General features: G+C 62.0%; 58 protein-coding genes and 1 tRNA gene (2 of these 59 only partly in view). 32 read left to right on the forward strand and 27 right to left on the reverse strand.

The window, feature by feature from the left end; translation table 11 throughout:
* From PNI01S_RS24015 to PNI01S_RS24030, 4 genes are all read right to left on the reverse strand, one after another.
* A protein-coding gene (locus PNI01S_RS24015; protein ID WP_024762884.1) for a valine--tRNA ligase crosses the window boundary here: on the reverse strand, window positions 1–790 show its 5' portion. The gene continues 2060 nt to the left of window position 1, outside the view; the window shows 790 of its 2850 coding nt (coding positions 1–790); its start codon is at window positions 788–790; its stop codon lies beyond the left edge, outside the window.
* Between the two features lie 219 nt (window positions 791–1009).
* Complete coding sequence (locus PNI01S_RS24020; RefSeq protein WP_024762885.1) at window positions 1010–1381, reverse strand: hypothetical protein; 372 nt, start codon at window positions 1379–1381, stop codon at window positions 1010–1012.
* 19 nt (window positions 1382–1400) lie between these two features.
* The gene (locus tag PNI01S_RS24025; protein WP_024762886.1) at window positions 1401–1829 is read right to left on the reverse strand and encodes a DNA polymerase III subunit chi; all 429 of its coding nucleotides are present in this window, start codon (window positions 1827–1829) and stop codon (window positions 1401–1403) included.
* Between the two features lie 34 nt (window positions 1830–1863).
* Window positions 1864–3354 carry a leucyl aminopeptidase gene (locus tag PNI01S_RS24030; protein WP_024762887.1) on the reverse strand — a complete coding sequence of 497 codons (1491 nt, stop codon included), beginning with the start codon at window positions 3352–3354 and terminating at the stop codon, window positions 1864–1866.
* 190 nt (window positions 3355–3544) lie between these two features.
* Between PNI01S_RS24030 and lptF the strand changes: the two genes are divergently transcribed.
* Window positions 3545–4669, forward strand: coding sequence for an LPS export ABC transporter permease LptF (gene lptF, locus PNI01S_RS24035; protein ID WP_024762888.1), 1125 nt, complete (start codon window positions 3545–3547; stop codon window positions 4667–4669).
* Window positions 4662–5729, forward strand: coding sequence for an LPS export ABC transporter permease LptG (gene lptG, locus PNI01S_RS24040; protein WP_024762889.1), 1068 nt, complete (start codon window positions 4662–4664; stop codon window positions 5727–5729). The genes lptF and lptG overlap by 8 nt, the downstream gene beginning before the upstream one ends.
* A gap of 51 nt (window positions 5730–5780) precedes the next feature.
* Here lptG and PNI01S_RS24045 read toward each other — a convergent pair whose 3' ends face one another.
* Window positions 5781–6293, reverse strand: a complete 513-nt coding sequence (locus tag PNI01S_RS24045) for an RDD family protein (RefSeq protein ID WP_024762890.1) — start codon at window positions 6291–6293, stop codon at window positions 5781–5783.
* A gap of 161 nt (window positions 6294–6454) precedes the next feature.
* Here PNI01S_RS24045 and PNI01S_RS24050 point away from each other — a divergent pair, with 161 nt between their 5' ends.
* Window positions 6455–8005 (forward strand): EAL domain-containing protein, encoded by a 1551-nt coding sequence (locus tag PNI01S_RS24050; RefSeq protein WP_024762891.1) that lies wholly within the window; start codon window positions 6455–6457, stop codon window positions 8003–8005.
* A gap of 160 nt (window positions 8006–8165) precedes the next feature.
* Here the strand turns inward: PNI01S_RS24050 and PNI01S_RS24055 are convergent, their stop codons facing one another.
* From PNI01S_RS24055 to PNI01S_RS24080, 6 genes are all read right to left on the reverse strand, one after another.
* Entirely contained in the window at window positions 8166–8462 is a 297-nt protein-coding gene (locus PNI01S_RS24055) for a DUF502 domain-containing protein (protein WP_084359476.1), read from the reverse strand.
* 43 nt (window positions 8463–8505) lie between these two features.
* Window positions 8506–9513 carry an AraC family transcriptional regulator gene (locus PNI01S_RS24060; protein ID WP_084359478.1) on the reverse strand — a complete coding sequence of 336 codons (1008 nt, stop codon included), beginning with the start codon at window positions 9511–9513 and terminating at the stop codon, window positions 8506–8508.
* Between the two features lie 111 nt (window positions 9514–9624).
* Window positions 9625–11646 (reverse strand): alkyl/aryl-sulfatase, encoded by a 2022-nt coding sequence (locus PNI01S_RS24065; protein ID WP_084359480.1) that lies wholly within the window; start codon window positions 11644–11646, stop codon window positions 9625–9627.
* 136 nt (window positions 11647–11782) lie between these two features.
* Window positions 11783–12448: a DUF3313 domain-containing protein gene (locus PNI01S_RS24070; RefSeq protein ID WP_084359482.1), complete on the reverse strand. Its 666-nt coding sequence runs from the start codon at window positions 12446–12448 to the stop codon at window positions 11783–11785.
* 55 nt (window positions 12449–12503) lie between these two features.
* On the reverse strand, window positions 12504–13805 hold the full coding sequence (locus PNI01S_RS24075; RefSeq protein WP_084359484.1) for an OmpP1/FadL family transporter: 1302 nt from the start codon (window positions 13803–13805) through the stop codon (window positions 12504–12506).
* Window positions 13806–15002: 1197 nt separating this feature from the next.
* Window positions 15003–18776 (reverse strand): hypothetical protein, encoded by a 3774-nt coding sequence (locus PNI01S_RS24080; RefSeq protein ID WP_223186779.1) that lies wholly within the window; start codon window positions 18774–18776, stop codon window positions 15003–15005.
* Window positions 18777–19174: 398 nt separating this feature from the next.
* On the opposite strand from PNI01S_RS24080, the gene PNI01S_RS24085 reads away from it, so the two are divergent.
* Window positions 19175–19564, forward strand: coding sequence for a hypothetical protein (locus PNI01S_RS24085; RefSeq protein ID WP_256576714.1), 390 nt, complete (start codon window positions 19175–19177; stop codon window positions 19562–19564).
* A gap of 41 nt (window positions 19565–19605) precedes the next feature.
* Here PNI01S_RS24085 and PNI01S_RS24090 read toward each other — a convergent pair whose 3' ends face one another.
* The 13 genes from PNI01S_RS24090 to PNI01S_RS24150 all read right to left on the reverse strand — a co-directional run bounded on the left by PNI01S_RS24090 (window position 19606) and on the right by PNI01S_RS24150 (window position 27913).
* Window positions 19606–20601: a hypothetical protein gene (locus tag PNI01S_RS24090; protein WP_143514269.1), complete on the reverse strand. Its 996-nt coding sequence runs from the start codon at window positions 20599–20601 to the stop codon at window positions 19606–19608.
* Window positions 20558–20851 (reverse strand): hypothetical protein, encoded by a 294-nt coding sequence (locus PNI01S_RS24095; RefSeq protein ID WP_017522314.1) that lies wholly within the window; start codon window positions 20849–20851, stop codon window positions 20558–20560. Before PNI01S_RS24095 ends, PNI01S_RS24090 begins: the two co-directional genes overlap by 44 nt.
* Entirely contained in the window at window positions 20851–22395 is a 1545-nt protein-coding gene (locus tag PNI01S_RS24100; RefSeq protein ID WP_084359489.1) for a DUF3631 domain-containing protein, read from the reverse strand. Before PNI01S_RS24100 ends, PNI01S_RS24095 begins: the two co-directional genes overlap by 1 nt.
* Window positions 22392–23315 carry a toprim domain-containing protein gene (locus PNI01S_RS24105; protein ID WP_084359491.1) on the reverse strand — a complete coding sequence of 308 codons (924 nt, stop codon included), beginning with the start codon at window positions 23313–23315 and terminating at the stop codon, window positions 22392–22394. Before PNI01S_RS24105 ends, PNI01S_RS24100 begins: the two co-directional genes overlap by 4 nt.
* A 4-nt stretch (window positions 23316–23319) precedes the next feature.
* On the reverse strand, window positions 23320–23631 hold the full coding sequence (locus PNI01S_RS24110; RefSeq protein ID WP_084359493.1) for a hypothetical protein: 312 nt from the start codon (window positions 23629–23631) through the stop codon (window positions 23320–23322).
* Complete coding sequence (locus PNI01S_RS24115) at window positions 23628–23942, reverse strand: hypothetical protein (protein WP_084359495.1); 315 nt, start codon at window positions 23940–23942, stop codon at window positions 23628–23630. Before PNI01S_RS24115 ends, PNI01S_RS24110 begins: the two co-directional genes overlap by 4 nt.
* Window positions 23929–24111 carry a hypothetical protein gene (locus PNI01S_RS24120; protein WP_084359539.1) on the reverse strand — a complete coding sequence of 61 codons (183 nt, stop codon included), beginning with the start codon at window positions 24109–24111 and terminating at the stop codon, window positions 23929–23931. The genes PNI01S_RS24115 and PNI01S_RS24120 overlap by 14 nt, the downstream gene beginning before the upstream one ends.
* A 275-nt stretch (window positions 24112–24386) precedes the next feature.
* Window positions 24387–24797, reverse strand: a complete 411-nt coding sequence (locus PNI01S_RS28775) for a helix-turn-helix domain-containing protein (RefSeq protein ID WP_084359497.1) — start codon at window positions 24795–24797, stop codon at window positions 24387–24389.
* Entirely contained in the window at window positions 24798–25043 is a 246-nt protein-coding gene (locus PNI01S_RS24130; RefSeq protein WP_084359499.1) for a helix-turn-helix transcriptional regulator, read from the reverse strand.
* Between the two features lie 142 nt (window positions 25044–25185).
* Entirely contained in the window at window positions 25186–26040 is an 855-nt protein-coding gene (locus tag PNI01S_RS24135) for a DUF6387 family protein (protein WP_084359501.1), read from the reverse strand.
* A 15-nt stretch (window positions 26041–26055) separates the two neighbouring features.
* Complete coding sequence (locus tag PNI01S_RS24140) at window positions 26056–27228, reverse strand: tyrosine-type recombinase/integrase (RefSeq protein WP_084359503.1); 1173 nt, start codon at window positions 27226–27228, stop codon at window positions 26056–26058.
* The gene (locus PNI01S_RS24145; RefSeq protein WP_084359505.1) at window positions 27215–27664 is read right to left on the reverse strand and encodes an Arm DNA-binding domain-containing protein; all 450 of its coding nucleotides are present in this window, start codon (window positions 27662–27664) and stop codon (window positions 27215–27217) included. Before PNI01S_RS24145 ends, PNI01S_RS24140 begins: the two co-directional genes overlap by 14 nt.
* Window positions 27665–27827: 163 nt before the next feature.
* Window positions 27828–27913: transfer RNA gene (locus PNI01S_RS24150), tRNA-Leu, on the reverse strand.
* A gap of 106 nt (window positions 27914–28019) precedes the next feature.
* Between PNI01S_RS24150 and queA the strand changes: the two genes are divergently transcribed.
* The 6 genes from queA to PNI01S_RS24180 all read left to right on the forward strand — a co-directional run bounded on the left by queA (window position 28020) and on the right by PNI01S_RS24180 (window position 34123).
* The gene (queA, locus tag PNI01S_RS24155) at window positions 28020–29063 is read left to right on the forward strand and encodes a tRNA preQ1(34) S-adenosylmethionine ribosyltransferase-isomerase QueA (protein WP_084359507.1); all 1044 of its coding nucleotides are present in this window, start codon (window positions 28020–28022) and stop codon (window positions 29061–29063) included.
* A 12-nt stretch (window positions 29064–29075) separates the two neighbouring features.
* Complete coding sequence (tgt, locus tag PNI01S_RS24160) at window positions 29076–30194, forward strand: tRNA guanosine(34) transglycosylase Tgt (RefSeq protein WP_089285745.1); 1119 nt, start codon at window positions 29076–29078, stop codon at window positions 30192–30194.
* Between the two features lie 38 nt (window positions 30195–30232).
* Window positions 30233–30574 carry a preprotein translocase subunit YajC gene (yajC, locus tag PNI01S_RS24165; RefSeq protein ID WP_024762947.1) on the forward strand — a complete coding sequence of 114 codons (342 nt, stop codon included), beginning with the start codon at window positions 30233–30235 and terminating at the stop codon, window positions 30572–30574.
* Between the two features lie 64 nt (window positions 30575–30638).
* Window positions 30639–32501 (forward strand): protein translocase subunit SecD, encoded by a 1863-nt coding sequence (secD, locus tag PNI01S_RS24170; protein ID WP_024762948.1) that lies wholly within the window; start codon window positions 30639–30641, stop codon window positions 32499–32501.
* 10 nt (window positions 32502–32511) lie between these two features.
* A complete protein-coding gene (secF, locus tag PNI01S_RS24175) occupies window positions 32512–33429 on the forward strand; it encodes a protein translocase subunit SecF (protein WP_024762949.1) in 918 nt (305 codons plus the stop codon).
* Between the two features lie 157 nt (window positions 33430–33586).
* Entirely contained in the window at window positions 33587–34123 is a 537-nt protein-coding gene (locus PNI01S_RS24180; protein ID WP_037010115.1) for a glycine zipper 2TM domain-containing protein, read from the forward strand.
* 130 nt (window positions 34124–34253) lie between these two features.
* On the opposite strand, the gene suhB is transcribed toward PNI01S_RS24180, so the two are convergent.
* Window positions 34254–35069: a type III secretion system regulator SuhB gene (gene suhB, locus PNI01S_RS24185; protein ID WP_024762950.1), complete on the reverse strand. Its 816-nt coding sequence runs from the start codon at window positions 35067–35069 to the stop codon at window positions 34254–34256.
* A 147-nt stretch (window positions 35070–35216) separates the two neighbouring features.
* Here suhB and trmJ point away from each other — a divergent pair, with 147 nt between their 5' ends.
* The 21 genes from trmJ to PNI01S_RS24290 all read left to right on the forward strand — a co-directional run bounded on the left by trmJ (window position 35217) and on the right by PNI01S_RS24290 (window position 53884).
* Window positions 35217–35996 (forward strand): tRNA (cytosine(32)/uridine(32)-2'-O)-methyltransferase TrmJ, encoded by a 780-nt coding sequence (trmJ, locus tag PNI01S_RS24190; protein WP_024762951.1) that lies wholly within the window; start codon window positions 35217–35219, stop codon window positions 35994–35996.
* Entirely contained in the window at window positions 35989–36774 is a 786-nt protein-coding gene (cysE, locus tag PNI01S_RS24195) for a serine O-acetyltransferase (RefSeq protein ID WP_024762952.1), read from the forward strand. The genes trmJ and cysE overlap by 8 nt, the downstream gene beginning before the upstream one ends.
* Window positions 36775–36914: 140 nt before the next feature.
* Entirely contained in the window at window positions 36915–37409 is a 495-nt protein-coding gene (gene iscR, locus PNI01S_RS24200) for a Fe-S cluster assembly transcriptional regulator IscR (RefSeq protein ID WP_024762953.1), read from the forward strand.
* 28 nt (window positions 37410–37437) lie between these two features.
* On the forward strand, window positions 37438–38652 hold the full coding sequence (locus PNI01S_RS24205; RefSeq protein WP_024762954.1) for an IscS subfamily cysteine desulfurase: 1215 nt from the start codon (window positions 37438–37440) through the stop codon (window positions 38650–38652).
* Window positions 38653–38679: 27 nt separating this feature from the next.
* Window positions 38680–39066 (forward strand): Fe-S cluster assembly scaffold IscU, encoded by a 387-nt coding sequence (gene iscU, locus PNI01S_RS24210; RefSeq protein ID WP_015478505.1) that lies wholly within the window; start codon window positions 38680–38682, stop codon window positions 39064–39066.
* 26 nt (window positions 39067–39092) lie between these two features.
* The gene (gene iscA / locus PNI01S_RS24215) at window positions 39093–39416 is read left to right on the forward strand and encodes an iron-sulfur cluster assembly protein IscA (RefSeq protein WP_024762955.1); all 324 of its coding nucleotides are present in this window, start codon (window positions 39093–39095) and stop codon (window positions 39414–39416) included.
* Window positions 39417–39424: 8 nt separating this feature from the next.
* On the forward strand, window positions 39425–39946 hold the full coding sequence (gene hscB, locus PNI01S_RS24220) for a co-chaperone HscB (RefSeq protein ID WP_024762956.1): 522 nt from the start codon (window positions 39425–39427) through the stop codon (window positions 39944–39946).
* Between the two features lie 44 nt (window positions 39947–39990).
* Entirely contained in the window at window positions 39991–41850 is a 1860-nt protein-coding gene (gene hscA / locus PNI01S_RS24225; protein ID WP_024762957.1) for a Fe-S protein assembly chaperone HscA, read from the forward strand.
* Between the two features lie 6 nt (window positions 41851–41856).
* On the forward strand, window positions 41857–42195 hold the full coding sequence (gene fdx, locus PNI01S_RS24230) for an ISC system 2Fe-2S type ferredoxin (protein WP_024762958.1): 339 nt from the start codon (window positions 41857–41859) through the stop codon (window positions 42193–42195).
* A gap of 14 nt (window positions 42196–42209) precedes the next feature.
* Window positions 42210–42410: a Fe-S cluster assembly protein IscX gene (iscX, locus tag PNI01S_RS24235; RefSeq protein ID WP_024762959.1), complete on the forward strand. Its 201-nt coding sequence runs from the start codon at window positions 42210–42212 to the stop codon at window positions 42408–42410.
* 250 nt (window positions 42411–42660) lie between these two features.
* Entirely contained in the window at window positions 42661–43092 is a 432-nt protein-coding gene (ndk, locus tag PNI01S_RS24240) for a nucleoside-diphosphate kinase (protein ID WP_024762960.1), read from the forward strand.
* 29 nt (window positions 43093–43121) lie between these two features.
* Complete coding sequence (gene rlmN / locus PNI01S_RS24245) at window positions 43122–44270, forward strand: dual-specificity RNA methyltransferase RlmN (RefSeq protein ID WP_024762961.1); 1149 nt, start codon at window positions 43122–43124, stop codon at window positions 44268–44270.
* A gap of 16 nt (window positions 44271–44286) precedes the next feature.
* A complete protein-coding gene (gene pilW, locus PNI01S_RS24250) occupies window positions 44287–45045 on the forward strand; it encodes a type IV pilus biogenesis/stability protein PilW (protein WP_024762962.1) in 759 nt (252 codons plus the stop codon).
* Window positions 45042–46067, forward strand: a complete 1026-nt coding sequence (locus tag PNI01S_RS24255) for a RodZ domain-containing protein (protein ID WP_024762963.1) — start codon at window positions 45042–45044, stop codon at window positions 46065–46067. Before pilW ends, PNI01S_RS24255 begins: the two co-directional genes overlap by 4 nt.
* Before the next feature lies 1 nt (window position 46068).
* The gene (gene ispG, locus PNI01S_RS24260) at window positions 46069–47181 is read left to right on the forward strand and encodes a flavodoxin-dependent (E)-4-hydroxy-3-methylbut-2-enyl-diphosphate synthase (RefSeq protein WP_084359509.1); all 1113 of its coding nucleotides are present in this window, start codon (window positions 46069–46071) and stop codon (window positions 47179–47181) included.
* Window positions 47182–47199: 18 nt separating this feature from the next.
* Complete coding sequence (gene hisS, locus PNI01S_RS24265) at window positions 47200–48489, forward strand: histidine--tRNA ligase (RefSeq protein WP_084359511.1); 1290 nt, start codon at window positions 47200–47202, stop codon at window positions 48487–48489.
* 23 nt (window positions 48490–48512) lie between these two features.
* Window positions 48513–49157, forward strand: a complete 645-nt coding sequence (locus PNI01S_RS24270) for a YfgM family protein (protein WP_084359513.1) — start codon at window positions 48513–48515, stop codon at window positions 49155–49157.
* 1 nt (window position 49158) lies between these two features.
* Complete coding sequence (bamB, locus tag PNI01S_RS24275) at window positions 49159–50301, forward strand: outer membrane protein assembly factor BamB (RefSeq protein ID WP_024762967.1); 1143 nt, start codon at window positions 49159–49161, stop codon at window positions 50299–50301.
* An 83-nt stretch (window positions 50302–50384) separates the two neighbouring features.
* Window positions 50385–51872, forward strand: a complete 1488-nt coding sequence (gene der, locus PNI01S_RS24280) for a ribosome biogenesis GTPase Der (RefSeq protein WP_024762968.1) — start codon at window positions 50385–50387, stop codon at window positions 51870–51872.
* Window positions 51873–51953: 81 nt separating this feature from the next.
* Complete coding sequence (locus PNI01S_RS24285; protein ID WP_024762969.1) at window positions 51954–53102, forward strand: pyridoxal phosphate-dependent aminotransferase; 1149 nt, start codon at window positions 51954–51956, stop codon at window positions 53100–53102.
* A complete protein-coding gene (locus PNI01S_RS24290; protein ID WP_024762970.1) occupies window positions 53090–53884 on the forward strand; it encodes an amidohydrolase in 795 nt (264 codons plus the stop codon). Before PNI01S_RS24285 ends, PNI01S_RS24290 begins: the two co-directional genes overlap by 13 nt.
* A gap of 20 nt (window positions 53885–53904) precedes the next feature.
* On the opposite strand, the gene PNI01S_RS24295 is transcribed toward PNI01S_RS24290, so the two are convergent.
* The gene (locus tag PNI01S_RS24295) at window positions 53905–54858 is read right to left on the reverse strand and encodes an aldo/keto reductase (RefSeq protein ID WP_037014555.1); all 954 of its coding nucleotides are present in this window, start codon (window positions 54856–54858) and stop codon (window positions 53905–53907) included.
* A gap of 133 nt (window positions 54859–54991) precedes the next feature.
* Between PNI01S_RS24295 and PNI01S_RS24300 the strand changes: the two genes are divergently transcribed.
* A complete protein-coding gene (locus PNI01S_RS24300) occupies window positions 54992–55324 on the forward strand; it encodes a DUF5629 family protein (protein WP_037006648.1) in 333 nt (110 codons plus the stop codon).
* A 42-nt stretch (window positions 55325–55366) separates the two neighbouring features.
* On the opposite strand, the gene PNI01S_RS24305 is transcribed toward PNI01S_RS24300, so the two are convergent.
* Window positions 55367–55492 carry the 3' portion of an OprD family porin gene (locus PNI01S_RS24305; protein ID WP_051445567.1) on the reverse strand. Its footprint extends 1113 nt past the window's final position, so only the last 126 of its 1239 coding nucleotides appear in the window; the start codon falls outside the window, past its right edge — the gene reads right to left on this strand; it ends in the stop codon at window positions 55367–55369.

Here is a 55492-nt window from a genome sequence, read left to right on the forward strand (position 1 = left end):
CGTAGTCGTCGGCGATGATCGGGATGCGCCGGCCCACCAGCGGCAGGTCGATGAAGGTGCCGATCAGGGCGGCGTAACGCTCGTCTTCCGGGTGCACGGCGACCGCGCTGTCACCCAGCATGGTTTCCGGACGGGTGGTGGCGACGATCAGGTGGTCCTTGCCGTCGGCGGTCTTGTTGCCGTCGGCCAGCGGGTAGCGCAGGTGCCAGAGGTGGCCCTTCTCGTCGTGGTTCTCCACTTCCAGGTCGGAAATGGCGGTGTGGAACTTGGTGTCCCAGTTGACCAGGCGCTTGCCGCGGTAGATCAGGCCGTCCTCGTGCAGGCGCACGAAGGCTTCCTTGACCGCTTCGGAGAGGCCGTCGTCCATGGTGAAGCGCTCGCGCGACCAGTCCACGGAGGAGCCCAGGCGGCGGATCTGGCGGGTGATGGTGCCGCCGGACTGGTCCTTCCATTCCCAGACCTTCTCCAGGAACTTCTCGCGGCCCAGGTCATGACGGGCGATGCCCTGCGCGGCCAACTGGCGCTCCACCACCATCTGGGTGGCGATGCCGGCGTGGTCGGTACCCGGCTGCCACAGGGTGTTGCGGCCCTGCATGCGGCGGTAGCGGATCAGCGCGTCCATGATGGCGTTGTTGAAGCCGTGACCCATGTGCAGGCTGCCGGTGACGTTCGGCGGCGGGATCATGATGGTGTACGGCTCGCCGGAACCTTGCGGGGCGAAGTAGTTCTCTTTCTCCCACAGGGGATACCAGTGGGATTCGATGGCGTGGGGCTGGTAGGTCTTGTCCATGAGCGCGGCGGGACCCTGATAAGGCTAGACGGAAAACCGCTGAGTATAACGGGAGGCGGGGCGCTCAGGCCACCGGCGCGGATGGCCGTGTGCCCGCAAAAGGGGCATGCAGGAGCAAGCCTGCTCGCCAACGCTCTTCTGCAAGCTCGCAGTGGCGATGGTTCGCGAGCAAGGGCTAGGCACACCCTCGCTCCTCCAAAAGCGGAATGGCGCGGGATGTCAGGGCTTGCGCTGGGCCAGCAGGCGCTGCATCCGCGCTTCCAGGCGGCGCTGCAGTTCGGCTTCGATCTGCGGGGCGAAGTCGTCGATCACATCCTGCAGGATCAGTTGAGCGGCTGCGCGCAGCTCCAGGTCCAGGCGATTCAGCTCGCTAGCCTGGGCAACGGCGTTCGGCTCGACCGGTTGGATGGCAGGCGGCGCTGGGGCCTGGGGCGCGGGCGTGACGACGTCGGAGAGCAACGGGATGTTGTCCGGCTCGAAGGATTCGGTGAGCAGGGGCGGCTCGGCCGCCGATTCGTCCAGCAGATCCTGGATCTTCTTCAGGTCTTCCAGCAGGTGGTCGGGGTCGTGCGGGGGCTTGCGGTTGTCCATGGTCTTGGCGGTGACGCTCTCAAGGGCGCGGCAGGCGATGGTCCTGCAAAGGATAGCCCTGCTCGCGGTAGCGACGGAAATTCTCCCGCGCGGCCTGACGAATCGCCGGTTCCTCGATCACCAGCTCGGCGACTCGGTTGAAGCGGTCGACGAACGCAGGAATGGCCAGGGTCAGGTTGATCAGCAGGTCCCGGTGGCTCTCCGGCGGCTCGCCCAGGGCCAGCACAATGGGCGAGTCGGCGTCTTCTTCCACCGCGTTGTGTGGGATGAAGGTTTCTCCACGGAAGTTCCACAGCCGGGCATCCAGCGCGTCGCGCTGGGCCTCGTCGCTGCACAGCACGAAGATGCGCATGCCTTGCCGCCAGGCCTTTTCGGCCAGGCGACAGGCGATGGTCAGGCGTGCGTCGGGATCGGCGCTGGGAATGACGTAGAAATCCACACGCGTCATGCGTTCGATCCCATCGGCAGATTGCACTGTGCCATTACTTGGCGCGGTCCAGCAGGTACTGGGTCAGCAGTGGAACCGGGCGGCCCGTGGCGCCCTTGTCCTTGCCGCCGCTGATCCAGGCGGTGCCGGCGATGTCCAGGTGCGCCCAGTGGAACTTCTTCGCGAAGCGCGACAGGAAGCAGCCGGCGGTGATGGTGCCAGCCTTCGGCCCGCCGATGTTGGCGATGTCGGCGAAGGGACTGTCCAGCTGCTCCTGGTACTCGTCGAACAGCGGTAGTTGCCAGGCGCGGTCGTCGGCGACTTCACCGGCCTTGAGCAGTTGCTTGATCAGCGCGTCGTTGTTGCCCATCAGGCCCGAGGTGTTGGAGCCCAGGGCGACGATGCAGGCGCCGGTGAGGGTGGCGATGTCCACCACGGACTGCGGCTTGAAGCGCTCGACGTAGGTCAGCGCGTCGCACAGCACCAAGCGGCCTTCGGCGTCGGTGTTGAGGATCTCGACGGTCTGGCCGCTCATGGTGGTGACGATGTCGCCCGGACGGGTGGCGCCGCCGCTGGGCATGTTCTCGGCACAGGCCATCACGCCGACCAGGTTGATCGGCAGCTGCAACTCCAGCACGGCGCGGAAGGTGCCGAACACGGAGGCGGCGCCGCACATGTCGAACTTCATCTCGTCCATGCCCAGGCCGGGCTTGAGGCTGATACCGCCGGTGTCGAAGGTGATGCCCTTGCCGACCAGGACGTGCGGGGCTTCGTCCTTCTTCTTCGCGCCGTTGTACTGCAGCACGATCAGGCGCGGCGGCTGGTCGCTGCCCTGGGCGACGGCGAGGAACGAGCCCATGCCCAGCTCGCGGAGTTTCTTCTCGTCGAGGACCTCGACTTTGAGACCCTTGTATTCCTTGCCCAGCGCCTTGGCCTGTTCGCCGAGGAAGGTCGGGTGGCAGAGGTTCGGCGGCAGGTTGCCCAGGTCGCGGGTCAGCGCCATGCCGTTGGCGATGGCCTGGGCTTCCTTGGCGCCCTGTTCGACAGCGGCGGCGTCGGCCTTATCGGCGAGCAGGGTGATCTTCTTCAGCTTCGGCGCTTCGGCCTTCTGGCTCTTGAAGCGGTCGAAGACGTAGGTGCCGTCGGCCAGGGTTTCCACCTGCAGGCGAGCCTTGCCGTGGGCATTGCGGCCTTTTACGGCTAGGTCGCCCAGGGCCAGCACGGCGTCGGCGCCGCCCAGGTTCTTCAGATTACCGAGGACGGCGGAAACCAGTTTGCGGTAGGCGCGGTCGGAGAGTTCGCGCTCTTTGCCGGCGCCGACCAGCAGCACGCGCTCGGCCTTAAGGTTGGGTAAATCTTGCAACAGTAGAGTCTGGCCCACCTTGCCTGCCAGGTCGCCGCGCTTGAGCAGGTTGGCAATGGCACCGCCGGTGGCTTCGTCGACGGCCTTGGCGCTGGCGCCGAGCTTGCGGCCTTCGCCCACGGCGATGACCAGGGTGGCGGTCTTCAGGGTTTCCGGACGTACGCTTTTTACAAGGAATTCCATGGCTGAGTGTCCCCGGGACAAAGAGCAGAAGGGTCTGCGAATGAAGATGGACTGCGCAGTGACAGGCCTGGCGAATCGCAGGATAATGCCGGCTATTTGCGCTGGGTCGCGTCCGCGCGCACCCGGCAATGCTTCACGGCGGCTAGTTTGAGCGTAGCCGCCCGAGCGTGACAACCCTGGAGTGTCCGGTTTGATTGTCTTCCGTTACCTGTCCCGTGAAGTGCTGATCACCATGAGCGCGGTGAGCGCCGTGCTGCTGGTCATCATCATGAGCGGCCGTTTCATCAAGTACCTGGCGCAGGCGGCCCAAGGCCTGCTCGATCCGGGTTCGCTGTTCATGATCATGGGCGTGCGCCTGCCGGGCTTCCTGCAGCTGATCCTGCCGCTGGGCCTGTTCCTCGGCATCCTGCTGGCCTATGGCCGCCTGTACCTGGACAGCGAGATGACCGTGCTCACCGCCACCGGCATGAGCCAGCAGCGCCTGCTCGCCATCACCCTGGCACCGGCACTGTTCATCGCCCTGCTGGTGGCATGGCTGAGCCTGTGGCTGGCGCCGCAGGGCATCACCCAGATGCAGCTGCTGCTGAACAAGCAGGACGCGATGACCGAATTCGACACCCTGGCGCCGGGGCGCTTCCAGTCGATGCGCGACGGCACGCGGGTGACCTATACCGAAACCCTGGCCAACGAACGCACCGAGCTGGGCGGGGTCTTCATCTCGGACAAGAACCGCCCGCGCAACGGCAAGGACGGCGGCACTTCGGTGCTGGTCGGTGCCACTGGCGTGCAGGAAATCCATGCCGACGGCAGCCGCTACCTGATCCTCAAGGACGGCTACCGCTACGACGGCACGCCTGGCCAGGCTGATTACCGCGAGATCAAGTACGACACCTATGCTGCCTTGCTGCCCAAGCCGGAAGTGAGCAGCGAGATCGACGACCGCGACGCCATCCCCACCTCCGACCTGCTGGGCAGCGACGACCCGCGCATGAAGTCCGAGCTGCAGTGGCGCCTGTCCATCCCGCTGCTGGTGTTCGTGGTGACTGTGCTGGCGGTGCCGCTGTCGCGCGTGAACCCGCGCCAGGGGCGCTTCCTCAAGCTGCTGCCGGCGGTGCTGCTGTACATGGCCTACCTGGCGCTGCTGATCGCCGGGCGCGGCATGCTCGACAAGGGCAAGATCCCCATGGCCCTCGGCCTGTGGTGGATCCACGGGATATTCCTGGCCATCGGCCTGCTGTTGTTGTACTGGGAGCCGCTGCGTCTGAAGCTGGCCGCCAAGCGAGCGAAGTCGGGCGGGGAGCTGAAGCATGCGTAAGCTGGATCGTTACATCGGCACGACCGTCTTCGTTTCCATTCTCGCGGTACTCGGGGTGATCCTCGGCCTGGCCGAGCTGTTCGCCTTCGTTGACCAACTGGGGCAGATCGACGAAAGCTACACCCTGACCGAAGCCCTCAAGTTCGTCCTGCTGACCGCGCCGAGCCGTGGCTACGACATGCTGCCCATGGCGGCGCTGATCGGCTGCCTGGTGGGGCTGGGTACCCTGGCCAGCAACAGCGAGCTGACCATCATGCGCGCCGCCGGCGTGTCGCTGCAGCGCATCGTCTGGGCGGTGATGAAGCCGATGCTGGTGCTGATGTTCGCCGGCATCCTGGTCGGCGAGTACGTGATTCCCTATACCGAAACCGCCGCCCAGAGCGGGCGCGCCCTGGCGCAGAGCGGCAACGGCTCGCAGAGCTCCAAGTCTGGCTTGTGGCACCGCCAGGGGCATGAATTCATCCACATCAACGTGGTGCGCCCGGACGGCGTGCTGCTGGGCGTGACGCGTTACGACTTCGACGAGAACCGTCGCCTGCAGACCGCGAGTTTCGCCCGCCAGGCGGTCTTCGAGAACAACCAGTGGCAGTTGCAGGGCGTGACCACCACGGTGCTGCATGCTGCGGAAAAACGTAGTGAGGTCGTGAGCAAGCCCAGCGAGGCCTGGAATATCCAGCTCAGCCCGCAACTGCTCAATACGGTGGTGATGGAGCCCGAAGCGCTGTCGATCACCGGACTGTGGGATTACATCCATTACCTGCAAGAGCAGGGCTTGAACTCCAACCGCTACTGGCTGGCGTTCTGGACCAAGATCCTGCAGCCGCTGGTGACGGCCGCCCTGGTATTGATGGCGATCTCCTTCATCTTCGGTCCGCTGCGTAGCGTGACCCTCGGCCAGCGGGTGTTCACCGGCGTGCTGGTGGGCTTCACCTTCCGTATCGCCCAGGACCTGCTTGGTCCGTCCAGCCAGGTGTTCAACTTCCCGCCGCTGCTGGCGGTGCTGGTGCCGGCGGCCATCTGCGCTTTCCTTGGCACATTGCTGCTGAAAAGGGCGGGTTGATCCATCGCAAATGAAAAAGCCGGCAATCGCCGGCTTTTTTGTCTGCCGGGGTCAGCCCCGGCCTTGCGTTGCCTTGCGCACCGCCTTGGGAATCTGGATCACCACGCTTTCCGAGTAGCGGTCCTGCCAGGTGCGCTTGTCCTTGTCCCAGAGCATCCAGAGGAAGCCCAGACCGACGCAACCCCAGGAAACGATGGCAATGACGAAGCGCAGCAGCGCCTGCATCAGGCTGATGCGCGTCCCGTCCGCGTTCTGCACGCGCACGCCCCAGACCTGCATGCCCAAGGTCTGGCCGCTATGGGTCCAGAATTTCGCGAAGAAGGCGAACACGCTGATGAACAGCAGGCTGGACAGCAGCGGATCGCCGGTCAGCGCGCCCTGGTCGGCCAGCATGCGGAGTTTCTCGCTGCCATAGATCAGGCGCAGGAAGCCTTGCTGGTAGATGAGCGTCACCACCATCAGCAAGGCCACACAGAGCAGGAAGTCGTAGAACATCGCGGCAAAGCGACGGACGAGCGTGGCGGGCGGGAAGTCTCCCGCGGGCTGGAGCTGCTGCTTGGGCATGAGCGTCTTCTATGGAGGCTGGGATCGATGGGGCCGGGATTATACGGATTCCTGCGCACGGCGCCCTGCGACGGAGGCTGTTCTAAGCTCAAACCACGTCCGCTGCCCACGGGGAGTGGCAATGCGCCGCAGGTCGCGACGCCGTCGAGCAAGGATCAAGGATGCCGCTACGCAGTTATACCCGGCGCAGGCTGCTGCCCCGCCTGGTCTTTTCACTTTCCATGGCACTGCTGCCGCTGCTGCTGGGCAGCGCCATTATCTATTGGCAGGCCTTGCGCAGCCTGACCGTCGAGGCCAGTACCGCTGCGAACGAAGCCGTGCGCCTGTTCGATGTGATGCTCGGCAATGCCACCGGCGCGGCCCGCGTGGCGCTGCTGCACGCCGATGAGTCCTGCGACGAGGCGACCCTGGTGCTCAGGGAGCAGGTCGCCGTAGTGCCGTTCGTCCGCTCGGTCAACCTGGCCCGCGACGACGACATCTACTGTACGTCGCTGTTCGGCGAGTTCGATGAGCTGCTGGACCCTTCTCTCTATGCGCAGGGGCAGTTGCGGATGATGGCCGGGAACCGGGTGACGCCGGACTCTGCCCTGCTGATCCTGCGTCGGCAGCAGGGAATCTACGCGGCGCTTGCCACTGTTGACGGGCGCTACCTGAGCAACACCCTGCAATTGGTCGATCAGCGCAGTGACCTGCAGCTGCAGGTCGGACGGCAGTGGATGGACGAGGAGGGCGCGGTGCGCGACGGCGAGCCGTTGCCGTTGCCGCTGGGGCACGTCGAGCGGCGCTCTGAGCTGTTTCCGTACGCGGTGATCGGTGGCTTCCCTGCCGGGGCGCAGTGGCGACACATCCGCGAAGACTCGCTGCCGCTGGTGGCACTGATGCTCATGTTGGGCGGCGTCTCAGGCCTTGCCTGTTTCTGGCTCTGGGGCCGCTCCGCGACCCCGAGTCTGGAGCTGGAGAGAGCCCTGCTGGCGGGGGAGTTCGTCCCTTACCTGCAGCCGCTGGTGGACGCACGGGACGGCCGCTGGATCGGCGCCGAGGTACTGATGCGCTGGATTCACCCGCGCGAAGGGATGGTCGGGCCGGATCTGTTCATTCCCATGGCCGAACGTTCCGGGCTCATTGTGCCGATGACCCGCGACCTGATGCACCAGGTCGCCGATGGCCTGGCGCCACACGGCGAGTTGCTGGGCGATGGCTTCCACCTGGGCTTCAACATCAGCGCCCGGCACCTCACCGAGCCGGGGCTGTTCGAGGATTGCCAGGAGTTCCAGGCGCGGTTCCTGCCGCATCGTCCCGAGTTGACCCTGGAACTGACCGAGCGTGAGCTGATCGTCTCCAGTGCGGCCATCGACGAGCTGTTCGACAATCTCCATGCCCAGGGCGTCTACCTGGCGATCGACGACTTCGGCACTGGTAACTCCAGCCTGGCCTATCTGCACCGTTTCAAGGTCGACGCGCTGAAGATCGACCGCAGTTTCGTCGCGATGATCGGAGTGGACGCGCTGTCCTCGCACATCCTCGACAGCATCGTCGAACTGTGCGGCAAGCTGAATCTGCGGATCGTTGCCGAAGGCGTGGAGACCGAGGAACAGTGGCGCTATCTGGCGCAATGCGAGGTGGACGTGCTGCAGGGCTATCTGTTCGGCAAGCCGATGGCGCTGGCGGCCTTCATCGAAGCGCTGAAGGCCAGAAACGAAAAAGCCCGCTGAATGAGCGGGCTTTCAAGTGTTCCCTCCACTGAGGAGAGGGAGGATGGTGCCCCGGGAGGGACTCGAACTTATTGATGGAAGGCTCGTGGCGTATGGCTCGTGTTGAGAGTGGTTCGGGTCAGTGCCCCCAATTATGCCCCCAAAGAGAATTGTGCCCTGGCTACTGAGGTTCGGTAACGGTGGCCATCGTCGAGTTGCGGTCCTCTCGGATGCCGCTGGGAATATGTTCTGGGGTGCTCGGCCCATTGTCTGTGGGTGCTTCATTGCGTTCCAGGTACTTGCGAACGTTGTTCGCGCACTTGGCGCTGAAGAAGTCCTCACCGAGTAGGCGCGCGAGTACCTTTTGCAGCGGGCCGCTCAGTAGGTGGATTGCTTTTTCAACCAGGATGACGATGAGAACCAGCGGCAGGATGAAGAGCAGACCGCCAGCAATGGTTGTCTTGATAAACCTGAGCATGATTGCTCCTCCCCAGCGTCAGCGCTGAGTGGCCGATGGGGCCTTACTGTCCTTGGCTTTCTTTCAATTGGCGCCGGCGCTCGATTGGGGCCATTCCAAACCATCGATGGTGAGCGCGGCAAAAGGAGGTTGTTCTCCGGTAACCCAGTTCGTTAGCAATCTGCCCGATACTCAGTTCCGACTCACCCAGCAACTCCTCAGCCCGACGGCGACGTATCTCGTCCACATGCTCCTCGAAGTCGATGCCATCGTTGGATAGCCGTCTCTGTAACGTCCTGGGATTGAGATCCAATAGCTTGGCAACCTGCTCAAGGCTGCAAGCCTGCTTGGGCAGGAGTGCTTGAATATGCCGTTCCACTTCGAACCCAAGCTTCTCATCGGGATTCGCATGGGCTTCTAGGTAAAAGCGAACGATGGAGTGGAGCATGGCGTCATGCCGGGAGCACGGTTTCTGCATGTCGCGTTGACTGATCGCAATCGCGTTGTGGTCCTGGCCGAACAGCACCTGGCAACCAAAATATCGCTGGTAGACCTCAGGGCTGGACTGGGGCTGATGGCGCAGCAGCACCATGGCCGGCTTGAGTGGTGTTCCCAGTAATTCAGACATCAGCAGACGACCGTGCAGCAACGACTTTTCAACGATCTGTGGAATGTCTTGAATACACGGCAAGGCGTTGTCGAAACAAAGCAATGTGCAGCCGGGGCGACGCTCCAGGTGAAAGAGGATCGAGGGGCTATAAACCCGCATGTAGCGCACGACCGCGATCAACCCCTCCCCGGCAGTCGGCGCCGTCTGGGCCAGATGCTGGAGCGGCCCGAGCAACGTTGATTTCTGCCGGGTCGCCAACTCCAGGCCCAACTCAGGCATCTGCAGGGCGTGAGCACTACCTTCGAATATCTGTACGAGGCTCCTGTAGGAGAATTTTTTCTCGTAATTCCCCACCACATCCAGTCCGATTCGGTGAGGTGAAAGGTGCGTGCGCAACGAGCCGCCGCGCTCGGCGAGCAGTTCACCAAATTGCAGGAATGCCGTGCCGCGAACCGTGTCCATAGTCGATCACTCCCTTTGGAAGCCCTGGGGAACCAGGCCCCTCGCAATAAAGCGGCAAGCCGCCAGCTGAACGCCAACGGCTTGCCGACGATACCGTCGGGTATCAGAGCATCAGGGGGTAACGATGTTGAACCAGAAGTCGAAGTTGTCCATGTAGCTCATCAGTTCGTCGAGCTTGCCGGCATCCCCCTGGACCTTGATCTCACCCGAGCTTTCCGCGTCCTTCAGCGTGGACTGTTTGAGCATCAGCTTGTTGAGGGTGTCGCGGGTCAAGGTGATGGTGGCGTCGGCATCCTTAGCCTGCGCGCCTTCGGTGTGGTTGAGCACACCGTTGACCATCTCCAGGGTGTATTTCTGCTTCAAGTCGGTGAAGTCGAAATTGAGGGTGATGTGCTTGTCGGCGACCTCAGGCCCTTTGAGGCGCATGGCCAGGTAGTCGAAGAACAGGTCCAGGTCCATCGCCTTGACGGTGTCGGGGCTGGCGGTGTCCGGGGTGGGCAGTTTCTGCACGCCGTTGCGCAACTCCTGCGCGCCGGTGAGGTAGAAGTTGCGCCACGGGCCGCTTTCGGCCTGGTAGCCGAGCTGTTCCAGGGCGTCGGCCTGCAGGTTCTTCGCTGCCTGGTTGCTCGGGTCGGCGAAGACGACGTGGTTGACCACCTCGGCCACCCAGCGGAAGTCGCCCTTGTCGTAGTACTCCTTGGCCTTCTTCAGCACGGCATCGGCGCCGCCCATCATGTCGACGTAGCGCTTGGCTTCTTCCTCGGGCGGCAGTTCCCATAGGGTCGCGGGGTTTCCGATGAACCAGCCCAGGTAGAGCACGTAGGTGGCCTTGACGTTGTGGTTCAGCGAGCCGTAGTAGCCCCGGTTGGAGAAGCGATCGGCGATGCCCTTGGGCAGTTTCACCTGCTCGGCGATCTCGGTCATGGTCAGGCCCTTGTTGGCCAGGCGCAGGGTTTCGTCGTTGATGTAGCGGTACATGTCGCGCTGCGAGGAGAGCTGGTCGCGGACTTCCTTGTTGCCCCAGATCGGCCAGTGGTGCATCGCGTACATTACCTGGACGTCGTCGCCCCACATTTTCAGCGCTTCGTTGAGGTACTTCGACCAGGGCAGCGGCTCGCGAATCTTCGCGCCACGCAGCGAGTAGGTGTTGTGCAGGGTGTGGGTGGAGTCCTCGGCGGTGTTCAGCGCCTTCAGCTCCTTGATGTAGTACATCATCTCCGCCGGCGCCTCGCTGCCCGGCGCGTAGAGGAACTCGTAGGTGAGGCCGTCGATGACGCGCTTCTCACCGGTCTTGGAAATGATGTCGGTGGGCGGGATCAGGGTTACGGTGCCGGCCGAAGTAGTGGTTCCCAGGCCCGCGCCGAGCTGGCCGGTCTCGCTCGGGGGCAGCAGGTTGCCGTACATGTAGCTGGCGCGGCGGCTCATGGCGGTGCCGGCCATGACGTTCTCCGCTACGGCGTGCTCCAGGAAGCCCAGCGGTGCGTAGATCTTCACCTTGCCGGCCTTCACGTCCTTTTCATCCACTACGCCGCGCACACCACCGTAGTGGTCGACGTGGCTGTGGGTGTAGATCACCGCGACCACCGGCTTCTTCGGCCGGTGCGCGTAGTAGAGGTCGAGCGCGGCCTTGGCGGTCTCGGCGGAGATCAGCGGGTCGAAGATGGTGATGCCGGTCTTGCCTTCGACGATGGTCATGTTCGACAGGTCGTAGTTGCGCACCTGGTAGAGGCCCTTGGTGACCTCGAACAGACCGGAGATATTGATCAGCTGCGACTGCCGCCACAAGCTCGGATTGGTCGTGGCGGGTGCGGCTTCGCCTTCCTTGATGAAGTTGTACTTGGCCGGGTCCCAGATCAGGTTGCCTTTCTCGCCCTTGATCGGCTCGCTGGGCAGCGGCGCGATGAAGCCCTTGTGCGCCAGTTCGAACGACGTCTTGTCGCTGAACGGCAGCTCCTTGAGCAGGGCGTCGTTGGCCGCCTTGGTGGCGTCGGTGGCGGGCTTGGGCGCTTCGGCCGCCCAGGCCTGAGTGGTCATCGAGATGGCCGCGGCCAACAGGAACGACGAGCTGAACTTCCAGAGCCTGGCGGCGCCTTGGCCATCCAGTGGGTTCGAAGATTGCGCGATCAGTTTCATTTCAAGCTCCTTCTTGCTTGATGCGCCGTACCCTTCGAGGTAACTGCCAGCGTGTGTAGTGGTAGTGCAGTGCATCGAAAGCGGGACGCTGTTTACAGTGCATGCTCTGCAAACGAGGCAAGCCACGCCCGGCGGTTTACTTGTGCTTCAACTGTTCATAGGACTTGACCATGTCCCGCGCCCAGCCATCGAGAAGTGCTTTGGCGTCATTGGCGGTCATAACCTGAGAGGAGTTTTCCAGCTCGGTGCCGGCGCCCTTGCGCACGACTTCAGCGACGACCTTGCCGTCGCTGCCGTCGAGGAAGGCCGCTTCGGTGGCGATGCTGGTGTCCTGGTCACGGATGCCGGTGGCGGTGCTTACGCCAGCGGCGATCAAGGCGATGGGGATCACTTCATAGGGCTGCAGGCCCTTGGTCGAGGCGCTGACGGCGGTGATCGCTGGGCGTACCACCAGCACGCCTGGGCCAGGGCCGCTGGCCAGTGGTAGGGCTTTGGCAAATTGGGTTTGCAGGGCCTGGTCGTAGTACTTGGTGATGCCGTCCAGGGTGCTCTGCGGGATCTTCTCGCTGGGCTGCGGTTGAGGGTATAGCTGGCTCGGCTCGACATAGACGCTGGTGAACTGGCTGACGTCGATGCCGGGCTTGATCCAGCGCATCACCGGCGCGCCGGAGGGGGATTTATCTTCCTTGAGGACGCTGTAGTCCTTGAGGAAGCCCGAGTAGTTTTCCGGCTCCACGTATTTGCTGGCGCAGCCAGCAAGGGTGACGGATGCCAGGCACAGGGCCAGGAGTTTGGCGTGCATAGGTATTGCTCCTTGTGGATGTCGCTGTTCGTCGTCAAGCGCGTCGAAACGCGGGTCAGAATCGCCAGGTCGCGCCGCCGCCGATGATGTGGAGGGCAGCGTTCTTGTAGCTGCCGGAAAGAGTTTCCCCGGAGCGCGACTTTGTCTGCTCGACATCCATGTCGCCGAGCCAGACCAGGGTATAGGCCAGATGCAGGTCGAGGCCTTCCTCGACCTGGTAGTTCACCCCGGTAGCCAGGCGCCAGTTTTCGGCCATGGGGTTGTCCACGGTGCGATCCTTGTCATCCACTGCCGAGCTGTCGTAGCCCAGGCCAAGGCTCCAGCGCCATTGCTGGGTGGCCTGGTACTGGGCGCCGATGGAGGCGTGCCAGGTGTCCTTATAGTTCCGGTCGACGGTGCGGCTGACGCCGCCCGCGTTTGCATCCACGTCCACGCCGATCTCACCGAACTCGCTCCAGTCCTGCCAGCCCAGGCTGCCCAGCAGCTTCCACTGCGGGTCGAGCTGGTGGGCAATGCTCAGGGTCGCCGTCTGCGGAATGTTCACGTCCAATTCGAGCGAGCTGACGTCCAGGCGATTCAGTGCTGCGTTGATGATCGGGTTGCTGACCTTGTTCACGTCCGGGCTGTCTTCGAATTCCAGCTTCACCTTGCTGGTGTAGGCGAGGCCTACCTGCGTGCTGTCGCTGAGGCGGTAGAGCAGCCCGAGATTGACGCCGACGCCGACGTCGGTGTCCTTGTACTCCAGCTGGCCGTCGGGGTTGTCACGCAGGCCCAGCAGGTTGTTGTTGATAGCCACCTCGGTGCGGTAGTAGCCGTAGACGATGCGCGGGCCAATACCGACGGTGAGGTCGTCTGTGAACTTGTGGGCAATGGTCGGCTGGAAGGACACGCCGATGATCGCCGTTTCCTGGCTGAAGTAGCGGCCGGCCCAGTCATCGTCGTAGTTCAGCGCCAGGCCGAAGTTGCCGTACATGCCGAAGCCGATGGCCGAGCGCTCGTCGATCTGCTGGCTGACGAAGACGCTCGCACCGGGCAGCCATTGCAGGGCGTTGCCGCCTTCGTTGCCGTCGAACTGGTTGTTGCCGTCGCGGGAGAAGCGGATGTCGCCGAGAATGACCTGGGCATTGGCGCTGACCTGTGTGCCCTTGAGCTGGGCGATACCGGCGGGGTTGCTCATCAGCACGCTGGGGTCGCTGGCCAGGGCAGCGGAGCCCGCATTGGCCAGCCCCATGCCTTCCTGACCGGCTTCGTAGATCATGATGCCGCCGGCGGAGGCGTAGCCGCTCAGAAGCGTGCAGATTGCCGCCAACGTTGCCAAAGCTGAAGTGTGATTTACCCTTGTGCGAACCGAAGCCATCAAGCGTCCTCTGCTCATTGCTCAACATGCCGCCACGTAAGTTCTTTACGCGACAGACCTTGGCTCCGAATGCGCTCTGGAGACGACTACTGACGCTCCCACAGGGGATCGACGACTGTGAAAACCAGCCTAGATAGCCAATCGCGATGTGCAAGCTCACGCTTGGCTTAAGAAATGATTAAGACGCATTAAGTGACAGGCGGATGGGTAGGGTGAGTGCACCCGAAAAAGAACATGTGCTTGCACAAGGAGCGCGAGATCAGGGCTCAACGGTCAATGAAAGCACTCTGTTCCGCTGATCGGTTGTCGTGAAATGAGATGGATGGTTTTGTGAAGCGATCGAGGTCCGCTTATGGCCGGTTGGGCCACTGGATGGGGGATATTGAACGCAGTTGCGGGATTCAAGGCCTAGGTTGGTGTATTGATCGGCTGGAGGCCCCGTCATTGCGGGGTTTCAGTAGAGCGACGAAACAACAACCAACCTAGGAAAAAGCTCATACATAGTGGGAAACCGGGGCTCGAATTACCCTCAGCGTTTCTAGATTCCCTAGGGGCCCCCGATGGATTGAGCCACGTCATCAGTACCGCCCTGGGTGGCCTGGGGGTCCCCACAAATTGTGGCTACCTAGTGTCAGCATCGACTTCCTCAAGCTGAGGAAGTCGATGGCTCACATCTGATCCATGCCAGACCGAGAGCCCTTCGGGCATTCCCGCCACCGCCGCAACCCTGAGCTATGCCTTCCCCCTTGTCGGTGTGTCCGCCGAGCCTTTTCCCCGGCTAAAAGACTGTGGCGGCCTGTGGGCGAGCACCGGCCTTCAGCCTTTACCAGAGAAATTCCTGAATCGCTCTAAAAGCCGCAGCCGGCAAAGGCGAGTGGCGAATCTGAATAATCATCTGTCTCGCATATATCTGACGCTCTACAGCCGTTGGCTGGAGTGTCTGACGTCAGGGGGCTGGGAATGCTGCGCGCCTATTCCATCGTGTCACAGTGGCCGCGTGACTGAAGCGACGATGACCGAGGGGCGGCAGAGAGGCGAGCAGATCTGCTCACATCTGCGCGCGCTGCCCTGGTGAACGGTGGTCCAGTTCTGGGCCATCCAAACCTAACTCCTCAATCCCAAACTTGGCCCGCCATCAGTTAGTGAGGCTCGAATTACTCTCGGATGTACTTGTCTGGGAGGGCCCTGGTCCTCAGTTCATTCGAAACTTCCCTCTCTTTCCTGTTCGCGCAGACTCTCTCTCTCTATCCAGCCATCCACCATTGGCAAGACACTTTCAACCCATTTGCGAACGTCGGAGTGTATTGGGCAAAGCTTAAAGAGCTCTTGCTTTCTCTCTCTGAGAATAAACGCGAGAGAGCCGCTCCAGCCATTAGGCTGTAGTCTGTCCATTGCTCGCCCAAGAAAATCAAATTTATTAGGCGAATGCTCGAGAAGCCTAATAAAATTTGGATTTAATTCGTTAGTTTCCGTATGGTTGTTGTATTTGAACATCGGCATGACACTGCTAATAGCCGGGAATCTAACTTTCGGATCACGGTCGATCCACTTGTCGATAATTTCCTGATTGGCCTCATCAATTGGTGACAACATTCCAGAGCCGAGTGGGCGGATGGCATAGTCGTACTTCGCTGCATCACCTAATAGGAATTCATCGAGCGAGGCAAAAGGCTGCACAGAGAGCAATGCCTTTAAGGTGTAAGAAAAGGTGTGATAATTGATCAGGTGCGTGCTTAATCCAAGAATCAAGTTTCTACATACTAAGCGAACTGGATATTCTCCTTCCTCACCCTTGCAGCACACCTCAATGATTATGCTGAGTCGAAAATCCCTGGTATCAGAGCTCTCGAAAATATCTGGACTCTGTAATATCTTTCGGCCTAGCGTTGACAGATAATTTCCGCAGTAGCTGTTATCCTGCTGGTTCTTAAATAGGCGCATTGATAGCATTTCGGCTGCCACATGAATCCCGCCCTGCATATTTGATATATTCGTAATTAAGTTGCAGAGGCTTCTTACAGGGGTTGTGCTTATCGCGCCGTTTGCGATGCAGTTGAAATCTTTAGCCGTTACCGATTCGGAGTGAATCGCTTTTAGCAGCCTAGCCACTCCCTCCTTATCTATATTGCATCTAGCCTGCAGGTAAGGAAGTATATCCGCCATTTCTTTAGATGTGATCAGAGAGTCAAGGGTTGATCTTGAAAACTCCCTGTTGCTTCTGTGTGCCTGATACATGAAGCCCGCCAGCACCGTGGGTTGCCGAGCATCTTGGCGGCATGAGGCATATGCTTGGCATAGAATGCCCCATGTCTTAGTTAAACTTTTAGAGCCTTTAGCCAAGCCGGCACCGAACTCTAATGCTCTAACTTGCTTTTTAGATTCAATAAGCTCAGGGGCGAAAATTTTTAGTAGGTCTAATGTGCCAGCTAGCTCCGAACCAATTTTCTCTGCAACTTGGGCACTCCGTTCCCATGGCGTTACTTCCGCATCCAAAGGCTCCCCGTCCTCAAAGTCCCAGGAAGTCTCACCACTCAGAATGGTCGCGCGCGCCCTATGCAAAAGGTCCTGAGGCTCTAAAGAGCGTATGATTGCAGAAAGTCTTTCTTGAGCGTCGGAAGGGATCTCATCCCTGTTAAAGTTGAGTGCTGCCCTGAAATTAATCCAGCCCTCGATCCATGGTTCAGTTTGAGACAGGACTCTAGAGCACTCGGTCAGTGTGTCGTAACAGGCCGCAAAAAGCGAAAGCTCCCGTGCACTGCTGGCGATTATTTTTCTAAGACCTGGAAACACAGGCGACAGACTTGTTGCCAGTTTTAGCGCCTCATTATACCAGTTGAAAATATCTCCATTGATTTTTGGCTGCCATCCCCAATCTCTAGGGCGTGCGCCAAATTCGAAGTTACTGGAGGAGGAAAAATGGTGCACCTTCAAAAGAGAGCTTATGGCGATTTCAATGCATGAGTGGCAATCCGGGTCAGCGCTGTTTGCCATCCCAATTATTGTAGACCTCCGTTGCTCTGGTGTGGCCTTGGTTCCTGAGAGATAAAGGTGAAATAACTCCCGAAACATTCCGTTGGTGGAGTTTCTATTATGGTTTTCAGGCTCTGCAGCAGCAAATTTACAGAGGAGTCGAACTGCCACATCAAACATAGACGGCTCATAGGCCAAAGATTTTATTAGACGAGCCCATACCCAGCGCTCATGGTTTTGGTAATGAACTATCAGGCTGCCTCTCGGGCCGTATATCTCATCATGCAGTTTGCGCAGTACGGCCTCGGGCGCGACCGGAGCCAAGTTTGATAGAATATCTAAAGTGTCAGCGCCTTGAGTGAGTAAATTTCCAAAAGGTCCAGTTTCGTGTAACCAGCGAAGAACGGATTGCTGAGCCTCATTACTATCGTGAAGAAAACCAATTCTTCTTGTTAAAGACCGTTTCATCCTAGGGGGTAGGAATTCCACGTGCTTGTCCAGTTTCGATGCGGGGATTTCCTCTAGCGCATATGAAGCTAGTCTATTTGAAATTGCGTGTGGTAGTACTGCGCGCCAGCGTCCACGGGATTGAGCTATTCCTCTGCGCTTTAGCTTGGCTAGCGCTGAGTACAACTCCTCGGAAGAGGAGTTAGTGAAGCCGGAGATGAGATCTAACTCGCCACCTTTCTCGATCGACTCGCCATCAATTGAATACAGTAATGATAATGTTTGCGCGGCGGCCAATAGGCCGACATCCTTCTCGTTTCGCTGCTGAAATATTCTTTCAAATAGTTCTCTGCTCTTAAGACTCCCCAGGCTCTCCCCTTTTTCTATAGTTCCCGCAATTGCTTGGGCGACCCTGAAGTTTCCATCGCTGAAGTCTGCAATAGTGCGGCGATCAATATCAGATAATTCTGGGAATGAGTTTTTAAGCCATTTTTCGACGAGATCCGGAGATGCAGCTTGCATTCTAAATACAGATGTGTGCTCTGGTTCGTCTCCTGCTACATCATACTCAATTGTTAGTAGACTAATCTGGCTGGTTTTTGATGAGCATATCCGCGCAAGCTCAACGTGAGTGGTTGGATTGCAATTGTCGACGACTAAAATTACACGCAGCTCGCGCTCAATTAATTGCCTCGCTAGGTCTCTAGCGGGAGGGTTGGTTTCTATGGAGTAGTCGGTGTATATGGCCAGGCTTGGGTCCAATGGCAGCTCGCCCACACCACTTTCAAATAGCGCTTGAACCAAGCGAGTCTTTCCCAGACCGGACAGACCAATTAGGCGGACACAATTCCCTGAGCGTCGTAACTCGTCGCGCAAATGAGCTATGCCTTCCTCTATCGTCAGCCTAGTAAGCTCGCTCGACCGCTCATCGATCAAGCAGGCAGTCTCGCCGATTAGGTATTCAGATTGCGCGCTCACGCTAGTCCCGGCCCAGTTTCCAATTGTCTGCCAACCGCTAAGCGGAGCGGCGGAACGGCTTTTTACCCAGGCTGATATTCCAGGATATTCATTAGCCCAAGTGGCGAGCCTCTCCCTGTCATAAAAGTCTGTATGGATCTTGTGGGCCTCGTGCAGACTCTCAAGCTGTTCCCGTATGGCTTCTCGCCGTCTCTTTAGTGATAGGTCAGCTACAGAACCCTGAGCACTTACAATGATGTAGGCGCCACGCTGTTTGGCTAGTTCTGAAAATATAGGACGTAGTTTACCTTTAGGTCGCATTTCCCCTGCAATTGCGTTTGCTGGCATGTCAGGCTTTTTAACCTGAAAGCCAGTTACTCGTCGTGGGACAAAGTCGGGACTGGATAAAGGCTCTGGGCACTCCACCCGAACGTCTAGACCTCCATCTGCTGCGTCTTGATTGCCGCCAGCCGTAACCGATGATATTGGGCACCCTTGTTTACGTAGTTCAGCAATTGCTAGCCGTGCAACTAAGGTTCTCAAGTCGCTGTCATTCAAACCGCTGATGTCATCGCTTGTTACCTCGAAGATGGTCATGCTTTGGAGTCCTTTCCCTACTTTGGTCTTGGCCTGATCTCAATCGAGGATGCGAACACCAATGCACAGGTCTTTGAGTTTCATCAACTTCATCAAAAGCCCATGGCGCGCGCCCTTCAGCGCATTCTGAAGAGGTCGAGACCTGTACACTGCTGTTCGCATTATGCTCACCCTGCACGACCTGTAAATATGGCTATAAGCCCGAGAAACTGGGGCTTCCAGGCAGTCTAGGGGGAGACTGTGGTGGAGCATCCCAAAAATCAAAAAATTCTGTCTTACCGCGCGGCTCGACGCCTCCCCCGTGGGGGTGGGGGGTATGCCAGGGTCCCCACCACTGGCCATCCCGACCTGAGAATCAATAGAATCAATCAACATCAGCACTAACAGGGACGCTCAGCATGAAAGGAAGTATGTTCACATTCGCGTTGCTCGCTTGGATTGGTAGTAGTTCAGCACTGGCTGCCGAATTCAGTGCTGCAGATATCTGCAAAGCCACCGTAGCTGTCGAGATGGGCCGTAACACCAAGGGTATGAAGTCGAGCAGCGCATCGTCCTCTGTCCAGATTTCCTATCGTCGCGACGATGGCAACCTCTATAAATACCAATGCAAGATCGACGATACGTCCGCCGTATGGCGCGCCTTCCTGAGTGATACCGGCACTTGGGGACGCTGGAGGAACTCCTACGAAATGGGAGACGCACGAACCAGCTATAGCATCGCCAACGGTGTTCTGAGCATCGAGAACGACCAGCTTGGAACAAAGACGTTTACGAAGAAGGATTTCTAAAAGAAAGCCCGGCGAGTGCCGGGCTTTTTCGTAACTGGGGCTTAAACCGCTCCTTTCACCAGGCCCTCCAGGGAAACCTCGTCGGAGGCATCCACCACCTCCGTGCGGGTGAGAGTCTCGCGGTCCTGCGTGCCGAACAGAGGGATGTGCAGTTTCGTCAGGTGCGCCCCCCAGCCCCCGTTGATCCGATCCGCTGCAACCAGGTGAGCACCGATGCCGGCCAAGATCTTGGCTGCAGTGTTCCACTCCTCGGCGTACTTGCTCCACAGGGCCTCCGACAGCGCAGACTTGGCTACCTGTTCGCGCTGCCTGGAGTCGGCGGCCTGCTGCTTCATGTTGGCCACTTCGCCGTCCATGGTCTCGATGGTGCGGCGCTTCACTCGGATGGTGGCCTCGGTCGCCAGCGCCAGCTCCACAGCTTTCTCCAGTTGCGTGCGTGCAGCTTTCTCGGCCTTGGCGTCTTCCGCCTGGGCGAGTGCCTGACCGGCTGCTTGCTCAGCCGATTCTGCCGCGGACTGTGCTACAGCAATTTCCTCTTCGATGCCCTGGCTTCGCGTTGCGGCCTGCTCAATGCGAGTCTGTAGCGAGGCCTGCAGGCGCTGTTCGGTTTTGATCTGCTCCATCGCCTGGGCAATGGCGGCGCCCGCCGACTCGGCTTTCTCGACCAGCTCCAGGCTACGCTCGGTCTCCTGCACTAGCCCGCGCAGAGTGTTGATGCGCGCCCTGGTATTCGATAGCTCTTCCATCACCTCGTGGCTGCCGTTGTCGATGTGATGCAAGGTCGTGCGCACGACCTTCTTTCGCAGTTCCACCAGCTTGGTTTCCAGGCCGGGGACTCGTGCCTCCAGTTGCTCGATTTCTTCCAGGTACTCATCCCGCTGTTGGAGCAGTTGTTCAGTTCGGGTGGACAGCGGGTGTTTCTGCGTTGCAGCTTTCATGTGACCTCCATAGGTCAAAGTAAGCGCCAGCCCTGCGGCCAGCGCAGGGTCGGTGTTACTCAGTGATCTCGGCGCCGGGCCAGCGCCAGCGCGCTTCAATCAGTGCCTCTTCGAATGTCAGTGGCGGCGTGATCATCGTGCACAGCGGCTTGCCGCCCTGCGTGATCGCCCAGTGCATGCGACGCGTTTTGCCATCCATTGAGCCCAGCTCTGCGAGCAGTTCGAGGCGGTGCCGGCGCACGTACTGGCGGACCTCTTCGGTGAGCCGGCTACCAGGTGAAATGCTGACCTTGTTGCCGCTGATACGGGCGGCGAAACCGCGTTCGGTGAGGAAGTCGAGGGCTGACATCAGAACTCCTCCCGATCAGTTTCATCGTGAGAAGTCGCCTTCGCCTTGCCTGCCCCTTTCCTTGGAGGGGGTGTTTTATCCGTAACATCGTCACAACCCGCGCCAGCCGTGGCTTCTGGCGATTTTTCATCCGTCACGGATGGGGGCTGTGTGACGCTTCCAGATTGGCTGGAACCCGCGCCGTTACTGGTTTGTGCCGATGTGACGCTTGTGACGGGGGTACTAGGGGAAAGGTATCGACCAAAAGCGTCACGGAACTGCTCGAGGGAGTAGCCCTTTTTCGTCATGACGCCGACACGGACGGTGCCCGATTTCACGCCGAAATCGGCCAGCTTTGCGGACAGCTGACGGGGCGACATTGCCTTGCCTCTGTTCCACGTCGACCAGGGTGCTTCCTCATCCGCGATGAGGTATTCGAGCAACTCGGCGCTGAATAGCTTCGTGGCCTTCTTGGCATCGAATGCAGCCTTCACATCACCCAGCAACTCGACGCCGACACTGGGCGCATCACCCTCCAGACCGTGCAATGCGATTGCGGCAGTGCGTGCCGACTTCGGCCAGTGAGCGCCGGCCTGATCCGCGATCGCCAGCAGCGGTTCCCAGGAGTCGTTGGCGCGATCGTTCAGGCCTTCGATGGGCATCGGGCGTGCTTTGCCGATCGCCTCGGAGCTGTCCAGGGCGAAGCGAGCCAGCCGCGACCGCAGTTGCTCCCACAGGGCTGGATCAGAGTGGCGCAGATTCTCCACGCTCTCGCCGGGTGTGCGACGGCGCAGGCGCAGCGGCACGCTCCGATCGGCCAGCGTGTCGGCGATGCGGCCGATGCCACACAGAGCCTTCGCGCCCCACACGTTGAACGGGGTGGGTATGTGGTCGTCACCCACGCAGCGGATGACCACTGCGCTGTCTCTGGTGAATCCGGCATTGAGGATGCCGCGGGCGTCTTCGTGTGCCGCGAGAAAGGCGTCCACCTCATCAATCAGCAGCGTCGGAGACCACAGTTCAATGGAGCGGAACAGCGCTGCCGGCCCGATGTTCGATACCTGCAGCGGGCGGTTGACCAGCTTGCCCAGGGCGGTGAGCAGGACCGATTTACCGCAGCGCTTCTCCGGAGCCGTGATGTTGGCGATGGGGGCTATCTGCACCACGTCGACCAACCAGGTGAAGGTGGCCCACAGTGCTGCCGCGCGAAGCGTCTCCTTCTCCGCTATCACGTGCCGAGCGAGAGCGTGGGTTACATCGTCCAGCAACTCGGCACCATCCACCGGCTTCGACCAAGGCTCCACGTCGGCGAAGATGCTTTGCCCTGCAACAGCTCCCGCTTCCGACTCGGCCGAGACGGTCAGGCGATCGAACTCCGCCATGCTCAGCATCTTGGTTTCCTTCACCTGAATGCGGAGACGGGCGAAGGCTGCAGGGTCCTTGCTGCGCATCGAACGCAGCTCCTCGAGCACGGCAGGTGCGTACAAGGCGCCAGCGTCTTCGGACAGGTTGTGGATGGCTTCCTGAATCGGGCTCTTGGCCTTCAGAGTGATTGGGCTACTCATGGGCCAGCCCTCCACACGTGCAGATCGTTGAAGTCGGTGAGGGATGGCGGCGCGTCGTCGGGCCACTCAGGGAAAGTCACCAGCGCGCCGGCGGCGAGTGCTGCAGCGGTGGCCGCAGTGCGTCCCGGGTTGCCGGGTGTGTTGCGGTCGTCGTCACCGGCAATTACCAGCTGCACTTGGTCGCCGTAGCGGGCCTTCAGTGCCAGCGCCACGGGCATCAGGTTGCCGGCGTTCATCGCACAGGCCACAGCCATGCCGGAGCTCTCGTGGATGGTCGCGCCAGTGGCCCAGCCCTCGCAGATGTAGAGCGGCTTGCCGGCCGTGATCTGGCCGAGCGGCGAGTAGCAACCGGTGATGCGCCCGCCGTAGAGAAAGCGCTTACGGCCGATGGCGCTGATTCGCTGCAGGTTGACCAGCTCTCCTGAGTGGTAGAGCGGCACGAGCAGTTCACCGGCTCGTTGTCGCAGCGCGTAGGAGCAGATGTGCTTGCCGGCCAAGTAGGCGTGAGCGGGATCGGCGCGGCGGGCACTTCCCCACCAGCGGTGAGAAAGCTCTGCTGCGGCCTGGTGGCGTTGCTGCTGTTCGGCCTGCCGCTGTGCGCGGGCCTGCTCAATCCACTGCCGGCTTTCCTCAAGCTCAGTAGCGGACAGTTCGCCGGTGCTGCTCCAGTGATGCACCTGGGCGCTCTTCCACGTACCGAAGGCGCCAGCCGCTACCCCGTCCACGAACAGCACGTACCAACCATTGTGGCTGCCGGCACGATCGCCCGGCACGTGGAAGCGGTGAATGCTGCCGTCGCCTTCAGGCAGCCAATCCAACTGCCCGAAGACGCCCTGCAGGGCCTCGCGGAAAGCGTGTTCCACTTTCTGCAGGCAAGCCGATCTCGTCAGCGCTACGCGGCGCTGTTGAAAAGTCGTCATGGGTTTACTCCTTGGTCAGGCCGTTGAATGCCTGGGCAGTGGGAGTGGGCGCCTGCAACATGGCGCTCAGTTCATCGCGCGCGCGCAGTCGGGCCTGGGTCATCGCTTCAGAGGTCTGCGCGATGCCGAACACCGTTCCGCCGTACACGTTCAGCACGCTCTCAGGGCGAACGCCCCGCAACTTGCTGGCTGCCTTCTTCGCTTCACGGCGCTTGGCAAAGGGACCGCACACACCGAAGGGCAGGACGGGGCGGCGCTCATCGAGGACGAAGAAGTAGCCAACGGCCTGGCTGCGCTTGGGGGCGAATGCCTTCATGCCGCACCTCCCTGCGCCAGCGCCTTGGATGGGCCAGTGCTGAGCACGTCGCGCGCATCGTGAGCAGCGCCCACATGACGGTGGCGCCAGCAGAAGTTGGAGGACAGCACCTGGACGTTCTCCAGGTGGGCACCGAGCTCTTGGCTGAGCGAAGACTGCCAGCCACCCACAGCAGGGATGACGACCAGGCGGATCAGGTTGGCCAAGTGCTCGAACTCCGCGCGAGCGGCGTTCATGTAGGCCATATCCATGTCGCTGAGGCGAGCGTCGCCTACCAGTTCGATGAAGCCGAGGCGGTTAACTTGCTGCATGGTCCACCCCCTGCGCTTCGAGCGCGCGGACTTTGGCCATGGCGGCGTTGTAGCGAGCGAGACGAACAGAGAGGGAGGAGTCAGCACGGAGTGCAGCCAGGGCGCAGGCGCGATGGAAGCGTGCTCGTGCTTTGGACGGATTGAGCGTAAGGACACGACGCTTGGTCATGGGAAAAGCTCCAATTCGAAGGATCTTTTCCGCCCAACTGACGCCAATCAGGGAGGGCGGAACCGTGTGGCGTTGGCGTACCGGGAATTGGAACCGGCGCATCCGAAGATGCCACCACACGGCCCACCCATAGAGGTGCGCGCGTGCAGCGGACACAAAAAAACCGCTCGTAGGCGGTGTGTCCGCCAATTCGTCCGGGACGCCAATCCCGGTCACGGGATTTACCGTGACGGGCAAACCATACCCCCGGCGGGAGGTGAGTGCAAGGGTGTCCATTACGCACCGCCCTCGGAGCAGGCGCCCCAGGTAGCTCGCGCTACAACAAAGTGGTCCTGGCTCACTTTACTTACCGCGTTGATGGGCTGCAGCGTCCTGCGCCGATCCTTCTGGCCACGCTGCGAGCAATCCAATTGCGGGATATTCCCGCATTCAGTTTTGGGCTCATCGCAGGGCAGCGTGCCGATGTAGTACAGCGCCACACGCTGATGCTTGCGGCCGTGCTCGTCGGTCTTGGTTATCAGGTGGGTTTTGATCGGATAGCCGCGATCGCGGAGCTCCTGGATGCGTGCGGCGGGGTGGAGGATGTTGAGCTCGGTTCGCGCGCTCAAGGTGTCGATGGGGCTTTCCTGGACCCGAGCCAAGAGGCGAGCGCGTTGCGCTTCGGTCGCGCTGTCGGAGGTCTGCATTTAGACAGCCTCCCCGCGGCTTTCCGCGATGCGTGCCTCGCACCACTGGATGACTTCGCCCTCGATCCATACTGCGGACTTGGGGCCGAGCATGATCTGTTGGGGGAATTTTCCAGCGCCGATTCGGCGGTAGATTTCGGAGGTGGAGAGAGTGGTCAGGGATTTGACCGACGCCAGCTTGATGAACCGACGCTGAGTCGCGGACTGCACTTGGGAAGTAGCGGGGAGCTTGCTTGCAGTAGCCATCGTTCGTGCCTCCTTGGGCGTGATTGGTAACGATGGCTACGGATTAAATACATCCTGGCTGAGAGGTTCGATCCAGGTTTCGCCTGTCAAAAATTTCCGGAAGTTTGGGTGCTCCTTCATTTTCCGGAAATTTTCGATGGCCTTATTTTTCCACTTCGTCGAATGCAGGGCTGCAGGATTCCGCCTCCAATGCGGCGAGGGACTGTAGCTCTGAAAGATCATCCATCAGCCCCAGTGCGGTTGGAGCTACAGTTTTGCGGAGATTGCCCTCACCGAAATCGAGACGGGGCATGATCGCCGCAGCCATAACTCGATCTGGGATGTGTGCTCCGATTTCCTGAGCCCAGACCTTCAGGTCTAGGTACGGCAGAACGCCAGAGCGCGCCCATCGTTGGAAGTTCGGGCGGTAGTACCTTCGCTCAGTTGACTGTCCTTGAGCCTTTCGCATCTCCAGAAGCCACTTGGAGAAGCTTTCAATGAGCACGCTGTCTGGTAGGTTGAGGTTGACACCTGCGACGCCCAAATGAGGGGTGGGGTTGAGGAATGTGCCGAGGGTTAACGGAGTATTTAGATCCAGGTTTTTTTCACTGTCTTGGCCGTTTGCCAACTCATTGAGCCCGTCAAACCATTTGCCCGGATCATCAAAACAGTCCTCCTGATTACGCGCGTGCTCTCTGAGGTGTCGGAAGGTGAGTGAGTGAACTCCTTGTCGGCTCTCCCTCAGGAATTCTGCGATGCTGCGATCCCCGAAAAAACCGTCAATCCTTGCGACTGCGACGTCAACGCCCCGGATCATTTTGACGTCGCGCTCAAATGTGGCTGCAGCGTCCTTGGCCCAGCGTTTGTCGGCCTGATCCCTCAAGCGCAGCAGAGTGAACAAGTATTGCCGGATAGCTAGCTGCTCATACCACTTCAACGGGCCGAATGATTCTGCGGCTTGGTAATTCTCCATGCTGAACCAATCCGGCAGATCCTCCACCCGATCTATCTTTTCCATCTTCTCTCCTTGGCGTTAGGCCTTTTGCTCCAGGCTGTCCGCCCAGGCCTGCATCATCTCGCGTCGCTGCTCGAGGTAAGTTGCGTGGTTGTAGGTGTCACGCATCTCGTCCTTGTCGCCATGCGCCAGCTGCTTTTCGATCCAGTCCCGGTTGTAGCCACGGCTGTTCAGCTCGGTGCTGAGTAGGTGCCGGAAACCGTGACCGGTTTGCCGATCCTTGTACCCGGCTTCGCTCAGCGCCTTGTTGATGGTGTTTTCGCTCATCGGGCGCTTGGTGTTGTTCCTGCCGGCGAAGACCAACTCATATTCGCCGGTGACTTCGTGGAGATCCTTGAGGATGGCGACGGCCTGGCGGGGGAGGGGGACGATGTGGGGGCGGCGAGCCTTCATCCGCTCCTTGGGGATCGTCCAGGTGGCCTTCTTCAGGTCGAATTCGCTCCAGGGCGCCATGCGGAGTTCACCAGGTCGAACTGCTGTGAGTACCAGCAATCGGATTGCGTGCTTCGTCAGCAAGTTGATTCGTGCCGCATCGATTCGCTGCAGTAGCTGAGGAAGCTCCTGGAAGGAAACGTGGGGGTGATGCCTGAGCGTAGGGGCATGTGCAGCGACTACGTCCAGATCCGTGGCGGGGTTCAGTTCGATCACTCCCTTGGCTAACCCGTAGCGGAAGATCTGGCTAAGCCACTGACGCGACTTCTTGGCGACGTTGAATGCACCGCGCGCCTCGATGCTTCGAACCAGCGCCACCAGGTCCGGCCGGGTGATTGCCTTGAATGGTGTCTTGCCGAGCGCCGGAATCAGATCCGACTCAAGGTAGGCCATGGTTTTGTCGGCTGTGGATTTTGCCCACCGCGGGCGACGGTACTCATGCCACTCGCGAGCGATTACCTCAAAGGTGAGGCTGTCGATAATCTCCGCCTCTCTTTGCGCCTTTCGCTCCAGGGATGGGTCTTTGCCCTCGGCCAGTTGCTGACGTGCGTCGTCGCGCTTCTTGCGAGCCTGCAGCAGGGTGACCGTCGGATAGGTGCCGAGCGCCAGCCCTTTCTCTGTTCCTCGTACCCGGTACTTGAACCGCCACAGCTTCGAACCGTTGGGATTGATCAGCAGGTAGAGGCCCTGGGCGTCGCTGAGCTTGTACGGCTTTTCCTTCGGCTTGGCTGCCTTGATGGCGCTATCAGTCAGAGGCATCGGAGCCTCCCATTGGGACGGCATGAAGGAAGGCGCGGATGGCTGCCGTCTGGGCTGGATTGAGATTGAGGATTTGCGCCGGGATTTCGATGGTGAGCGCGCCATCGAGTGACATGACCAAGCGGAAGGCCTTCGCCCTTGCGCGCTGATTCTGTTGCTCAGCCTTCGCCTCTTTCCGCACTGCGCTCGGATCGGTGCCGGCTTTCAGCATTTCGCGAGCTTCATCGCGAGCCTGGCGTGCCTGCTCCAAGGAGACTGCCGGGAAGGCGCCCAGGGAGATCCTGTTTTCCTTGCCGCCGAACCGGTACTTGAGGCGCCACAGTTTCGAGCCGTGGGGGTTCACCTCCAGGAAGAGGCCGGCGCCGGCACTTACCTTGTAGGGGCGGTCTTTGGGCTGCAGGGCTGAGAGGCCCGAGTCGTCTAGGGTTGCGCTCATTCTGGGGGAATCGTCCGTGACCGAACTCAGATTCCCCCATATATGCCCCCAAATCGATGGGCTTACAAGGGTTTGGTTGGGAATCGCAGGCAACAAAAAACCGGCCAGAGGGCCGGTTCTTCGTGGGTTTCGGGATTTCTTGGGAAGTCCTGAAACTATGTGGTGGTGCCCCGGGAGAGACTCGAACTCTCACTCTGTCGCCAGAAACGGATTTTGAATCCGCCGCGTCTACCATTCCGCCACCGAGGCAATGGGCGCGCAGTATAGGGAGCCGCTCTGCGCCGGTCAATCGGCTCGAATGGTCAGAATTTGGCATTTCCAGTAAGATACGCGCCCCTTCGAGATAGCTCTTCCCATGCGCGTCGCTGACTTTCATTTCGACCTGCCCGAGGCGTTGATCGCCCGCCATCCGCTTCCCGAGCGCCGCTCCAGCCGTCTGCTGGTGCTGGACGGTGCCAGCGGCGAGCTCAGCCATCGGCAATTCGCTGACATTCTCGGCTTCCTCCAGCCGGGTGACCTGATGGTGTTCAACAACACCCGGGTGATTCCTGCCCGCCTGTTCGGCCAGAAAGCTTCCGGCGGCAAGCTGGAGATCCTCGTAGAGCGTGTGCTCGACAGCCACCGTGTGCTGGCCCACGTGCGTTCCAGCAAATCGCCCAAGCCGGGCTCGAAGATCCTTATCGACGGCGGTGGCGAAGCTGAAATGCTGCAGCGCCATGATGCGCTGTTCGAGCTGGGTTTCAGTGAGGATGTGCTGCCGCTGCTGGAGCGCGTCGGTCACATGCCGTTGCCGCCCTATATCGACCGCCCCGACGAGGACGCCGACCGCGAGCGTTACCAGACCGTCTACGCCGAGCGCGCGGGCGCTGTTGCGGCGCCGACTGCCGGCCTGCACTTCGATGAGGCGCTGCTGGAGTCTATCCGCGCCAAAGGTGTGGAAACTGCGTTCGTGACCCTGCACGTCGGCGCCGGTACCTTCCAGCCGGTACGTGTAGAGCGCATCGAAGACCACCACATGCACAACGAATGGCTGGAGGTCAGCCAGGAGGTGGTCGATGCCGTGGCCGCCTGCAAGGCGCGTGGCGGTCGTGTGGTCGCCGTCGGCACCACCAGCGTGCGCTCGCTGGAAAGCGCCGCCCGTGATGGCGTGCTCAAGCCGTTCAGCGGTGACACCGACATCTTCATCTTCCCGGGCCGGCCGTTCCACGTGGTCGACGCCCTGGTGACCAATTTCCACCTGCCCGAATCCACCCTGCTGATGCTGGTCTCCGCTTTCGCCGGCTACCCCGAGACCATGGCTGCCTACGCGGCGGCAGTGGAGCAGGGCTATCGCTTCTTCAGCTACGGCGATGCCATGTTCATTACCCGCAACCCGGCACCGCGCGGCCCCGAGGACTGATCCATGAGCTTCATGAAATTCGAACTGCTGGCCACCGAGGGCAAGGCCCGTCGCGGCCGCCTGACCTTCCCGCGCGGCGTGGTGGAAACCCCGGCCTTCATGCCGGTGGGCACCTACGGCACCGTGAAGGGCATGCTCCCGCACGACATCGAGGGCATCGGCGCGCAGATCATCCTCGGCAATACCTTCCACCTGTGGCTGCGCCCGGGCACCGAGGTGATCCAGAAGCACGGCGACCTGCATGACTTCATGCAGTGGAAGGGGCCGATCCTCACCGACTCGGGCGGTTTCCAGGTGTTCAGCCTGGGCGCGCTGCGCAAGATCAAGGAAGAGGGCGTGTACTTCGCCTCGCCGGTAGATGGCGCCAAGGTCTTCATGGGCCCGGAAGAGTCCATGGCCGTGCAGCGTGCGCTTGGCTCGGACATCGTGATGATCTTCGACGAGTGCACCCCTTACCCGGCCGAGTTCGACGTGGCCAAACGCTCCATGGAGCTGTCGCTGCGCTGGGCCAAACGCTCGAAAGCTGCTCACGGCGACAGCCCGTCGGCGCTGTTCGGCATCGTCCAGGGCGGCATGCACGAAGAGCTGCGCATGCGCTCGCTCGAAGGCCTGCAGGAAATCGGCTTCGATGGCCTGGCCATCGGCGGCCTGTCGGTGGGCGAGCCCAAGGAAGAGATGATCCGCGTGCTGGACTTCCTGCCCCGGCACATGCCGGCTGACAAACCTCGTTACCTGATGGGTGTGGGCAAACCCGAGGACCTCGTGGAAGGTGTGCGCCGGGGCGTCGACATGTTCGACTGCGTCATGCCCACCCGCAATGCGCGCAATGGCCACCTTTTCGTTGACACCGGGGTGATCAAGATCCGCAACGCGGTGCACAAGCACGACGAATCTCCGCTGGACCCGACCTGCGATTGCTACACCTGCAAGCACTTCTCCCGCGCCTACCTCTACCACCTGGACAAGTGCGGCGAAATGCTCGGCAGCATGCTCAATACCATCCACAACTTGCGGCATTATCAGCGGCTTATGGCTGGTTTGCGCGAGGCAATCCAACAGGGTACATTGGCGAACTTTGTCGACGCCTTCTACGCCAAGCGCGGCCTACCCGTGCCGCCGCTGGCGGACTGACCTTATTCATCGAAAAAGCTTTGAGACAGGAGTTTCCAATGAGTTTTCTGATCCCCGCTGCCTACGCTGACGCCGCAGCCCCGGCCGCTGCTGCTGGCCCGGCCGGTACCGGCTTCGAGTGGATTTTCCTGGTCGGTTTCCTGGTCATCTTCTATCTGATGATCTGGCGTCCCCAGGCCAAGCGCTCCAAGGAGCACAAGAACCTGCTGTCCGGCCTGCAGAAGGGCGATGAAGTCGTCACTTCCGCCGGTATCGCCGGCAAGGTGACCAAGGTGGCCGATGACTTCGTCGTCGTCGAGGTTTCCGACAACGTCGAGCTGAAGTTCCAGAAGGCCGCGATCGCCGCGACCCTGCCGAAAGGCACCCTGAAGGCGATCTGATCCACCTCTTAGAAACCCAACCGACGGGGCGCAAGATGCGCCCCGCGTCATAACGGGCGGTGTCATGCTCAACAAGTATCCCCTGTGGAAGTATCTGCTGATCCTGGCGGTCCTGGCCGTCGGTTTCATCTATTCCGCACCCAACCTCTATCCTGACGATCCGGCCGTCCAGATCAGCGGCGCGAGCACCGCGCTGCAGGTCACCCAGGCCGACGTGGACAAGGCCAGCAAGGCGCTCGCCGACGCCGGTATCGCCGTGAAGGCGGGCTCGCTGGGCAAGAACAGCGGCCTGATCCGCCTGGTCAAGCAGGAAGACCAGTTGCCGGCCAAGGACATCGTCCGCCGTGCGCTGGGTGACGACTACGTAGTCGCCCTGAACCTGGCCCAGACCACGCCGAACTGGCTGCGCAACATCGCCGCCCACCCGATGAAGCTGGGTCTGGACCTGTCCGGTGGTGTGCACTTCCTGCTGGAAGTGGACATGGACAAGGCTGTCGACGCTCGTATGAAGGTCTACGAGAACGAGGTCAAGAGCGCCCTGCGTAAAGAACGCGTGCGCTACCGCAGCCTGCCGGTACAGGACGGCGGCATCCAGCTGGGCTTCACTGAAGAGGCCGACCTGGACAAGGCCAAGTCGATCATCGCCAAGGATTTCCGCGATTTCGAAACCGCCCAGAGCGAGCGCAATGGCATGCAGGTCCTGCGCCTGGCCATGACCGCCACCAAGCTGGCCGAAATCCGCGAATACTCGATCAAGCAGAACCTCACCACCGTCCGCAACCGTGTGAACGAGCTGGGCGTGTCCGAGCCGCTGGTACAGCGCCAGGGCGCCAACCGCATCGTCGTCGAGCTGCCGGGCGTACAGGACACCGCCGAAGCCAAGCGTATCCTCGGCAAGACCGCGAACCTTGAGTTCCGCCTGGCCGCCGAGCCGGATGCGATCAAGTCCTCCACCGAAACCTTCGATTTCCGCGAGCCGCGTCGTCCGCCGGCGACCCTGGAGCGTGGCGTGATCATCACCGGTGACCAGGTCACCGACGCCAGCGCCAGCTTCGACGAGAACGGCCGTCCGCAGGTGAACATCCGTCTGGATGGCCACGGCGGCGAGCTGATGAACCGCGCGACCCGCAACAACGTCGGCCGCAGCATGGCGGTGGTGTTCATCGAGCAGAAGCCGATCACCCGCTATACCAAGCAGGTCGTCGACGGCGTCGAGCAGGAAGTCGCCGTACAGGCGTTCAAGGAAGAGAAACAGATCATCAGCCTGGCGACCATCCAGTCGCCGCTGGGCAACCAGTTCCGCATCACCGGCCTGGACGCTCCGGGCGAGTCCTCGGAACTGGCCCTGCTGCTGCGCGCCGGTGGCCTGGCTGCGCCGATGTACTTCGCTGAAGAGCGCACCATCGGCCCGAGTCTGGGTGCCGACAACATCGCCAAGGGTATCGATGCATCCCTGTGGGGCATGGTCTTCGTTTCCCTGTTCATCATCGTCATCTACCGCTTCTTCGGCGTGATCGCCACCGTCGCCCTGGCCTTCAACATGGTCATGCTGGTGGCGTTGATGTCGATCCTCGGTGCGACCCTGACCCTACCGGGTATCGCGGGTATCGTGCTGACCATGGGTATGGCGGTGGACGCCAACGTGCTGATCTTCTCGCGGATACGCGAGGAGCTGGCGGCGGGCATGTCGACGCAGCGGGCGATTCACGAGGGCTTCAACCGTGCCTTCACCGCGATCATCGACGCCAACCTGACCTCGCTGCTGGTCGGCGGCATCCTCTACGCCATGGGCACCGGCCCGGTGAAGGGCTTCGCCGTGACCATGTCCCTGGGTATTCTCACCTCGATGTTCACTGCCATTCTGGTCACCCGCGCAATGGTGAACCTGATCTACGGCGGCCGCGACGTTAAGAAGCTGTGGATCTAAGGGGCCAGAGATGAATATCAAGATCGGTACTATCAACTTCATGGGTGTGCGCAACATTGCGTTCGCCGCGACCCTGATCCTGACCCTGATCGCCCTCGGCAGCTGGGTCTTCAAAGGCATCAACTTCGGCCTGGACTTCACCGGCGGTACGTCGATCAAGCTGAGCTACGAGCAGCCTGCCGACCTCTCCAAGGTCCGCGAGCAACTGGTCGCCGCCGGTTACAGCGAGGCCGTGGTGCAGAGCTTCGGTGACACCCGCGACGTGCTGGTGCGCATGCCCAGCGAGGACCCGGAGCTGGGCAAGAAGGTCGCCACTGCGCTGCAGAAGGCCGACGCTTCCAATCCGGCCAAGGTCAACGGCGTCGAGTACGTCGGCCCGCAGGTGGGTGAAGAGCTGCGCGACCAGGGCGGCCTCGGCATGCTCCTGGCGCTGGGTGGCATCCTCTTGTACGTGGGCTTCCGCTTCCAGTGGAAGTTCGCCCTGGGGGCGATCCTCTCGCTGATCCACGATGCCATCATCGTGATGGGCGTCCTGTCGTTCTTCCAGATCACCTTCGATCTGACCGTGCTGGCCGCGGTGCTGGCGGTGGTGGGCTACTCGCTGAACGACACCATCGTGATCTTCGACCGGGTGCGCGAGAACTTCCGCGTGCTGCGCAAGGCCAGCCTGATCGAGAACATCAACATCTCGACCAGCCAGACCCTGCTGCGGACCATCGCCACCTCGGTGTCGACCCTGCTGGCCATCGCCGCCCTGCTGTTCTTCGGTGGCGACAACCTGTTCGGCTTCTCCATCGCCCTGTTCGTCGGTGTGATGGCGGGTACCTACTCGTCGATCTACATCGCCAACGTGGTGCTGATCTGGCTGAACCTGTCCAGCGAGGACCTGATTCCTCCGCCGAGCAAGGAAGTCGACGAGCGCCCGTAATAGAGCGCTCCGGGCTTTCGACAAAACTCCCGCTTCGGCGGGAGTTCTTGTTTGTGGGCAGTAGCTCACGGGTTTGTTGGAACTTTCTTACAAATCCTTTGCTCCAAGGCAGGGTAAAGGGCAAGGCCCGAATGAGAAGAAAGACCAGGAGAACCCTATGAACAAGTCGTTGCTAATCGGTACCGTGCTGGGCGCTGTAGGCGTGACTGCCGGTGGCGCCGTGGCTACCTACAGTCTGGTGGACCGTGCGCCGCAATACGCCGAGGTGCTCGCCGTTCAGCCGGTCAAGGAAACCATCAAGAATCCGCGCCAGGTCTGCAAGGACGTGGCAGTGACCCATCAGCGCCCGGTCAAGGACCAGCATCAGATCGCCGGTACCGCCATCGGCGCCATTGCCGGCGGCCTGCTCGGCAACCAGATCGGCGGCGGCAACGGCAAGAAGATCGCCACCGTGGCAGGCGCCATCGGCGGCGGCTACGCGGGTAACAAGGTGCAGGAAGGCATGCAGGAGCGTGATACCTACACCACCACCGAAACCCGCTGCAGCACCGTCAACGATACCAGCGAGAAGGTCGTCGGCTATGACGTGAAGTACCTGCTCGATGGCAAGGCTGGTCAGGTCCGCATGGATCGTGATCCGGGCTCGCAGATTCCGGTCGACAAGAGCGGTCGACTGGTCCTGGGGCAGCAATAAGCCGTCGCCAGGTGTAAGTGGAAAAGGCGCCCAATGGGCGCCTTTTTCTTTTCCACCCTTGTGTAGGAAGTGCGTTCTCGCAGGCACAAAAAAACCCGGCATCGCCGGGCTTTTTCTGGTGCCGCTCAGCTTAGCGCTTGAGCGAAGCCGGCAGGTGCGGCTGGATGCTGGTCAGCAGTGCCTTGAAGCACTTGGTGTTGCCGGCGACGATCTGGCCCTTCTCGAGGAACTCATGACCGCCGGTGAAATCGCTCACCAGGCCGCCTGCTTCCTGGATCAGCAGGGCGCCGGCTGCCATGTCCCACTCGGACAGGCCGAATTCCCAGAAGGCGTCGTAGCGGCCGGCGGCGACGTAGGCCAGGTCCAGGCTGGCGGCGCCAGCGCGGCGGATGCCGGCGGTCTGGCCGACCAGGCTGCGGAACATGCCCAGGTAGGCGTCGAGGTTGTCCATCTGGCTGTCGCGGAACGGGAAGCCGGTGCCGAGCAGTGCGCCTTCCAGGCTCTTGCGGTTGCTCACGCGCAGGCGGCGACCGTTCAGTGCGGCGCCGCGGCCACGGCTGGCGGTGAATTCTTCCTGACGGACCGGGTCGAGGACCACGGCGTGCTCGAGGCGGCCGCGGTATTTGCAGGCGATGCTGACGGCGTAGTGCGGAACACCGTGGATGAAGTTGGTGGTGCCGTCCAGCGGGTCGATGATCCACAGGTAGTCGGCGCCTTCGCCGCTGCCTTCGAGCATGCCGCCTTCTTCGCCCATGATCCCGTGGTTCGGGTAGGCCTTGCGCAGGGCGGTGACGATGGAGAGTTCGGCTGCGCGATCGACTTCGGTGACGTAGTCCTTGGCTTCTTTCTCGTTGACCGACAGGGTATCCAGGCGTTCGATGGAGCGGAAGATCAGTTCACCGGCGCTGCGAGCGGCGCGCAGGGCGATATTCAGCATAGGCTGCATGGAGAGGTCACCTGGGTCGTTAAAGAAAGCCGGACATTCTAGCAGAAAGCGCCGGCGTTCATAGAGCGACCTGTCGCCTGCGTGGCGCAAGACCCACCGCTGCGGTAGGATTCCCTCCCTTTTTCGCTTTATGTGTGGAGTCGCGCGTTGCTCGACAAAATTCGCGTGGTGCTGGTCAACACCAGCCATCCCGGCAATATCGGCGGTACGGCCCGTGCGATGAAGAACATGGGCCTTTCGCGCCTCGTGCTGGTCGATCCGATGGATTTCCCCAGCGGTGAAGCGCGCGCGCGTGCTTCCGGTGCCGATGACATTCTCGACGCGGCCGTGGTGGTTCCGACCCTGGAAGATGCCCTGGTGGGCTGCAGCCTGGTACTGGGCACCAGTGCGCGCGATCGCCGTATTCCCTGGCCGCTGCTGGATCCCCGCGAGTGCGCCACCACCAGCCTGGAGCACGTCCAGCAGGGTGGTGAGGTCGCGCTGGTGTTCGGTCGCGAATACGCCGGCCTGACCAACGAGGAGCTGCAGCGATGTCAGTTCCATGTGCACATCCCGGCCAATCCCGACTTCAGCTCGCTGAACCTGGCGACGGCGGTGCAGGTGCTGGTCTACGAGGTGCGCATGGCCTGGCTGGCTGTTCAGGGGCAGCCGACCAAGCAGGAGAAGGTCGAGTCCACTGCGATGCTCAACAGCGTTCCGGTGACGTCGGACGAGCTGGAGCGTTTCTACGCGCACCTGGAGTCGACCCTGGTGGATATCCAGTTCCTCGATCCGCAGAAGCCGCGCCACCTGATGTCGCGCCTGCGCCGCCTGTATGGCCGTAGCGGGGTCAGCAAGCTGGAGATGAATATCCTGCGGGGTATTCTCACCGAGACACAGAAGGCTGCCCGCGGGGAGCTTTCCAAGCGGAGTGATGAAGATGTTTGAGCGTGTACGCGAGGATATCCAGAGCGTATTCCATCGTGACCCGGCGGCGCGCAACGCCTTCGAGGTGCTGACCTGCTACCCGGGGCTGCATGCCGTCTGGCTGCATCGCCTGGCCCATGGCTTGTGGACTTCCGGCTGGAAGTGGCTGGCGCGCATGGTGTCGAACTTCGGTCGCTGGATGACCGGCATCGAGATTCATCCGGGGGCGAAGATCGGTCGCCGGTTCTTCATTGACCACGGCCTGGGCATTGTCATCGGCGAAACCGCCGAAATTGGCGATGACGTGACCATTTATCAGGGTGTGACCCTGGGTGGCACCAGCTGGAACAAGGGCAAGCGCCATCCGACCCTGGCCGATGGCGTGGTGGTGGGAGCGGGTGCCAAGGTGCTCGGTCCTTTCACGGTGGGTGCTGGCGCCAAGGTCGGTTCCAATGCTGTGGTGACCAAGGAGGTACCGCCTGGGGCAACCGTCGTGGGTATTCCGGGTCGCATCATCGTCAAGGATGACGCGGATGCGGATCAGGCCGCCAAGCGCCAGGCCATGGCAGAAAAGCTCGGGTTCGATGCCTATGGCGTCAGCCAGGACATGCCCGACCCGGTGGCGCGCGCCATTGGTCAGTTGCTCGATCACCTGCAGGCGGTCGACGGCCGTCTGGAGGGCATGTGCAAGGCCCTGACGGCCCTGGGCAGTGACTACTGCGCGAAGGATCTTCCGGTTCTGCGGGAAGAGGACTTCGCCGGGGTCAAGGACCAGGAGAGCAGCCAGTCGGCGCAGTGATGTGCCGACGCCGCCATTACTGTTAGAATACGGCGCCGTTCGCTGGCTAAATCCGACTAAAGTAATAGGTCTTATAGTTGACTTAAATAGTCGGAAAAGAGCATACTTCCGCCATACCAGCGATTCTTCCGGATTTCCCCATGCGATTGACCACCAAAGGCCGCTATGCCGTTACCGCCATGCTCGACCTGGCGTTGCACGCCCAGCGTGGCCCGGTTTCTCTCGCCGATATCTCCGAACGCCAGGGTATCTCCCTGTCCTACCTGGAACAGCTGTTCGCCAAGTTGCGCCGTGGCAACCTGGTGGTCAGCGTGCGCGGTCCGGGCGGCGGCTACCAGTTGTCCCGTGACATGACCGGTATCCACGTCGCCCAGGTGATCGATGCAGTCAATGAATCGGTCGACGCCACCCGCTGTCAGGGTCAGGGTGACTGCCACTCCGGCGATACCTGCCTGACCCATCACCTGTGGTGCGACCTCAGTCAGCAGATTCACGAGTTTCTCAGCGGCATCAGCCTGGCCGACCTGGTCGAGCGCCGCGAAGTTCAAGAGGTCGCCCAGCGCCAGGACGAGCGTCGCTGCTCCGGCAGCAAGTCGCTGCGCCTCGACAAGATTGAAGCGTCCGCCATCGATTGAGCGAACGCCCGCCTGTAGGAGTTACCTGATGAAATTGCCGATTTACCTCGACTACTCCGCCACCACCCCGGTGGATCCGCGTGTCGCTCAGAAAATGGCCGACTGCCTGCTGGTTGACGGCAATTTCGGCAACCCGGCCTCGCGCTCCCACGTCTTCGGCTGGAAGGCCGAGGAAGCGGCTGAGAATGCCCGTCGCCAGGTCGCCGAGCTGGTCAATGCCGACCCCCGCGAGATCGTCTGGACGTCCGGTGCCACCGAGTCCGACAACCTCGCCATCAAGGGTGTCGCGCACTTCTACGCGACCAAGGGCAAGCACATCATCACCTCGAAGATCGAGCACAAGGCGGTCCTGGATACCTGCCGCCAGCTGGAGCGCGAAGGCTTCGAAGTGACCTACCTGGAGCCGACTCCCGAGGGCGTCATCACCCCGGCGATGGTCGAGGCCGCCCTGCGTGACGACACCATCCTGGTGTCGGTCATGCACGTGAACAACGAAGTCGGCAGCATCAACGACATCGCCGCCATCGGCGAGCTGACCCGCGCCCGTGGCATTCTGCTGCACGTCGATGCCGCCCAGTCCGCCGGTAAAGTCGACATCGACCTGGAGAAACTCAAGGTCGACCTGATGTCCTTCTCCGCCCACAAGGTCTACGGCCCCAAAGGCATGGGCGCTCTGTACGTGCGTCGCAAGCCGCGTGTGCGCCTGGAAGCCCAGATGCACGGTGGCGGCCACGAGCGCGGCATGCGTTCGGGCACCCTGGCGACCCACCAGATCGTCGGCATGGGCGAAGCCTTCCGCATCGCCAAGGAAGAAATGCACCAGGAAATGGCCCGCATCGAAGGCTTGCGCAAGCGCTTCTTCGATCAGGTGCAGGACCTGGAAGAGCTGTACCTCAATGGCAGCCCGGTTTCCTACGCGCCGAACATCCTCAACGTCAGCTTCAACTACGTCGAGGGCGAGTCGCTGATGATGTCGCTCAAGGACCTGGCCGTTTCGTCCGGTTCCGCCTGCACCTCGGCCTCGCTGGAGCCGTCTTACGTGCTCCGCGCCCTGGGTCGCAACGACGAGCTGGCGCACAGCTCCATCCGTTTCAGCTTCGGCCGCTTCACCACCGAAGAAGAGGTCGATTACGCCGCCAAGAAGGTGGTGGAAGCCGTTTCCAAGCTGCGTGAGCTCTCGCCGCTGTGGGATATGTTCAAAGAGGGTGTCGACCTGTCCAAGGTCGAATGGCAGGCCCACTGACCCGCCCCGTAGAAGTGAGGATTAGCCATGGCTTACAGTGACAAGGTCATCGACCACTACGAAAACCCGCGCAACGTCGGCAAGCTCAACGCCGAAGATCCGGATGTCGGCACCGGCATGGTCGGTGCTCCCGCTTGCGGCGACGTGATGCGCCTGCAGATCAAGGTCAACGAGCAGGGCGTCATCGAAGACGCCAAGTTCAAGACCTACGGCTGCGGTTCGGCCATCGCCTCCAGCTCCCTCGCCACCGAGTGGATGAAGGGCAAGACCCTGGACGAAGCCGAATCGATCAAGAACACCACCATCGCCGAAGAACTGGCCCTGCCGCCGGTGAAGATCCACTGCTCGGTACTCGCCGAGGACGCCATCAAGGCGGCCGTGCGCGACTACAAGCAGAAGAAAGGTCTGCTCTGAAGCGATTCGTTGAGTAAGGAGTTCCCATGGCCATCAGCATGACCGAAGCCGCCGCCAACCACGTTCGCCGCTCCCTCGAAGGGCGCGGCAAGGGCGAGGGCATTCGTCTTGGCGTGCGTACCACCGGCTGTTCGGGCCTCGCCTACGTGCTGGAGTTCGTCGACGAACTGGCAGCCGAGGACGAGGTGTTCGAGAGCCACGGCGTGAAGGTCATCATCGACCCGAAAAGCCTGGTCTACCTCGACGGCACGGAGTTGGACTTCACCAAGGAAGGCCTCAACGAGGGCTTCAAGTTCAACAACCCGAACGTGCGCGGTGAGTGTGGCTGCGGCGAAAGCTTCAACGTCTGAGGCTGGGTGTGGGTAGTCCCTGTCACTTCGCGCTGTTCGACCTGCAGCCGGGCTTCCGGATCGATCTGGAAGCCCTTGGCAATCGCTATCGGGAGTTGGTGCGTACCGTCCATCCGGATCGTTTCGCCGATGCTTCCGAGCGCGAGCAACGACTGGCGCAGTCCAAGGCCGCCGAGCTCAACGATGCCTACCAGACGCTGAAGAGCGTCCCGCGTCGCGCGCTGTACTTGCTGGCCCTGCGTGGCGATGCATTGCCGCTGGAAGCCACGGTGCAGGACCCGGAGTTCCTGCTGCAGCAGATGCAGCTGCGCGAGGATCTGGAAGATCTGCAGGACAACGCCGATCTTGATGGCGTGGCGCAGTTCAAGCGTCAGCTGAAATCCGCCCAGCAGCGTCTGGAAGAGGATTTCGCCGATTGCTGGGATGATGCCGCCCGTCGTGAGTTGGCCGAGCGTCTGGTTCGCCGCATGCAGTTCCTCGACAAGCTGGCGCAGGAAGTGCGGCAGCTCGAAGAGCGACTCGACGATTAATCCGCGCGGCCCGCGCCGCGCCCGATAGCCTGATTAGAAACCGCATGGCCCTACTGCAGATCGCCGAGCCCGGACAAAGTCCCCAGCCACACCAGCGCCGCCTGGCGGTAGGGATTGACCTGGGCACCACGAATTCCCTGGTCGCTGCCGTGCGCAGCGGCGTCGCAGCGCCCTTGCCCGATGATCGCGGCGAAGTGATCCTGCCTTCTGCGGTGCGCTATCTCGCCGATCGCATCGAGGTGGGGGAGAGCGTTCGCGCCAACGCCTCGCAAGACCCCTTGAACTCCATCATCTCGGTCAAGCGCTTCATGGGGCGCGGCCTGGAAGATGTGAAGCAACTGGGCGGCCAGCTGCCGTATCGCTTCACCCAGGGCGAATCGCACATGCCCTTCATCGAGACAGTCCAGGGGGCCAAGAGCCCGGTGGAAGTCTCGGCTGAGATCCTCCGTGTCCTGCGTCAGCGCGCCGAGTCGACCCTGGGTGGCGAGCTGGTGGGCGCGGTGATCACCGTTCCCGCCTATTTCGACGACGCCCAGCGCCAGGCCACCAAGGACGCCGCGCGTCTGGCCGGCCTCCACGTTCTGCGTCTGCTCAATGAGCCGACCGCTGCGGCCGTGGCCTATGGCCTGGACAAGAACGCCGAGGGCGTGGTCGCCATCTATGACCTGGGCGGCGGTACCTTCGATATTTCCATCTTGCGCCTGACCCGTGGCGTCTTTGAGGTCCTGGCCACCGGCGGCGATACCGCCCTGGGTGGCGACGACTTCGACCATGCCATTGCGGGCTGGATCATCGAGCAGGCCGGTCTCTCGGCCGACCTCGATCCGGGCGCTCAGCGCCGTCTGCTGCAGACTGCCTGCGCGGCCAAGGAAGCGCTGACCGACAGCGCCAGCGCGGCCGTTGCTTATGACGGCTGGTCTGGTGAACTGACCCGTGCCCAGCTTGAGGCTCTGATCGATCCGCTGATTCAGCGCAGCCTCAAGTCCTGCCGTCGCGCAGTCCGTGATTCCGGTGTCGAGCTGGAAGAGGTCAGCGCCGTCGTCATGGTGGGTGGCTCGACCCGCGTACCTCGGGTGCGCGAACTGGTGGGCGACCTGTTCGCTCGCGACCCGCTGACCGACATCGATCCGGACCAGGTGGTCGCCATCGGCGCGGCCATCCAGGCTGATGCCCTGGCCGGCAACAAACGCGGCGAAGAGCTGCTGCTGCTTGACGTGATTCCCTTGTCGCTCGGCCTGGAAACCATGGGCGGGCTGATGGAGAAGGTGATCCCGCGCAATACCACCATTCCGGTGGCCCGCGCCCAGGAGTTCACCACTTACAAGGATGGCCAGACAGCCATGATGATCCACGTGCTGCAAGGCGAGCGCGAGCTGGTCAAGGACTGTCGGTCCCTGGCGCGCTTCGAGCTGCGCGGCATTCCACCGATGGTGGCTGGCGCGGCGAAGATTCGCGTCAGCTTCCAGGTCGACGCCGACGGGTTGCTGGGCGTTTCCGCCCGCGAATTGTCCTCGGGCGTCGAGGCGAGCATCCAGGTCAAGCCTTCCTACGGCCTGACCGATGGCGAAATCGCCCGCATGCTGCAGGACTCCTTCCAATATGCCGGCGATGACCTTGCTGCCCGCGCCCTGCGTGAACAGCAGGTCGAGGCCCAGCGCCTGCTGGAGGCCGTGCAGTCGGCGCTGGACGCTGACGGCGAACGCCTGCTGGAGGCCGACGAGCGCCTGGTCATCGATGCCGGCATGGACTCGCTGCGCGAGCTGGCCACCGGCAGCGATACCGTCGCCATCGAACAACAGATCAAGCGTCTGTCCCAGCTGACCGACGCCTTTGCCGCGCGCCGTATGGACGCCACCGTCAAAGCCGCATTGGCCGGTCGCCGGCTCAACGAAATCGAGGAATAAGCGAAGATGCCGCAGATTGTCTTTCTGCCCCACGCCGAGCACTGCCCTGAAGGCGCGGTGATCGAAGCCCAGCCGGGCGAAACCATCATGAAGGCAGCGCTGCGCAATGGCATCGAGATCGAGCATGCCTGCGAGATGTCCTGTGCCTGCACCACCTGCCACGTGATCGTGCGGGAGGGCTTCAATTCGATGGAAGCCTCCGACGAGCTGGAAGACGACATGCTGGACAAGGCCTGGGGTCTGGAGGCGGATTCGCGCCTGTCCTGCCAGGCAGTGGTCGGCGAGACGGACCTGGTGGTGGAGATTCCGAAGTACACCATCAACCAGGTGTCCGAAGGTCACTGAGGCGGAGCGTTCACATGAGTCTGAAATGGGTTGATGTGCTCGAAATCGCGATCCAGCTGGCCGAGTCCAAGCCGGATGTCGATCCGCGCTACGTGAATTTCGTCGATCTGCACCGCTGGGTGCTGGCATTGCCGGAGTTCAGCGACGATCCTTCCCGCGGCGGGGAAAAGGTCCTGGAGGCCATCCAGGCCGCCTGGATCGACGAAGCCGACTGAGGGGGCGGCTCACCAGAGCCGCGTACCCATTTGTCATGAACCCGCGTATAATTCGCGGGTTTTATCTTTAGGTGAGCTGTCGAAAATTTCCCCAGGGGAATTTTCCAGTCGCCGGCCCTGTCGCAGTCGGGCCGGTTTCGCGGCCTTCGCCCTGCGGGCTCGGCACGCGGCAAACCCTAGAATCGCAGGAGCTCCTGGCCATGCCAGGGGCTTCTTGGCATTACCAACCTTGCTTTTCGGAGTTATTTCCATGGCCCTGCAACGTACCTTCTCCATCATCAAGCCCGACGCCGTTTCCAAGAACGTCATCGGCGAAATCCTGACCCGCTTCGAGAAAGCCGGTCTGCGCGTTGTCGCTTCGAAGATGGTTCAGCTGTCCGAGCGCGAAGCTGGCGGTTTCTACGCCGAGCACAAAGAGCGTCCCTTCTTCAAGGACCTGGTTTCCTTCATGACCTCCGGCCCGGTCGTCGTTCAGGTTCTGGAAGGCGAAGATGCCATCCTGCGCAACCGTGAGCTGATGGGCGCCACCGATCCGAAGAAAGCCGACGCCGGCACCATCCGTGCCGACTTCGCCGTTTCCATCGACGAGAACGCCGTACACGGTTCCGACTCGGAAGCTTCGGCTGCCCGCGAAATCGCTTACTTCTTCTCCAGCACCGAGGTGTGCGAGCGCATTCGCTGATCCGTCAGTGAATGAGCGAGGGTGAATCCATGACTGATACCGCTGTAAAGGCCAACCTGCTGGGCATGACCAAGCCCCAGCTCGAGGAATTCTTCGAGTCCATCGGTGAAAAGCGCTTCCGCGCCGGCCAGGTGATGCAATGGATTCACCACTTTGGCGCCGTCGATTTCGACGCCATGACGAACGTCGGCAAGGCCTTGCGCGAAAAGCTCAAGGCCGTTGCCGAAATTCGCCCGCCGGAGATCGTCAGCCAGGACATTTCCTCTGACGGTACCCGCAAGTGGGTCGTACGCGTGGCCTCGGGCAGTTGCGTCGAGACCGTGTACATCCCGCAGGGCGGCCGCGGCACCCTGTGCGTGTCGTCCCAGGCCGGTTGCGCGCTGGACTGCAGCTTCTGCTCCACCGGCAAGCAAGGCTTCAACAGCGACCTGACCTCCGCCGAGATCATCGGCCAGGTGTGGATCGCCAACCAATCGTTCGGGACCATCCCGGGCAAGATCGACCGTGCCATCACCAACGTGGTGATGATGGGCATGGGCGAGCCGCTGCTGAACTTCGATAACGTCGTGACTGCCATGAGCATCATGATGGAGGACCTCGGCTACGGCATTTCCAAGCGCAAGGTGACCCTGTCCACCTCCGGCGTGGTGCCGATGATCGACAAGCTCGCCGAGGTGACCGACGTGTCCCTGGCACTGTCGCTGCACGCGCCCAACGATGAACTGCGCAACAAGCTGGTGCCGATCAACAAGAAGTACCCGCTCGAAATGCTGCTCGACTCCTGCTACCGCTACATCACGCGCCTGGGCAAGGAGCGCGTGCTGACGGTGGAGTACACTCTGCTGGCCGGCGTCAACGACCAGCCCGAGCATGCCGAGCAGTTGATCGCATTGCTCAAGGATTTCCCTTGCAAGATCAACCTGATTCCGTTTAATCCGTTCCCGCATTCCGGCTACGAGCGTCCGAGCAACAATGCCATCCGCCGTTTTCAGGACATGCTGCACAAAAGCGGCTTCAACGTTACGGTTCGCACCACTCGCGGCGACGACATCGATGCCGCCTGTGGTCAGCTGGTAGGCCAGGTGATGGACCGCACCCGCCGCAGCGAACGCTATATTGCCGTACGACAGCTGGCCGCCGATGCCGAACAGGCTCCGACCAACGCCACTCGAAACTGAACTAGGGAGGAATCCGATGACCCTGCGCGCCGCGCTGTTCTTACTGTTGGCAACCGTGCTGACGGGTTGCGTGACGACTGGTAAACAGGATCCTCTGAAAACCGAGAAGGGCCGGGACGAGGCGCGTGACGCCTACATCCAGCTTGGTATCGGTTACCTGCAGATGGGCAATACCGAGCAGGCCAAGGTGCCGTTGCGCCAGGCGCTGGAGATCGACTCGTCCAGCGCTGACGCCCACGCTGCGCTGGCGGTTGTCTACCAGACCGAAATGGAACCCAAGCTCGCCGAGAGCGAGTACCGCAAAGCGCTGTCCGCGCGTTCGGGAGATGCCCGTATCCTGAACAACTACGCGAGTTTCCTGTTCGAGCAGAAGCGCTACAAGGAAGCCTACGACACCTATATGAAGGCCACCGAAGACGGCCTTTACTCCGAGCGCTCGCGCATCTTCGAGAATCTCGGCATCGTCAGCCTCAAGCTCAACGACCGGGTCCAGGCCAAGCAGTACTTCGAGAAGGCCGTGCGCCTGAATCGCAATCAGCCGGGGGCACTGATCGAACTGGCTGACCTGAACTACCAGGATCGCGAGTACGTGCCGGCCCGGACTTTCTACGAGGAATACCTCAAGCAGGGCCCGCAGACCGCACGCAGTTTGCTGCTGGGGATTCGACTGGCGAAGATTTTTGACGACCGGGATACCGCTGCCAGTTACGGGCTGCAACTCAAGCGCCTGTATCCCGCTTCTCCTGAATACCAGGCATACCAGGCGGATAAATGATGAATACGTCGCAGTCCGATGTCATCGGCACGACCCGCGCCAATCCTGGCGAGACCCTGCGCCAGGCGCGCGAGAACAAGGGCTGGAGTACCGCTCAGGTCGCCGGTCAGCTGAATCTCACCGAGAATGCGCTGCGCCAGCTGGAGCAGGGCTCCTTTGACCAGTTGCCGGGCCACACTTTCGCCCGTGGCTATATCCGCGCCTACGCCAAGCTGCTGGGCATGGACCAGGCCCAGATGGTCACTGCCTTCGATCAGTACACCGGCACCGATGCCAGCGGCAGCAACGTCCAGGCGCTCGGCCGCGTGGTCGAGCCGGTGCGCCTGTCGCGCAACCTGTTGCGCCTGTTCAGCCTGGCCCTGTTGGCCGTGCTGATCGGCTTCGGTTACTTCTGGTGGCAGGAACGCTCCGCGCGTCCGGCCGAGACGGGCAGCCTGAACATGGAGCACGTCGAGGTCGAAAGCGCCGACGGCACCACTGAAATCCACACCCTCGACGAGCCGGAAGATCAGGCCGTCGCCGAGGACCAGGCCAATACCCCGCCGGTTCCGTCCGAGCCCGCTGGCGACAGCGGCACCGCCGAGGCTCCGGCCGAAGGTACTCCGCCGGCCACTGCCGCACCTGTCGCTCCGGGCACACCCGCCGTACCTGAAGCCGCACAGGCTCCCGCACCGGCAGTTCCAGCCCCGGCGCAACCGCCGGCTGCGCAACAGCCCGCCGTACCGGCGAACCCCGCTGCACCGGCCGAGGCGCCGGCTGCTCCTGTGGTCGCGGCCGCCGGGCAGGGCGTGGTCAAGGTTCAATTCACCGCCGATTGCTGGACCCAGGTGACCGATGCCGACGGCAAGGTCATCCTCGAGGGCCTCAAGCGCAAGGGTGATTCGCTGGAAGTCGCCGCCAAGGCGCCGGTCCAACTGCGCCTTGGCTTTGCCCAGGGCGCCCAGGTCAGCTACAACGGCCAGCCAGTTGAAGTCACGCCAGCGCGCGGTGGCACCGCACGCCTGAAGTTGGGTGGACAGTAAGATGCATTGCGAGTCTCCGATCAAACGTCGCCTGTCCCGGAAAATCTGGGTAGGTAACGTGCCGGTAGGTGGGGATGCCCCCATTGCCGTGCAGAGCATGACCAACACCGACACCCTGGATGTGGCGGCCACCGTGGCCCAGATCCGCCGTCTGGAAGACGCCGGCGCCGACATCGTTCGCGTCTCCGTGCCGGACATGGACGCCGCCGAGGCGTTCGGCAAGATCAAGCAGCAGGTGAAAGTCCCGCTGGTGGCCGATATCCACTTCGACTACAAGATCGCCCTGCGCGTGGCCGAACTGGGCGTCGACTGCCTGCGTATCAACCCCGGCAACATCGGTCGCGAAGACCGGGTCAAGGCCGTGGTCGATGCCGCCCGCGAGCGCAATATCCCGATCCGCATCGGCGTCAACGCCGGCTCGCTGGAAAAGGATCTGCAGAAGAAATACGGCGAGCCGACTCCCGAAGCACTGCTGGAGTCGGCCATGCGCCACGTCGACCACCTGCAGCGTCTGGACTTCCAGAACTTCAAGGTCAGCGTGAAGGCTTCCGACGTGTTCATGGCCGTCGCCGCCTACCGACTGCTGGCGAAAGAGATCGAGCAACCCCTGCACCTGGGCATCACCGAAGCCGGTGGCCTGCGTTCGGGCACCGTGAAGTCGGCCGTGGGCCTGGGCATGCTGCTCGCCGAAGGCATCGGCGACACCATCCGCATTTCCCTCGCCGCCGACCCGGTGGAAGAGATCAAGGTCGGCTTCGACATCCTCAAGTCGCTGCGCCTGCGCTCCCGTGGCATCAACTTCATCGCCTGCCCGAGCTGCTCGCGGCAGAACTTCGATGTGGTGAAGACCATGAATGAGCTGGAAGGCCGCCTGGAGGACCTGCTGGTTCCGCTGGACGTCGCCGTGATCGGCTGCGTGGTCAACGGCCCGGGCGAAGCCAAGGAGGCCCACATCGGCCTTACCGGTGGTACGCCGAGCAACCTGATCTACATCGACGGCAAGCCGGCGCAGAAGCTGCAGAACGATAACCTGGTGGATGAGCTGGAACGGCTGATCCGCGAAAAAGCGGCCGAGAAGGCCGAGGCCGACGCCGCACTCATCGTGCGCGGCTGACCGCAACAAGGATCCTAAGTGAGCAAGTCCCTGCAAGCCATCCGTGGCATGAACGACATCCTGCCGGACCAGACCCCGGCCTGGCGCTATCTGGAGCGCACCTTTGCCGATCTGCTGGATGCCTATGGCTACAGTGAGATCCGCATGCCGATCCTGGAATTCACCGAACTTTTCGCCCGCGGCATCGGTGAAGGCACAGACGTGGTCGACAAGGAGATGTACACCTTCCTCGATCGCAACGGCGAATCCCTGACCATGCGTCCGGAGGGCACTGCCGGTTGCGTGCGCGCTGTGCTTGAGCACGGCCTGTCCGGTGGCGGCCAGGTACAGAAGCTCTGGTACACCGGCCCGATGTTCCGCTACGAGAAGCCGCAGAAGGGCCGTTACCGCCAGTTCCACCAGATTGGCGTGGAAGTCTTCAACCTGCCCGGCCCGGACATCGACGCCGAGCTGATCATCCTCACCTGGCGCCTGTGGCAGAAGCTGGGCATGGCCGACGCCGTGACCCTGCAACTGAACACCCTGGGCTCCAGCGAAGCTCGGGCGCGTTTTCGCGAGGACCTGGTGGCCTACCTGCAGGAGCGCTTCGACCAGCTTGATGAAGACAGTCAGCGCCGCATGACCACCAACCCGCTGCGTATCCTCGACAGCAAGGTGGAGGCCACCCAGGCCCTGCTGGTCGGTGCACCGAGCCTGCATGATTACCTGGACGAAGAGTCGATCGCCCACTTTGAGGGCTTGAAGGCCCGCCTGGACGCGGTCGGCCTGCGCTACGAAATCAATCAGAAACTGGTGCGTGGCCTCGACTACTACTGCCGCACGGCTTTCGAGTGGGTCACCGACAAGCTCGGCGCCCAGGGCACCGTATGCGGCGGTGGCCGCTACGACGGCTTGGTCAGCCAGTTCGGCGGCAAGCCGACGCCGGGCGTGGGCTTCGCCATGGGCGTGGAGCGCCTGGTGCTGCTGCTGGAAACCCTGGGCGTGGTCCCGGCCGAGCTGAATCGCCCGGCCGACCTCTATGTCTGCGCCTTCGGCGAGCCGGCCGAGCTGGCCGCGCTGACCCTGGCGGAACAACTGCGCTCGGCTATCCCGGGGCTGCGCCTGCTGGTCAATGCCGGCGCCGGCAGCTTCAAGAGCCAGTTCAAGAAGGCCGACAAGAGCGGCGCACAGTTCGCCATGATTCTGGGTGACGACGAACTGGCCAACCGCGTGGTAGGTTTCAAGCCCCTGCGTGGCGAGGGCGAACAAAAGAATATCGCCTGGGATGCTCTGCCCGAGCACCTGGCTGCCTGCCTCCAGCAGGCCTGAATCGAGCGGATAGGAGTATTGGGGTGAGTAACCGTACCGAAGAAGAACAGATCGCTGACATCAAGGACTGGTGGCAGCGTAACGGCATGCCCCTGCTGACCGGCGCCGCTCTGGCGTTGATCGTGGTGTTCGGCTGGCAAGCCTGGAAAAAGTACCAGACCAACCAGTCCCAGGGCGCTTCCATCATTTACCAGGCCCTGCTGGAAACCGCGTTGAACCCGGCCGGCAAGCCCGACACCACCAAGGTCGCCGAACTCGCTGGCAAGCTGACCACCGAGTACGCCGGTACTCCGTATGCCCAGTACGGCCGCCTGTTCGTCGCCAAGGTCGCCGTGGACAACGGCAAGCTGGATGACGCTGCCCTCGAGCTCAAGGCCGTGGTCGACAAGCCGGTGGATGCCACCCTTGGCGAACTGGCCCGGCAGCGCCTGGCGCGTGTCCTGGCTGCCCAGGGCAAGGCCGAGGACGGTCTCAAGCTGCTCGACGGCAACGTCGACAAGGCCTATGTAGCCACTCGCGAAGAACTGCGCGGCGACCTGCTGCTGCAGCTCAAGCGCAACGACGACGCCCGTGTCGCCTACGAAAAGGCCAAGGCTGCCCTGCCGGAAGACGCCGCCGTTGGCGCCCTGCAGATGAAACTCGACGACCTGGCCAAGGGAGACGCCTGAGATGTTGCGTTGGAAACACGTTGCACTGCTGGCACTGACCCTGATGGCTGTGGGTTGCAGCAGCAATAGCAAGAAGGAACTGCCGCCGGCCGAGCTGACCGATTTCAAGGAAGAGGTCCGCCTGGAGAAACAGTGGAGCCGTTCGGTCGGTGACGGCCAGGGCGACCTGTACAACCTGCTCGAGCCCGCTGTGGATGGCCAGACCATCTACGCCGCGTCTGCCGAAGGCCGCGTCATGGCCATGCAGCGCGAAACCGGCGAAGTGCTGTGGAAGAAAGACCTCGACCTGCCCATCTCCGGCGCCGTCGGCGTGGGTAACGGCATGGTCCTGCTGGGCACTCTGCGCGGTGACGTGATCGCCCTGGATTCCGGTTCGGGCGAGCAGAAGTGGCGCGCCAAGGTGAGCAGCGAAGTACTGGCAGCCCCGGCCACCAACGGTGACGTGGTAGTCGTGCAGACCCAGGACGACAAGCTGATCGGCTTCGATGCCGCCACCGGCAATCAGCGCTGGATCTACGAAGGCACCGTGCCGGTGCTGACTCTGCGTGGCACCGGCGCTCCGCTGATCGCTGGCCGCCTGGCCCTGGCCGGCCTGGCCAGCGGCAAGGTCGTCGCCGTGGACGTCGAGCGTGGCCTGCCGGTCTGGGAGCAGCGCGTTGCCATTCCGCAAGGCCGTTCCGAGCTGGACCGCGTCGTCGACATCGACGGCGGCCTGCTGCTGGTCGACAATGTTCTCTACGTCGCCAGCTACCAGGGCCGCGCCGCGGCGCTGGACGTAGGCACCGGCCGCGTGCTCTGGCAGCGTGAAGCTTCCAGCTACGTCGGCGTCGCCGAAGGGACTGGCAGTGTGTTCATCAGCCAGGCCAGCGGCACCGTGGAAAGCCTCGACTCCCGTGGTTCGTCCTCGCTGTGGAGCAACGACGCGCTGGCTCGCCGCCAGCTGTCCGCTCCGGCCGTGCTGTCGAGCAACGTGGTTGTCGGTGACCTGGAAGGCTATGTGCACCTGCTGAGCCAGGTGGACGGTCGTTTCGTTGGCCGCGAGAAGGTTGACGGTGACGGCGTGCGGGTTCGCCCGCTGGTAGTCGGCAGCTGGATGTACGTGTTCGGCAACAGCGGTAAGCTGGCCGCCTACACGATTCGCTAAGCTGAGTGTTACTGCCGGCCGCTGCCGTGAAAAACGGCAGCGGCCGTCGTGTTTTCTGAAAATCAAATTTCCTGGAGAGCCGCATGGTTCCCGTAATAGCCCTGGTGGGCCGCCCGAACGTCGGCAAGTCCACCCTGTTCAACCGCCTGACCCGCACCCGTGACGCCATCGTCGCCGAGTACGCGGGTCTGACCCGCGACCGCCAGTACGGCGAGGCCAAGTGGCAGGGCAAGAAATTCATCGTCATCGATACCGGCGGTATTTCCGGTGACGAAGAGGGTATCGACGCCAAGATGGCCGAGCAGTCGCTGCAGGCCATCGAAGAGGCCGATGCCGTCCTGTTCATGGTCGACTCCCGCGCGGGCCTCACCGCCGCCGACGAGATGATCGCCGACCACCTGCGCAAGAAGAACAAGCGCACCTACCTGGTGGCGAACAAGGTCGATACCGTCGATCCGGACATCGCTCGCGCCGAGTTCAGCCCGCTGGCTCTGGGGCATGCGATCCCGATCGCTGCCGCCCACGGCCGTGGCATCACCCAGATGCTCCAGGAAGCGTTGGGCGAGATGTTCGCCCCGGAGCCCGAGGCGCCGGAAGACAACGACCTGCCCAGCGAGCTGGAAGAGGTCGCCGAGGGCGAGGAAGCCAAGCGCATCCCCGGCCCGAGCGAGAAGGATGGCATCAAGATCGCCATCATCGGTCGCCCCAACGTCGGCAAGTCCACCCTGGTCAACCGCATGCTCGGTGAAGAGCGGGTGATCGTGTACGACCAGGCCGGCACCACCCGCGACAGCATCTACATCCCCTTCGAGCGCAACGAAGAGAAGTACACCCTGATCGACACCGCCGGCGTACGTCGTCGTGGCAAGATCTTCGAGGCGGTGGAAAAGTTCTCGGTGGTGAAGACCCTGCAGGCGATCCAGGACGCCAACGTGGTCATCTTCGTCATGGACGCCCGCGAAGGTGTGGTCGAGCACGACCTCAACCTGCTTGGTTTCGTGCTGGAGACCGGCCGTGCGCTGGTCATTGCGCTGAACAAGTGGGATGGCATGGAGTCGGCCGAGCGCGACTACGTGAAGACCGAGCTCGAGCGCCGGCTGATGTTCGCCGACTTCGCCGACATCCACTTCATCTCCGCGCTGCACGGCACTGGCGTTGGGCACCTGTACAAGTCGGTGCAGGATTCCTTCCGCTCCGCCGTGACCCGCTGGCCCACCAGCAAGCTGACGCAGATCCTCGAGGACGCCATCCAGGTCCACCAGCCGCCGATGGTCAACGGCCGCCGCATCAAGCTGCGCTATGCGCACCTGGGGGGCGCCAACCCGCCGTTGATCGTGATCCACGGCAACCAGGTGGATGCGGTGCCCAAGGCCTACACGCGCTACCTGGAGAAGACCTTCCGCCGCGTGCTGAAGCTGGTCGGTACGCCGATCCGCATCGAGTATAAGGGCGGCGACAACCCGTTCGAGGGCAAGAAGACCCAGCTCACCGATCGCCAGGTCAACAAGAAGCGCCGCCTCATGTCTCACCACAAGAAGGCGGAGAAGAAGAAGAAGGACAAACGTAAATAACGTCTGTCAGGCTTTAGACCGCAAGCCGCAGGCGATAGAGTAGGGACTTCCCTCCCATCGCCTGCAGCCTCCAGTCACGCCATGCTTACCAGCAAACTGCCGAATGTCGGCACCACTATCTTCACCCGCATGTCCCAGCTCGCCGCCGAAAGCGGGGCGCTGAATCTCTCCCAGGGCTTCCCGGACTTCCCCGGCCCCGCGCCGCTGCTCGAGGCGGTCGCCCGCCATGTCATGGCCGGAAACAACCAATACAGCCCGATGACCGGCCTGCCGGCGCTGCGCGAACAAGTAGCGATCAAGGTTGCCAGCCTGTATGGGCGTAGCGTCAGCGCCGACACCGAGGTGACTATCGTTCCTGGTGCGACGGAAGGTATCTTCTGCGCGGTGCAGGCTCTGATCCGCGCCGGTGATGAGGCCATCGTCCTCGATCCTTGCTACGACAGCTACGAGCCTTCGGTAGAGCTGGCCGGTGGTCGCTGCGTGCATGTCGCCCTGAGCCAGCCGGATTTTCGCATCGACTGGCAGCGCCTGGCGGATGCCATCACCCCGCGCACGCGCCTGATCTTCCTCAACAGCCCGCACAACCCCAGCGGTGCGCTGATCGACCGAGCCGACCTGGATCGCCTGGCCGAGCTGATCCGCGACCGAGAGATCTACGTGGTCAGCGACGAGGTCTATGAGCACCTGATCTACGACGGCGTGCAGCACGCCAGCGTGCTGGCCCATGACGAACTGTATCCGCGCGCCTTCGTCATCAGCTCCTTTGGCAAGACCTACCACGTTACCGGCTGGAAAACCGGCTACGTGGTGGCGCCGCCGGCGCTGTCGGCGGAGATGCGCAAGATCCACCAGTACGTGAATTTTTGCGGCGTGACGCCGCTGCAGTGGGCGCTGGCCGATTTCATGGCCGCGCATCCCGAGCACTTGCGCGAGCTGCCGGGCTTCTACCAGGCCAAGCGCGACCTGTTCTGCGACCTGCTGGAAGGCTCGCGCTTCACCTTCCAGCGCGCCGCCGGCACCTATTTCCAGGTGGTCGATTACTCGGCGATCCGCCCGGACCTCGATGACGTCGCCATGTCCAAATGGCTAACCCGCGAGCACGGCGTGGCTGCCATTCCGGTCTCGGTGTTCTACCAGCAGGCCCCGGCGGACATGCGCCTGGTGCGCTTCTGCTTCGCCAAGAAAGAGGAGACGCTGCGCCAGGCAGCGGAACGACTATGCGCGATCTGAGCCAACTATCAGACCTCAAGCTTGCCCTCGTGCAGACCACCCTGGTCTGGCACGACGCCAAGGCCAACCGCGAGCGCTTCGAGGCGCTGCTGGAAAGCGCCCGTGGCGCAGACGTGGTGATCCTGCCGGAGATGTTCACCACCGGCTTCTCCATGGATTCCGATGCGCTGGCCGAAGCGGAGGAGGGCGAGACTTACGTCTGGCTGCGCGAACAGGCGGCGAAACTGGACGCCGTAGTCTGCGGCAGCGTGATCATCCGCGCCGCTGACGGCAGCCATCGCAACCGCCTGCTCTGGGCGCGCCCGGATGGCGAAGTGCAGCACTACGACAAGCGCCACCTGTTCCGCATGGCTGGCGAGCACAAGCACTACACGCCGGGCGAACAGCAGGTGCTGCTGGATTGGAAGGGCTGGCGGATTCGCCCGCTGGTCTGCTACGACCTGCGCTTCCCGGTGTGGAGCCGAGATGCCCAGGACACTGACCTGCTGCTCTACACCGCCAACTGGCCGGCCGCGCGCCGCCAGCACTGGAATCGGCTGTTGCCGGCGCGGGCCATCGAAAACCTGTGCTACGTCGCGGCAGTCAACCGGGTCGGTGAAGACGGCAAGGGCCACGCCTATTCCGGTGACAGCCAGGTGCTGGATTTCCAGGGAGACAATCTGCTGGCCGCCGGGAATGCCGATGGCGTCTTCCAGATAGCCTTGAGCGCGGCGGAGCTGGCGGCTTACCGGGAACGCTTCCCGGCCAATCTCGACGCCGACCAGTTCGATATCCGTTTGTAGTCGCAGGCCAGTCGCCCCGCTCAATACGCACTGGCAGCATTCAATCGCTGGATCGCCTCATCGCTCAGCTTCAGGTCGACTGCTGCGATCAGGTCCGGCAACTGTTCCAGTTTCGAGGCGCTGGCAATCGGCGCGGTGATGCTGGGACGTGCCATCAGCCAGGCGAGGGCGACCTGCGTCGGCGTAGCGCGGAGTTCGCCGGCCACTTCCTCCAGCGCGTCGAGAATGGCAAAGCCGCGCTCGTTCATGAAGTTCTTCACCTTGTAGCCGCGTACGCTGCTCTTGCCCAGGTCCGCCTCGCTGCGGTACTTGCCGGTGAGGAAGCCCGCCGCCAGCGAATAGAAGCTGATCACGCCCAATCCCAGTTGCTGCACCGTGGGCTCCAGGTTGGTCTCGTAGTTGGCGCGGTCGTAGAGGTTGTAGTTGGGTTGCAGGCTCTGGTAGTTCGGCAGCTTCAGGCGGTCGCACACTTCGCACGCTTCGCGCAGGCGCTTGGCCTCCAGGTTCGACGCGCCGATCACCCGCACCTTGCCGCTCTTCACCGTTTCGGCGAAGGCGCCCATGGTTTCCTCCATCGAGGTGTGCGGGTCATCGCAGTGGGACTGGTAGAGGTCGATATAGTCGGTCTGCAGACGCCTGAGCGAGCGTCCCAGGGCCTGTTCGATGTATACCGCCGACAGGCCCTTGTGACCGTTGCCCATGTCCATGCCGACCTTGGTGGCGATCTGTACCTGGCTGCGCTTGCCGGTTTTCTTCAGCCATTTGCCGATCAGGATTTCGGACTCCCCGCCCTCGTGCCCCGGCACCCAGCGCGAGTACACGTCGGCGGTGTCGATGCAGTTGAGACCGGCGTCGAGCAGCGCATCGAGCAGACGGAAGGAGGTCGCTTCGTCGGCGGACCAGCCGAACACATTGCCGCCGAAGACCAGCGCGGGAATCTTCAGGCCCGATTGTCCGAGTTCGCGTGTACGCATCGGCTTTGCCTCCTCAGGGGTGTGCGAGAACCCTCAGTGTAGACGCCGCCTCTGCCCGCGCCGGGCGGAATAACCGGCAGCCGGCACCCAGCTGGTCTATCATGGCGGCCAGCCCAATTGCCGAGTGCCAAAGATGACCACGACTCCCTATCTGCTGGACCAGCTGGAAACCGCCGACATGCTCTTGATCGACGGCCTGCATGCCTGGCAGTTCGAGCTCAACGAGGCACTGCTGGACCAGGCGGACGCCGCCGCAAACGCCGGGCAACCCTTCGCCAGCGAAGACGTGGTGCTGCAGATCGAATCCATCGACGGTCGTGACCGCCGCGAATGGCGCTTCAGCTACAACCAGGTGATGGAGGCCAGCTACCAGGCCGAGGACGAGAGCTGGCTGCTGCAGGGGGGTGAACAGCAGCACCGCCTGTGTTGCCTGGGTGCTGTGACGGCCAGTGGCGACGACGAGTGAATAAAGAAGGCCCCGAAAGGGGCCTTCTTCATTTCTGGGCCTTCAGAATCCCAGCGGATAGCTGGTGATGAAGCGCACCTCGTCGTAGTCGCTGGAATAGCTGCTGCGCACGGTGGAGGTGCGCATCAGGAACGACAGTGCCTTCAACGGTCCGTCCTGGATGGTGTA

This window comes from Pseudomonas nitroreducens NBRC 12694 (assembly GCF_002091755.1).
Classification (GTDB): Bacteria; Pseudomonadota; Gammaproteobacteria; order Pseudomonadales; family Pseudomonadaceae; genus Pseudomonas; species Pseudomonas nitroreducens.

Excerpts from the sequence above, each read along its gene's own strand:
- PNI01S_RS24020 (WP_024762885.1), bottom strand. The coding sequence starts at position 1,381 with ATGGACAACCGCAAGCCCCCGCACGACCCCGACCACCTGCTGGAAGAC.
- PNI01S_RS24025 (WP_024762886.1), bottom strand. The coding sequence starts at position 1,829 with ATGACGCGTGTGGATTTCTACGTCATTCCCAGCGCCGATCCCGACGCA.
- PNI01S_RS24030 (WP_024762887.1), bottom strand. The coding sequence starts at position 3,354 with ATGGAATTCCTTGTAAAAAGCGTACGTCCGGAAACCCTGAAGACCGCC.
- lptG (WP_024762889.1), top strand. The coding sequence starts at position 4,662 with ATGCGTAAGCTGGATCGTTACATCGGCACGACCGTCTTCGTTTCCATT.
- PNI01S_RS24045 (WP_024762890.1), bottom strand. The coding sequence starts at position 6,293 with ATGCCCAAGCAGCAGCTCCAGCCCGCGGGAGACTTCCCGCCCGCCACG.
- PNI01S_RS24050 (WP_024762891.1), top strand. The coding sequence starts at position 6,455 with ATGCCGCTACGCAGTTATACCCGGCGCAGGCTGCTGCCCCGCCTGGTC.
- PNI01S_RS24055 (WP_084359476.1), bottom strand. The coding sequence starts at position 8,462 with ATGCTCAGGTTTATCAAGACAACCATTGCTGGCGGTCTGCTCTTCATC.
- PNI01S_RS24060 (WP_084359478.1), bottom strand. The coding sequence starts at position 9,513 with ATGGACACGGTTCGCGGCACGGCATTCCTGCAATTTGGTGAACTGCTC.
- PNI01S_RS24065 (WP_084359480.1), bottom strand. The coding sequence starts at position 11,646 with ATGAAACTGATCGCGCAATCTTCGAACCCACTGGATGGCCAAGGCGCC.
- PNI01S_RS24070 (WP_084359482.1), bottom strand. The coding sequence starts at position 12,448 with ATGCACGCCAAACTCCTGGCCCTGTGCCTGGCATCCGTCACCCTTGCT.
- PNI01S_RS24075 (WP_084359484.1), bottom strand. The coding sequence starts at position 13,805 with ATGGCTTCGGTTCGCACAAGGGTAAATCACACTTCAGCTTTGGCAACG.
- PNI01S_RS24080 (WP_223186779.1), bottom strand. The coding sequence starts at position 18,776 with ATGACCATCTTCGAGGTAACAAGCGATGACATCAGCGGTTTGAATGAC.
- PNI01S_RS24085 (WP_256576714.1), top strand. The coding sequence starts at position 19,175 with ATGAAAGGAAGTATGTTCACATTCGCGTTGCTCGCTTGGATTGGTAGT.
- PNI01S_RS24095 (WP_017522314.1), bottom strand. The coding sequence starts at position 20,851 with ATGTCAGCCCTCGACTTCCTCACCGAACGCGGTTTCGCCGCCCGTATC.
- PNI01S_RS24100 (WP_084359489.1), bottom strand. The coding sequence starts at position 22,395 with ATGAGTAGCCCAATCACTCTGAAGGCCAAGAGCCCGATTCAGGAAGCC.
- PNI01S_RS24105 (WP_084359491.1), bottom strand. The coding sequence starts at position 23,315 with ATGACGACTTTTCAACAGCGCCGCGTAGCGCTGACGAGATCGGCTTGC.
- PNI01S_RS24110 (WP_084359493.1), bottom strand. The coding sequence starts at position 23,631 with ATGAAGGCATTCGCCCCCAAGCGCAGCCAGGCCGTTGGCTACTTCTTC.
- PNI01S_RS24115 (WP_084359495.1), bottom strand. The coding sequence starts at position 23,942 with ATGCAGCAAGTTAACCGCCTCGGCTTCATCGAACTGGTAGGCGACGCT.
- PNI01S_RS24120 (WP_084359539.1), bottom strand. The coding sequence starts at position 24,111 with ATGACCAAGCGTCGTGTCCTTACGCTCAATCCGTCCAAAGCACGAGCA.
- PNI01S_RS28775 (WP_084359497.1), bottom strand. The coding sequence starts at position 24,797 with ATGCAGACCTCCGACAGCGCGACCGAAGCGCAACGCGCTCGCCTCTTG.
- PNI01S_RS24130 (WP_084359499.1), bottom strand. The coding sequence starts at position 25,043 with ATGGCTACTGCAAGCAAGCTCCCCGCTACTTCCCAAGTGCAGTCCGCG.
- PNI01S_RS24135 (WP_084359501.1), bottom strand. The coding sequence starts at position 26,040 with ATGGAAAAGATAGATCGGGTGGAGGATCTGCCGGATTGGTTCAGCATG.
- PNI01S_RS24140 (WP_084359503.1), bottom strand. The coding sequence starts at position 27,228 with ATGCCTCTGACTGATAGCGCCATCAAGGCAGCCAAGCCGAAGGAAAAG.
- PNI01S_RS24145 (WP_084359505.1), bottom strand. The coding sequence starts at position 27,664 with ATGAGCGCAACCCTAGACGACTCGGGCCTCTCAGCCCTGCAGCCCAAA.
- queA (WP_084359507.1), top strand. The coding sequence starts at position 28,020 with ATGCGCGTCGCTGACTTTCATTTCGACCTGCCCGAGGCGTTGATCGCC.
- tgt (WP_089285745.1), top strand. The coding sequence starts at position 29,076 with ATGAAATTCGAACTGCTGGCCACCGAGGGCAAGGCCCGTCGCGGCCGC.
- yajC (WP_024762947.1), top strand. The coding sequence starts at position 30,233 with ATGAGTTTTCTGATCCCCGCTGCCTACGCTGACGCCGCAGCCCCGGCC.
- secD (WP_024762948.1), top strand. The coding sequence starts at position 30,639 with ATGCTCAACAAGTATCCCCTGTGGAAGTATCTGCTGATCCTGGCGGTC.
- secF (WP_024762949.1), top strand. The coding sequence starts at position 32,512 with ATGAATATCAAGATCGGTACTATCAACTTCATGGGTGTGCGCAACATT.
- PNI01S_RS24180 (WP_037010115.1), top strand. The coding sequence starts at position 33,587 with ATGAACAAGTCGTTGCTAATCGGTACCGTGCTGGGCGCTGTAGGCGTG.
- suhB (WP_024762950.1), bottom strand. The coding sequence starts at position 35,069 with ATGCAGCCTATGCTGAATATCGCCCTGCGCGCCGCTCGCAGCGCCGGT.
- cysE (WP_024762952.1), top strand. The coding sequence starts at position 35,989 with ATGTTTGAGCGTGTACGCGAGGATATCCAGAGCGTATTCCATCGTGAC.
- iscR (WP_024762953.1), top strand. The coding sequence starts at position 36,915 with ATGCGATTGACCACCAAAGGCCGCTATGCCGTTACCGCCATGCTCGAC.
- PNI01S_RS24205 (WP_024762954.1), top strand. The coding sequence starts at position 37,438 with ATGAAATTGCCGATTTACCTCGACTACTCCGCCACCACCCCGGTGGAT.
- iscU (WP_015478505.1), top strand. The coding sequence starts at position 38,680 with ATGGCTTACAGTGACAAGGTCATCGACCACTACGAAAACCCGCGCAAC.
- iscA (WP_024762955.1), top strand. The coding sequence starts at position 39,093 with ATGGCCATCAGCATGACCGAAGCCGCCGCCAACCACGTTCGCCGCTCC.
- hscA (WP_024762957.1), top strand. The coding sequence starts at position 39,991 with ATGGCCCTACTGCAGATCGCCGAGCCCGGACAAAGTCCCCAGCCACAC.
- fdx (WP_024762958.1), top strand. The coding sequence starts at position 41,857 with ATGCCGCAGATTGTCTTTCTGCCCCACGCCGAGCACTGCCCTGAAGGC.
- iscX (WP_024762959.1), top strand. The coding sequence starts at position 42,210 with ATGAGTCTGAAATGGGTTGATGTGCTCGAAATCGCGATCCAGCTGGCC.
- ndk (WP_024762960.1), top strand. The coding sequence starts at position 42,661 with ATGGCCCTGCAACGTACCTTCTCCATCATCAAGCCCGACGCCGTTTCC.
- rlmN (WP_024762961.1), top strand. The coding sequence starts at position 43,122 with ATGACTGATACCGCTGTAAAGGCCAACCTGCTGGGCATGACCAAGCCC.
- pilW (WP_024762962.1), top strand. The coding sequence starts at position 44,287 with ATGACCCTGCGCGCCGCGCTGTTCTTACTGTTGGCAACCGTGCTGACG.
- PNI01S_RS24255 (WP_024762963.1), top strand. The coding sequence starts at position 45,042 with ATGATGAATACGTCGCAGTCCGATGTCATCGGCACGACCCGCGCCAAT.
- ispG (WP_084359509.1), top strand. The coding sequence starts at position 46,069 with ATGCATTGCGAGTCTCCGATCAAACGTCGCCTGTCCCGGAAAATCTGG.
- bamB (WP_024762967.1), top strand. The coding sequence starts at position 49,159 with ATGTTGCGTTGGAAACACGTTGCACTGCTGGCACTGACCCTGATGGCT.
- der (WP_024762968.1), top strand. The coding sequence starts at position 50,385 with ATGGTTCCCGTAATAGCCCTGGTGGGCCGCCCGAACGTCGGCAAGTCC.
- PNI01S_RS24285 (WP_024762969.1), top strand. The coding sequence starts at position 51,954 with ATGCTTACCAGCAAACTGCCGAATGTCGGCACCACTATCTTCACCCGC.
- PNI01S_RS24290 (WP_024762970.1), top strand. The coding sequence starts at position 53,090 with ATGCGCGATCTGAGCCAACTATCAGACCTCAAGCTTGCCCTCGTGCAG.
- PNI01S_RS24295 (WP_037014555.1), bottom strand. The coding sequence starts at position 54,858 with ATGCGTACACGCGAACTCGGACAATCGGGCCTGAAGATTCCCGCGCTG.
- PNI01S_RS24300 (WP_037006648.1), top strand. The coding sequence starts at position 54,992 with ATGACCACGACTCCCTATCTGCTGGACCAGCTGGAAACCGCCGACATG.